Below are 47,729 nucleotides of genomic sequence, written 5' to 3'. Positions count from 1 at the left end.
CGCCGCCGCCCGCCGCTACCCCCGCCCCCCCCACCCCCGCGGGGGCCGCTGTGACCCGCCCGTGTGGTGGGTCCGCCGCGCGCCGGGGCGGCGGGGCGGGGGCCGGCCCGGACGCCCCACCGGAGGTGGGGAGGTCCGCGGGATCGCCGATGAGCAGCTCGTCACCGCGTCTGTCGCCCATCCCGGGACCTTCCGTCCGTCACGGTCGCGTCGCGCCGTGGACCCACTGCCTGGAGGGGCAGCACACTACCCCTCGCCCCTCAGGACGCCGGGATGCCGTCGGCCGGGGCCTCCGGCTGTGCCGTGGTGTACGGCGTGATGGCGCCCTGCTCGTCGTCCGTCACCAGCGGCGTGCCCTGCAGGGCGACCTCGGTGCTGCCCTTCAGGATGCCGATCTGGACCCCGGTGTAGCCGGCGTGCGAGTCCCCGCTGAACCGGAACGGCACCAGCCCGGGCCCGGTGAAGCCGCCCTTCTCCACGGCCTTCACCAGCGACTCCCGCGTCGGGTTCTCCCCGGCGCCCTGCAGCGCCTGGACGAAGGTGTAGGCCATGGACATCCCGAACTCGACGTTGCCGTCGAAGGGCAGCTTGGGGATGTACTTGTCGTGGATCTCGCGGTAGAGCTTGATCCAGCTGTTGGACGTGTCGGTCGTCGGCGGCATGTACGTGTCGGTGATGATGCCGTCCATGAGCGCCGCCGGGTCGGCCGTGCCGCCCGCCTGCTTCGCGAAGGACTGCAGCAGGCCCGCCAGGGTGGTCGGGTCGGAACCGACGTTGGTCACCACCATCTGCGGGTTGTACTGGAGCTTGAGCGAGGTGAGCTTGAACAGCGCGGTGTACGTCGGGATGGTGAACAGCACCACCACGTCCGCCTTGGACTGGGCGATGGCCGTGACCTGCGGGGCGATGTCGGTGCCGCCGGGCTGGTAGCTCTGCCGGCTGACCACCGACTCCTTGGGGATGTACTGGTCCAGGCCCTCGACGCCGTCCTTGCCGAAGTCGTCGCCCTGGTAGAAGTAGGCGACCTTCTTGCCGGCGAAGTTCTCCTTGATGTGCTGGCCGAGGATCTTGCCCTCGACGAGGTAGTCCGGCTGCCAGCCGAAGGTCTGCGGGTGCTTTTCGGGCTCGTCCCAGCAGCGGCAGCCGGAGGAGACGAACAGGTCCGGCACGCGGCGGCTGTTGAGGTAGTCGACCACCTTGGTGTGGGTCGGCGTGCCGAGACCCCCCATCATCGCGAAGATCTTGTCCTCCAGGACGAGTTCCTTGGTGACCTTCACCGTCTGGGTCGGGTTGTACGCGTCGTCCTTGTACTTGAACTCGATCTTCCGGCCGTTGACCCCGCCCTTGGCGTTGACGTGGTCGAAGTACGCCTTCGCGCCCGCCGAGACGTTGCTGTACCCGGGCGCCGCCGGGCCGGTGAGCGGCTGGTGGCTGCCGATGACGATGCTGTCCTTGGTGACGCCCGGCGCGGCGGAACCGCTGCCGGAGCCGTTGGAACAGGCGGTGAGCACCAAGGCGAGCACGGCCAGCGCGGCGCCGCCGCGAAGGCGCAGGCCGTGTCGGTGACTTCTTCTCATGACCCCTCCTGGAACCGAATCGGATTCGGTGGGTGTTGGACGGATTTCAGGTGACGTGCCGGTGGTCGAGGGAACGGGATACCGGCGGTCAGGTACCGGAGCCCCGCGTGCGGAGCCGCCGGACCAGACGGATGAGGGCCCCGTGGATCCCCTGCGGGAACAGGAGCATCGACAGGACGAGGGCGAGGCCGTACAGGGCCAGCGGCAGGTTCGCGTAGAAGCCCCGGGACAGGTGCAGGGCGTCCGCCACGTCGCCCGTCCAGTTGGGCAGCAGGACCAGGAGCACCGAGCCGTACACGGCGCCCGCCAGGCTGCCGAGCCCGCCGAGCACCGCCGCCGTCAGCAGGGACAGGGAGAGCGCCAGCGGGAACGCCCCGGGCGCGGCCAGCGAGCTGACCACCGCGAGGAGCCCGCCGCCCAGCCCCGCGCAGGCCGCGCTGACCACGAAGGCGAGCACCCGCAGGCGCGCCACGTGGATGCCGGCCAGCGCCGCGGAGACCTCGTCGTCCCGGATCGCCCGCCACGACCGGCCGACGCGGCTGCGGCCCAGGTCGGCGAGGAACACCAGCACGACCACCGCGCACAGCACGCAGACCCAGGCCTGCCAGCGCTCCAGCGGGAAGTACGGGCCCAGCGCCTCGGGCGGCGGAGGCGAGGCCACCACGAGCCCGTTCTCGCCGCCGAGCAGATCGGTCAGGTGCCGGTAGTTCGCGAGCGCCGGCAGCCCGACGGCCAGGGTGAGGGTCGCGCCCGCGAGGTACGGGCCCTGCAGCCGCGCCGCCGCGGCGCCCACCAGCGCGCCCAGGGCGGCCGTCACCGCCGTGCCCGCCAGCAGCGAGACGGCCAGCGACCAGCCCGGTTCGGTGAGGAACAGACCGGTCCCGTAGGCACCGACCGCCATCAGCGCGCCGTGGCCCAGCGAGATCTGGCCGTTGGTCCCGGTCAGGACGGTCAGCCCGGCGACCGCGCACACATAGGTGGCGACGCCGGCGACCTCCAGGTTCTGGTACGGCGACAGCAGGGCGCTGACGCCGCAGACCACCAGCAGCCCGAGCAGCGCGGGCACCAGGTGCCGTACCGCGGTGCGGTCCATCGGCCCCCTCAGCCGGGCCGTCAGGCCGGACGCGGCCGGGCCCCCGAGCGGGGAACGCAGGTCCTTCGTGTCGGTCGTCTCGGTCATGAGTCCCTCACACCCGTCGCACGGAGGTCCGCGAGAACAGGCCGTTGGGCCTGATCATCAGCACCGTCATCAACACCGCCAGCGCGCCCAGCAGCGCCACCTCGGACCCCAGGTACCCCGAGACGTAGGAGAGGGTGAGCCCGACCACGAGCCCGCCGACCACCGCACCCGGCGGGCTGTCCAGCCCCCCGACGACGGCGGCGGCGAAGCCGAACACCAGCACCGCGTCGAACTGGTTGGGCCCGACGAAGGTCGCCGGCGCCACGAGGACCCCGGCGAGCGCCCCGACCGCCCCCGCCAGTGCCCAGCCCAGCGTGAGCACCCGGCCGACCCGCACCCCGAACATCCGGGCCACCTCGGGGGAGAACGCCGCCGCCCGCATCCGCAGCCCCACCGGCGTGACCCGGAAGAGCAGCACGAGCAGCGCCATCACCACCAGCACGGCTCCGATGACGAACAGGTCCGAGGGCGACAGCAGCAGCCTCGCGCCGCCCACCGTGAAGCCCTTGATGCCGAGCAGCGGCGGGAAGGAGCGCGGCGAGCCGCCCCACACCATCCCGGCCACCGCCTGCAGGAACAGCAGCAGTCCGAGCGTGACGATGACCGCGTTCATCGGCGGCCCGTTCTCGACCGGCCGGACCAGCACCCGTTCCACGACCGCCCCCAGGACGAACCCCGAGGCGAGGGCGGCCAGCAGCCCGAGCCAGTACGAACCGGTCGAGTGGATCACGCCGAGGGCGACGAAGGTCGTGATCATCAGCATGCCGCCCTGGGCGAAGTTGACGATCCGGGTCGCCCGCCAGATGAGCACCAGGGCCAGCGCGACCGCCGCGTAGACGACGCCGCTGCTCACCCCGCCCAGTGTCAGATTGATGAAGTACATTCAGAACCCCAGGTAGGCGTGGCGGAGGTCGTCCGCGGTGGCGAGGCGCGCGGCCGCGTCGGCCGCGACCACCCGCCCCAGGTTCAGCACGACGCCGTGGTCCGCGACGGACAGGGCGCTGCGCGCGTTCTGCTCCACCAGGAGCACGGTGAGCCCCTGTCGCTCCCGCAGGTCCCGCAGGACGGCCAGGATCTGGGCGGTGACCCGGGGCGCGAGCCCCAGCGACGGTTCGTCGAGCAGCAGCAGCCGCGGCCGGGTCATCAGCGCCCTGCCGATGGCGAGCATCTGCCGCTCGCCGCCGGAGAGGGTCTCCGCGGGCCGCGCGCGCCGCTCGGCCAGGGCGGGGAAGAGGGCGTAGACCTCCTCCAGGCCGGCGGACTGCAGCGCCCTGCGCTCGCGCCGGCCCCGCCACAGCCCGCCCAGCCGGAGGTTGTCGTGGACGGTCAGCTCGGTGATGACCCCGCGGCCCTCCGGCACATGGGCCAGGCCCAGCCGCACGACCTCCTCGACGGGAAGCCTGGAGATGTCGGTGCCGTCGAGCAGGACGCTGCCGGAGCGGGGCCGGACGAGTCCGTTGACGGTGCGCAGCAGCGTGGTCTTGCCGGCGCCGTTGGCCCCGAGCACGGCGGTGATGCTGCCCTGGTCCACGGTGAGGGACACCTCGTCCAGGGCCCGCACCATGCCGTAGGAGACGACGAGTTCGCGGACCTCAAGCACGGGAGGACTCCTCTCGGGACCCGGGCGCCCCCGGCGCCGCGGTGTCGGCCGGCGCCGCGGCCGCTCCCGCCCCCGCTCCCGCGGTGACCTCGTCGCCGAGGTACGCCTCCGTCACCAGCGGGTCGTCGCGCACCTCGTCCGGGGTGCCGTGGGCGATGACCTTGCCGAAGTCCAGGACGAGGACCGGGTCGCAGACCCCCATGACCAGGTCCATGTGGTGCTCGACGAGGATGACCGCCATCCGTTCGCGCAGCCCCGAGATGACCTCGCCCAGGTCGCGCATGCCGTCCTCGGACAGCCCCGAGGCCGGTTCGTCGAGCAGCAGCAGCCGCGGTTCACCGGCGAGCGCCCGGGCGAGCGCCACCTGCTTCTGCACCCCGTAGGGGAGTTCGCCGGGGAGGCGGCCGGCGGCGTCCTCCGCGCCGAGCTCACGCAGGACGGCCAGCGAACGGTGGCGCAGCAGCCGCTCGTCGCGGTCCGAGCGGGGCAGTCCCAGCAGCGCGGAGGTGAAGCCCGCCCTCGCGTGCCGGGTCGCCCCGACCATGACGTTCTCCAGCACGGTCAGCCGGGGGAACAGCCCCAGACCCTGCAGGGTCCTGGCGATGCCGAGCCGGGCCAGCTGGTGCGGCCGGGGCCAGGGCAGTGCCCGGTCCTGCCAGTGCAGCGTCCCGGCGGCCGGGCGTACGAAGCCGCACACCGCGTTGAACAGGGTCGTCTTTCCGGCCCCGTTGGGCCCGATGACGCCGAGCACTTCGCCCGGCCGGACCGACAGGGACACCGCATCGAGCGCGGACAGGCCTCCGAAGGAGACCTCGAGTCCGTCGATGCGCAGGAGGCTTTCCACCAGTCACCCTTCCTTGGGAGTTCGGCGGGGTGGTACGGGACGAGGGGGTCGGGGGTCGGGGGAACGGGGATCGTGGAGCGGATCGCGCGGGCGGCCCGGCGCTCCGGCGGCGGGGCCGGCCTGCCGTCCGGGAGGGCTCCTCCCAGCCCGACCGAATCCGAATCGGATTCGGTTCCGACTGAGGGTGACCCCTGTCCGAAGCGCTGACAAGCCCCCGGTGACGAGGAGTTGGGCTAGCCGGCGCCTGCCAGCAGCCGTGCTTCGCCCGCCTCGTAGAGCCGCCTGCTCTCGGCGGCCGTCCCGTCGCGGCGCCGCCGGTCGTAGCGGCTGCCGAGCCAGCCGACGAGGAAGCCGAAGGGGATGGACACCAACCCGGCGGTCTGCAGCGGGAACCAGTGGAAGTCACGGTCCGGGAAGAGTGCCGTGGGACCGCCGGACACCGCCGTCGAGAACACCGTCAGCAGCAGGACGCACCCCGTGCCGCCGTACAGCGCGGCCAGCAGGCCGGTGCGGCCGAAGCCCCGCCAGAACAAGGAGTACGTGAGGGCCGGAGCCACCGCCGAGGCGCCGATCGCCAGCGCGGTCGTCGTCATGACGGCGACGTTCCAGTCCTGGACCAGCGCGGCCAGGGCCACCGCCGCCGCGCCGACACCCACGGCCGCCCAGCGGGCCACCGCCAGTTCGGTGCGCGGGGCGGCCCGCCCGTCGCGCATCGCGTGCCCGAACAGGTCGTGGGCCAGTGACGAGGCCGCGGCGAGGGTCAGTCCCGACACCGACGACAGCAGCGTCACGAACACCGTCCCGCAGACGGCGGCGTACAGCAGCGTCTCGCCGATCGACGGCGCGGCCTCCCCGAACGCCCGGGCCAGCATCAGCACGGACGTACGGCCCTCGGGGTCGGCCCCCGTGATCAGCCGGGCGCCGACCATGGCGGCCGCGCCCGCCCCCATGACCGTGCCCAGCAGGCAGAACGTGGTGACCGCGCCGACCGCCCAGGACATCGAGCGGCGCACGGCGGGGGCGTCGGGCGCCGAGTACAGACGCATCGTCACGTGCGGCAGGCAGGCCACCCCGAGGACGACCGTGAGCTGCAGCCCGATGAAGTCCAGCTTCCCCTCGGTGGTCCGCCCCAGCTCCAGGCCCTGCCGCAGGTACGCCTCGCCGGCCCCGCTGCCCGCCTGCGCGGCGCGCAGCAGGGCGTCCGCGCTCCAGCCGAAACGGCTCATGACGAGCGCGGCGACCACGGCGCTGCTGCCCAGCAGCATCACGATCTTGATGATCTGGATGAGCGCGGTGCCCCGCATCCCGCCCATCGCCGCGTAGACGACCATCAAGGTGCCGATCATGGCGATGGAGACCGTGCGCGCACCGTCGAGGTGGATGTCCAGGATGGCGGTGAGCAGCGAACCCGCCCCCGACAGCTGCACGATGAGGAACGGCAGGCACGCGGCCAGGGTGACCACGCTGGCGGCGATCCGCACGGACCGGCCGCGCATCGTACGGGCGAGGACGTCGCCCATGGTGAACCGCCCCGCGTTGCGCAGGGGTTCGGCGAGCAGGAACATCAGCACCACCAGCGACATGCCGGTGCTGGTCGCCAGCACGAAGCCGTCGTAGCCGAAGAGCGCGATGATGCCGGTGGTGCTGAGGACGGTCGCGGCGGAGATGTAGTCGCCCGCGATGGCCAGGCCGTTCTTGAACGGGGTGAGGGTGCGGTAGCCCGTGTAGAACTCCGCGAGGTCGTCCCGTTCCGGCCCGGCGAAGACGCTGAGCAGCAGCGTGCAGGTCACCAGGAACGTGAAGAAGAGCAGGACGACTGTCTGCGTCCCCGAGTCGTATGCGGCCGCGAACTGGTTCACCGGGCGGCCCCGTCGGCCGTCTCCCGCTGGCGTACGCGCAGCGCCAGCGGGTCCACCGACCGCCGCGCGCTGCGCTCGTACCAGCGGATCGCCGCGAACGTGACGGCGAGCTGCGACAGCCCCATCAGCGTGCCGAGCGTCAGCTGTCCGGCGACCCTCGTGCCCATCGTGTCCCGCGCGAGCACGGAGAGCAGGAGGAAGGCCAGGAAGTAGCCGAGCGCGGTGAGCGCCGAGACCCGCCGCAGCAGCCGGTAGGCCGAACGCAGCCGTCTGAGCTCGACAGGTCGCGCGGGTGTTCGCGGTGGTGGTGCCGGCGCCGGTGCGGGCGGCGGTGGTTGCCGGTGGTGCCAGGTGTCGCCGTAGTACGTCATCGCGCGGTCTCCAAGCGGCTTGCGTGGCGAGGGTGTGCGGGCGCGGTGGGGGGACGGGCAGGTTCGACCGGTACGCCCCGGGGCGTCGGTGCTCCGGGGTGGCCGCACGATACCGACTGGTCGGCATGTCGGGAAGAGGTGCTGCAGGTCACGGTTGGAGCACCAAGCCGACCGGCCCCTCGCGGACCCGCTGCCGGCGCCCGGCCCGGCCGCAACTCGCCCGCGTGCGGGGCAGGTTCGGAGCGGTGCTGTGGTGCGCGCGTGATGGCGCGGGAGCTTCTCGTGGCGGGGACGCGGGGCCTTGTGCATGGGCTGGCGAAGGCCCGGCATGACGGGGTTGCCGCAGCCGGGCCGCCGGCCGGTGCTGTGTTGCCTGAAGCGACTCCCGCCCGGCAGGGCGCTGCGTCCGCGTGGTGGTCGGAGGGGCCCGCGCAACCGCGACGCCGAGTTCCGGCGTCGCGCTCACGACGCCCGGACCGCCGGAACTATCCGTTGCCCCGGCCGAGTTCAGGGTGCCGGACGGTGCGGGCACTGCCTATCCGTCGGGACCCCCGCCGGGTGCGGGAACACCCCACGGCGGGGACGCGCGCCATCCGGCCAGGGCTGCCGCACATGCTCCCGCCGACGCGACTGCCCCCGGGAGGCCTTCCACGGTCGTGTCGGCGCGCGGGCCCTCGTGGAGGGTCGGAGAGGCCTGGGAAAAAGGGCACACCGGGCGTGGCATCGGGTCCTTGGACCCGCCGCGGCGACTGCGCGTCACCTGTGCCGCAGCCCCGGCCGCGTCATGCGCCGGCGCAACTGCCGCCGGCGCACCGGGTTCCTCGCGCGCCCCCACGGCGGGCCGCGTCAGCTGCCGCTGCCCGGGTCGATGTGCGGGGGGTGGACGGGGATCTCGCACCACACCTGCTTGCCGCCGCTGAGCGGCATCGTGCCCCAGGCCGCCGACATCGCCTCGACGAGGAGGATGCCGCGGCCGCCGGTGTCGTGCCAGTTGATGATCGCCGGCTTGACCGGCGTCCGCGGCGAGCCGTCGCCCACCGCGATCCGCAGCCGGTCGCCGGTGAGCGTGATGTCCAGGCGGACCTGGCCCTCGGTGTGCACCAGGGCGTTGGTGACCAGCTCGGAGACGACCAGCAGCACCGTGTCGGCCGCCTCGCCGAGCCCCCACGCACGCAGGGTGCGGGCGGTGAACCGGCGGGCGTGCGAGGCGGCGTCGGGGAGCCGCCACACCGTCCAGCTCTCGCGCACGGGCTTGACGGCCATGCCGTCGTAACGCATCAGCAGCAGCGCGATGTCGTCGCTGCGGGTGGCGTTGCTCAGCAGGGCGTCGGCCATGCGGCCCAGGTGGGAGGGGTCGGCCTCGGACAGCTCGCGCGACATCCGCGCGACGCCCTCGTCCATCGGGAGCTCGGCGGACTCGACCAGGCCGTCCGTGGTCAGCGCGAGGACGGTGCCGTTCTGCAGCCGCAGCGGGATCAGCGGGAAGTCCGCGTCGTCGACGACGCCCAGCGGGGGCCCGCCGTCGCCCTCCACGGTCAGGGTGGTGCCGTCCGGGAGCCGTAGCACCGGGGGCAGGTGACCGGCGCGCACGCACCAGGCACTGCCCTCCTCCATGTCGATGCTGACGTAGCAGCAGGTCGCGAAGAGGTCGGTCTCCATGCCCATGAGCAGGCGGTTGGCGTGCGACACGACGACGTCGGGGGAGTGGCCCTCCACGGCGTAGGCGCGGATCGCGGTGCGCATCTGGCCCATGAGCGTCGCGGCCCCGGCGTTGTGCCCCTGGACGTCGCCGATGACGAGGGCGACGTGGTGGTCGTGCAGGGGTATGACGTCGTACCAGTCGCCGCCGACCTCCAGCCCGCCGGTCGTCGGCAGGTACCGGGCGACCGCGACCCCGCCCGGCAGCACCGGGAGCCGGCGCGGCAGCAGGGTGCGCTGGAGGGTGCCGACCAGTTCGTGCTCGGCGTCGAAGGCCCGTACGCGGACCAGCGCCTGGCCGACCAGCCCGGCCGCGGCGGTCAGCACGGCGCGTTCGTCCGCGCCGAACTCGTGGGGCTCGTCCCAGCCGATGAGGCAGCAGCCGACGACCCGTCCGGCCGCGGGGAGCGGCAGCACCGCGAGTCCGCCGGGGCCCACCCCGGCCAGCGTGGACTCCAGCGGTGCCCCGGCCGGCCAGAAGGCGACCCGGCCCTCGCGCAGCGCGGTCGCCAGCGTGGGCATGGCCCGGGTCGGCGCGTCCGGCCATTCCGAACGCCATTCGGTGCGCCACACCTCGGGCCACGCGGAGGGGTCCGCAGGGTCGAGGACGGTGACCACCAGCCGGTCGTTCTCCAGTTCGGCGAGCGCGACCCGGTCGGCGTTCAGCGGGCGGCGCAGCGCCGTCACCACCACCGCACTGACGTCCCGTACGGTCGCGGCGACGGCCAGGTCGGCGGCGAGCTGCTGCACCCGGCCCACGTCGTTGACCCCGGCGCGCATCCGCGAGGCGTCCCCGACCGTGCCCAGCAGTCGTACGGGGCGGCCGTCCGGGGCGAACAGCACCCGCCCGCGCAGCCGTAGCCAGCGCAGTTCCCCGGAGGGCCGGCGGATGCGGAACTCCAGCTCGCGGTCGCCGGTGGCCATGTGCCCGGCCTCCACCACCGACATCAGCGCGGGCAGGTCCTCGGGGAGGGTCAGCGCGAGCAGGGTCTCCACCCGGCCGTCGAACCCCGAGGGCTCCAGGCCGAACAGGGCGAGCACGTCGTCGCCCACGTTGATCCAGCCGGTGTCCATGTCGAGGGTGAACCCGGTGCCCCGGGACTCCGCCCCGGCCATCGGGTCGGTGTCGCCGCACGCGTCGCCGGGCGTGGGGCCGGGGTGGCCGATGGCGGTGGCGAACAGTTCGAGGCGCTGCCGGTCCTCCGTGTCGAAGCCCCCGGGCTGGTCCGTGACCGCCACCAGGCAGCCGACGCTCACATGGTCCGCCCGCAGCGGCAGGGCGGTCAGCGAGACCTCCAGCGGCTCCGGCGTCCCGTTCCCCGTCAGCCGGGCGACCTCCGCGGGCCCCGCGGACACCACGCGGTCCTGGCGCACGGAGACGGCCATGGGGGAACCGCCGTCCGTCGCGTAGCTCTGGCGCAGCCCGTGCAGGGTGCGCGGCACCCCGGCCGAGGCGACCAGGCACAACTCCCCGCCGGTCTCCGAGGGTGCGTACACGGCTACGTGGGTCGCACCGGTGAAGACCAGCGCCTGTTCGATGACGGATCGCAGGCGGGCGGACTGGCCAAGGTCGGATCGGAGCGTCTTGAGCGCGAGCTCGGCGGACAGCGCCCGAACTCTGCGTCCTTTCGCGCCGTCGCTGACCACGTGGTCATTACACCGCCTCCGGGGCCCCGGCGCAGCCCGTGTGCAGGGAATCGTCACGGGGTGTGAGAAGAACGCGGGTCGTGTCCTCCGTTTCCCCCATCCTCGACCAGCTCCGCACGCGGGCGCTCCCCGGCGGGCCGGGCCCGGGCCGCGGATCTAGCGCTGGGGGAAGGTGTAGGTGTAGCCGGCCGCGTCGAGCCGGTCGAGCAGGGTCTCCAGTGCCTGCACCGTCTGGCTGCGGTCGCCGCCGCCGTCGTGCATGAGCACGATGGCGCCCGGCTTCAGCTCGGAGTTCACGGTCGCGAGGATGGCGTCCGCGCCGGGGCGGCGCCAGTCGTCGGAGTCGACGGTCCAGCCGAGCGGGCGCAGTCCGTGGTCGGCGGCGATGGCGCGGATCGCGGGGGAGAAGTCGCCGCCGGGGGCCCGGTAGTACCACAGCGCCGTGTCGCCGGAGCCGGCGGCGCGGGATATCTCGCTCTGGGCGTCGAGTATCTCGTGGCGGTTGTACTCCTGCGACTTGCGGCTCTGCGCCTCGTCGTGGTGGACGGAGTGGTCGCACAGCCGATGGCCCGCGGCGGCGATCCGCCGCACCAGGTCGGGGTGGGCCCTGGCGTTGGGGCCGATCTCGCAGAAGGTGGCCTTGGCGTGGTGCCGGGCGAGCACGTCCAGGACCTTGGGGGTCCACACCGGGTCCGGGCCGTCGTCGAAGGTGAGGGCCACCGACCTGCCCGGGACCTCCACACCGTGCTGGATCGAGCGCGCGGTCACGGAGGTCCCGTGGGCGGGGGCCTGGACCGCGGTGCCGTGGGCCCCCGTGCCGCCGCGCCGCGGGTCCGCGCCGAGCGCGGGGGCCTGCGGCCGGGCGGTCCCCGGGGCGGCGGCGCCGCGGTGCGCGGCGTCGTGGTGCGGGTCGTCGTGGTGCGCGGTGCCCGCCGGGGTGCGGGCCGCGCCCGGCGTGCCGGACGGGGCGCCGGGCGCCGTGGACGGCGTCGCGGCGGGGGCCGACGAGGGCGCGGACGACGGCGCGGAGGGCGCGGAGGGCGAGGCGGGCCGCACGGAGGGCGCCGAGGCGGCGCTGCCGGCGCTCTGCATCATGTGCTCCGTGCCGCAGGCGGCGAGCGTGGCTCCGGCGAGCGTCACCGCCGCGACTGCTCCGAGGGCTCGGGTCGCGCGGGTCGTCAGTGCCACGGTGGTACCTCCTGGGGCCGGCTGCGTGCATGCCGGGCACGCGGATCAGCCCCCACCGTAGGGGGCGCGCGGCGGCGCGCCCTCGGTCTTTCGGTCATCTTCGGGTCCTTCACCGGCGGGACCTTCGTCCTCTTGGCATGGCCCGGACAAGATGCCAAGCTGTGGGTTAGGAAAGTTTCCTAACGGAAGGAGTCCCTCGTGCGCAAGCGCCTCGCACTGGCCACCGCCGGGGCCGGAGCCACCCTGCTGGCCGCCCTCCTCACCCCCGCCGCCGGGGCCGCCGGGTCGTCCCCCCGCAGTCCCCAGGAGGGCTCGGTCACGGCCGCCCAGTTACTGGCCGAGGTCAACGGCTGTCCGCAGATCTCCAGCGGCAGGTACCGCACCGACGAGGAGACCTCCGCCACCGTCCCGGTCTGCGGTGCCAACGGCGCCGTGTTCTGGAAGGCCGACATGGACATCGACTGCGACGGCCAGGTCACCGCCCGCTGCAACTGGGACACCGACCCGTGGTTCCAGGACGACACGGCCTTCCACCAGTCGGACGGCCGCCCGCTCAACGCCGAGACGCTCCCCTACGTCGTCGTCCCCAGCCCCAGCGGCACCTGGGACTACCGCGGCGCCGGCATCAAGGGCGGCGGCGTGGTCGCCGTCGTGTACGGCGGCCGGGTCGAGTACGCCGTCGTCGGCGACACCGGCCCCACCGCGATCATCGGCGAGGCCTCCTACGCCACCGCGCAGGCCCTCGGGATCGACCCCGACCCGGAGACCGGCGGGGCGGAGTCCGGCGTGACGTACATCCTCTTCAAGAACTCCTCCGTCGCGCCGATCGAGAGCCACGCCCAGGCGGTCTCCATCGGCGACGCGCTCGCCCGCCAGTTCGTCGCGGACAACTGAGCCGCCCAAGACCCGGACGTACGCCGGGCGGCCGACGTGACGCGGCGGACGCCACCCCCGTGTTGCGCGGCCGCCCCCGGCGCGTGATCGTGGGCGACGGGACCGTCCGGCCCGCTCGAGCTTCCGCACCGTGGTCCACACAGGGGTCGCCGCATGAGCACACACGTTGACGTCGTCGTCCTGGGCGCGGGTCCCGGGGGGTACGTCGCCGCCATCCGGGCCGCCCAGCTGGGCCTGCGCACGGCGATCGTCGAGGAGCGCTACTGGGGCGGGGTGTGCCTCAACGTGGGGTGCATCCCCTCCAAGGCCCTGCTGCGCAACGCCGAACTGGCGCACATCTTCACCAAGGAGGCCAGGACCTTCGGCATCCGGGTGAACGGCGAGGTCAGCTTCGACTACCGCGAGGCCTTCGCGCGCAGCCGCAAGGTCGCGGACGGCCGGGTCAAGGGCGTCCACTTCCTGATGAAGAAGAACGACATCACGAAGTTCGAGGGCCACGGCACCTTCACCGACGACCACACCCTGCACGTCGCGCTGGGTTCCGGCGGCAGCGAGACCGTCACCTTCGACCACTGCATCATCGCCACCGGCGCGACCACCAGACTGCTCCCCGGCACCTCGCTCAGCGAGCGGGTCGTGACGTACGAGGAGCAGATCATGACGGACACGCTCCCGCGGAGCATCCTCATCGCGGGCGCCGGCGCGATCGGCGTGGAGTTCGCGTACGTCCTGCACAACTACGGGGTGAAGGTGACCCTCGTGGAGTTCCTCGACCGGATCGTGCCGCTGGAGGACGAGGAGGTGTCGGCCGAACTCGCCCGCCAGTACCGCAAGCTGGGCATCGACGTGCTCACCTCGACCCGGGTGGAGGCGATCAACGACGCCGGAGACTCGGTCAAGGTCATGGTGACCACCGGCGGCCAGCGGCAGACGCTCGAAGCCGACAAGGTGCTCCAGGCCATCGGCTTCCAGCCGCGGATCTCCGGCTACGGCCTGGAGCAGACCGGGGTCAGGCTCACCGAGCGCGGTGCCATCGACATCGACGAGTTCTGCCGCACCAGCGTCCCGCACATCTACGCCATCGGCGACGTCACGGCGAAGCTGATGCTCGCGCACGCCGCCGAGGCCATGGGCGTCGTCGCCGCCGAGACCATCGCGGAGGCCGAGACCATGTCCCTGGACTACGTGATGATCCCGCGCGTCACCTTCTGCCAGCCGCAGATCGCCAGCTTCGGGTGGACGGAGGCGCAGGTCCGTGAGCGCGGACTCGACGTGCGCGTGGCCAAGTTCCCCTTCACCGCCAACGGCAAGGCGCACGGCCTCGGCGACGCGAGCGGCTTCGTGAAGCTCATCAGCGACGCGAAGTACGGCGAGCTCCTGGGCGGCCACCTGATCGGCCCCGAGGTCACCGAGCTGCTGCCCGAGCTGACGCTCGCCCAGAAGTGGGACCTCACGGCGAACGAACTGGCCCGCAACGTCCACGGCCACCCCACGCTCAGCGAGGCCGTCCAGGAAGCGGTCCACGGCCTCGCCGGCCACATGATCAACTTCTGAGTCCGCCCGCACCACGGCCGACGCCCTGCTGCGCACCGTTCCCAACCAGGTCTACGCCGGCCTCTCGCTGCCCACCGGCACCGGCCAGGCACCGGCCGGGCATCGCCCGCATCCGCGTCAGCGGCGGCGGCGCAGCAGGAAGACGACGAGCGCACCGGCGGCCGCGGCCAGCAGACCGGCGGCCGCGGCGCGTTTGGCGACCGGGGCGCCGGCGATGCGCAGGAGGTCGATGGGTTCGTCCTCGTGGATCGCCGGTGCGGGAGGCGCGTCCTCGGTGGCGTCCTCGCCCCCGGCAGAAGGCTGCGGGGCGGCCAGCCGGCCGGCGAGGCAGTCGGCGAACTGGCCGATGATGCGGTCGCCGACCTCCGCCATCACGCCGCGCCCGAACTGCGCGGGCCGGCCGGTCACGGCGAGGTCGGTCGTCACCGAGACGACCGTCGCGCCGTCCTTCTCCGCCAGGGTGCCGGTCACCGTCGCCCGCGCCGTGCCCTGGCCGCGGACCTCCTTGCCCCGGGCGGCCAGCACGACGCGGTGCGCGGTCCCGTCCCGCTCCTCGAAGACCGCCGTGCCGCGGTAGGTCACCGTCACCGGGCCCACCTTGACCTTCACCGCGCCCCTCACGGTCTCGCCGTCGTACTCCTCCACCGTCGCGCCCGGCATGCACGGCGCGACGCGCTCGATGTCCAGCAGCGCCCGCCAGGCGTCCGCCACCGGGACGGGGACCTCGAACTCGTGGTGCAGTTCCATTGATCTCCTCCTCGTCACACCGGCCTGAGCACCGGAGGGTGGATCGCGCCGGCCGTGCCCGACAGCGGGGTGCCGCTGCCGCCCCAGCGCAATGCGATGATCTCGGCGGCGATCGACACGGCGACCTCCTCGGGGGTGCGCGCGCCCAGGTCCAGCCCGATCGGCGAGCGCAGCCGGGTCAGTTCGGCCGGAGCCAGCGTCGTGTCGCGCAGCCGCTTGAGCCGGTCGTCGTGCGTCCGCCGGCTGCCCATGACGCCGATGTACGCGGCGGGGCGGCGCAGCGCGACCTCCAGCAGCGGCACGTCGAACTTGGGGTCGTGGGTGAGGACGCACACCACCGTGCGGTCGTCGGTCTCCGTGCCGCCCAGGTAGCGGTGCGGCCAGTCCACGACGACCTCCACGCCCTCGGGGAAGCGCTTGGGGGTCGCGAACACCGGACGGGCGTCGCAGACGGTCACCCGGTAGCCCAGGAACAGCCCGATCCGCGCCACCGCCGCCGCGAAGTCGATCGCGCCGAACACCAGCATCCGCGGCGGCGGGGCGAAGGACTGCAGGAACACCGTCACGTCGTCCTCGCGCCGTTCGCCGTGCCGTCCGTAGTGGCGCTGCCCGGTCGCGCCCTGGGCCAGCCCACCGCGGGCGTCGTCGGTGACCGCCGCGTCCAGGCCCTCCGAGCCGAGGGTGCCCGCGACCCGGTCCGGCCACACCGTGAGCGCGGCGCCGCGCGGCGCGGGACCGTCCAGCACCGTCGCGGTGACCACGGGGCGGTGCGCGGCGACGGAGGCCGCCACCTCGCCGAAGCCCGTGTCCGTGGCCGGGGACACCGGACGGACCAGCAGGGTGATCTCACCGCCGCAGGTCAGGCCGACCTCGAAGGCGTCGGCGTCGCTGTAGCCGAAGGTGTGCAGCCGGGCCTCGCCCGACTCGACGACCTCCTTGGCCAGTTCGAAGACCGCGCCCTCCACGCAGCCCCCGGAGACGCTGCCGACGACCTCGTCGTCCGGCCCCACCGCCATGGCCGCGCCCGGTCCGCGCGGCGCGCTGCGGCTCACCGCCACGACCGTGGCCAGCCCGAAGGGGGTTCCCGAGGCGTACCAGTCGTTCAGCGCCGGAAGGATCTCACGCACCGTCGGCTCCTCTCACCACGGCGGCCAGACGTTCCAGCGCGCCCAGGCTGTGCCCCTCCACGAAGGCGTCGACGCTCGGCAGCGCCGCCGCCATCCCCGCCGCCAGCGGTGCGTACCCGGGCCTCGCCTTGCGCGGGTTGGCCCACACCACGCGGTACGCCAGCCGTGCCAGCCGCCGCATCTGCGCGGCCAGCAGGTCGGGGTCACCGCGCTCCCAGCCGTCCGACAGCAGCACGACGACCGCGCCGCGCGCCGTCCCCCGTGCCCCCCAGCGGTCCAGGAACGCCCGCAGCGTCTCCCCGAGCCGGGTCCCGCCGCTCCAGTCGGGCACCGCCGCCCCGACCGCGGCCATCGCGGCGTCCGGGTCCCGGCGCGCCATCTCGCGGGTGACCCGGGTGAGCCGGGTGCCGAGGGTGAAGACCTCGGTGGGCGTGCGGCCGCGCGAACCGTGCGCGGCGGCGTGCGCGAACCGCAGCAGCGCGTCCGCGTACGGGGCCATCGAGCCGCTGACGTCCAGCAGCAGCACCACCCGGCGCGGCTTGCGGGCCGGGGCCCGCCGCGGGAGCGCGGCAGGCTCGCCGCCCCGGCGCAGCAACTCCCGTACGGTACGCCGCGGATCCACGTCCCCCCGACGCGCCGGACGGCGCCGGGGGGTACGGCGCGGCTCGCCGTCCAGGGCGAACACCGCCAGCAGCCGGTGCAGTTGGGCCCGGTCCAGCGCGGTCATGGCGGCGACGTCACGGTGCCGCAGCACCTCCGTCGCGCTGGCGAGCGCGGTCGCGGTGGGCCCGTCACCCGCCTCCTCACCGGTGGTGCGCTCCCCGGTCACGGCACGCGCCACCGCCGGCGGGCGCACCGGGCGGACCGCCGGACGCACCCGGCGGTGCGGCGGCCGCCCGCCGTCGAAGAAGGCAGCGAAGACCCGGTCGTAGCGCTCCAGGTCGTCCGGGCCGCCGCAGAGCGTCAGCCGTCCCGCCCAGTACACGTCGCGGCGCCGCGACGGGTCGAGCCGGCCGAGCGCGGCCAGGAACGCCGCCACCCGGTCCGGGCCGGCCGGCACCCCGGCGGCCCGCAGGGCGCGGGCGAAGCCCACCACCCCCGCCGTGCCGTCCGCCGTGACCGCGCGCATCGTGCTCACCGCGACCCGCCCGCCCGCGCGGCGAGGATCTCCGACAGGTCGAGCGAGCGTGCCCGCTCCGCGTCCTCGCGGTACTTCAGCACCGAGCCGAGGGTGGTCATCGCCAGGTCCGCGTCGAGTTCGGTCGCCCCCAGCGCGGCCAGCGCCTCCGCCCAGTCGATGGTCTCCGCCACCCCGGGCGGCCGCACCAGGTCCTGCTCCCGCAGGCACTGCACCACGGCCGTCACCTGCGCGGCGAGCCGCGCCGCCACGTGCGGCTGCCTGCGCCGTACGATCGCCAGCTCCCGCTCGAAGCCGGGGTGGTCGAACCAGTGGTACAGGCAGCGCCGCTTCAGGGCGTCGTGCACCTCGCGCGTCCGGTTGGACGTGAGCACCACCACGGGCGGCGACTGCGCCCGCAGGGTGCCCAGTTCGGGGACGGTGACGGAGTACTCCGACAGCAGTTCCAGCAGGAAGGCCTCGAACTCGTCGTCCGCGCGGTCGATCTCGTCGACCAGCAGCACCGAGGGGCTGGTCTCCAGGGCCCGCAGCAGCGGCCGCGCCAGCAGGAACCGCCGGCTGTAGAGCTCGCCCTCCAGGGTCTCCGGGTCGCTGACGCCCGCCGCCTCGGCCGCCCGCAGGTGCAGCAACTGACGGGGGAAGTCCCAGTCGTACAGCGCCTGCGACGCGTCGATGCCCTCGTAGCACTGCAGCCGGATCAGCGGCGCGCCGAGCGCCTCGGCGAGCGCGTGCGCCAACGCGGTCTTGCCGACGCCCGCGTCACCCTCGCAGAAGATCGGACGGTGCAGCGTCAGCGCCAGGTAGCAGGCGACGGCCAGGCCGTCGTCGACCAGGTAGCCGGTCTCCTCCAGCCGGGCCCGCATCTGTTCGGGGCCGGCGATCCCCGGAAGCGGGCCGGTCGTGTGCGCCGGGAGCCCGGCGGTGGCGGCGACGGGCGGGGCGGCGTCGCGGGGCGCCGCGGCGGGTGCCGGGGCGCCGGCGCCGTGGGGCCCCACCGCCCCGGCGCGTGACGTCGTCACGGGAAGCGGCCCGCAGGAGGGTCCCGCCGGGGCGGTCCACCCCGGCGGAATCCCGTGCGCCGGCCAGGTCATGCGCTGCGTCCGCTCCTCATGTCAGGTCCGCCGCGGCGAGGACGGCCCTGCGGGTCAGCACCCTCACCAGGTGCTCCCGGTAGTCCGCGGACGCCGACAGGTCCGACGCCGGACGGGTGCCCTCCGCCGCGCTGTCGGCGGCCGAGGCCACCGCCTCCGGTACGGCGTCGGCACCGGCGAGGGCCGTCTCGCAGGCGGTGGCGCGCACCGGGGTGGGCCCCATGTTCGACAGCCCGACCCGGGACTCGACGATGCGGCCGTCGTCCCTCCGCACCAGCGCGGCCACCCCCACCACCGCCCAGGCCTGAGCGCTGAGCTGGAACTTCTCGTAGTGGAAGCCCCAGGCGTCCGTCTTGGGCACCCGTACCTCCACCAGCAGTTCGTCGGGCCGCAGCACCGTCTGCAGGTAGTCGGTGAAGAACTCCCGCGCCGGGACGGTCCGCCGCCCGTCCGGCCCCTGGACGACCAGCTCGGCGTCGAGGGCGAGGACGGCCGCGGGGACGTCCCCCGCGGGGTCGGCATGGGCGAGGGCGCCGCCGATCGTGCCGCGGTGACGCACCGCCGGATCGGCCACCGTGGCCGTGGCGGCGGCCAGCAGCCCGGCGTGCCGCCGCACCAGCGGGTCGTGCACGACGTCGTGGTGCGAGGTCAGGGCGCCGATGACGAGGGTGTCCCCGTCGGCCCGCACCCCGCGCAGGCCGGGGATCCGGCCGACGTCCACGAGGAGTTCGGGGAAGGCGAGCCGCATCCGCAGGATCGGCAGCAGGCTCTGGCCGCCGGCCAGCACCTTCGCGTCCTCCCCGGCGAGCGCGAGCTGCCCCACCGCCTCCTCCACGGAGCGGGGCCTGGCGTAGTCGAACGACGCGGGAATCATGAGCCGTCCTCCTCCGGCCGGGCGGACCGCGCGTCCCGCAGGGCCCGCCAGACCCGTTCGGGCGTGCACGGCATCTTCACGTCCACGACGCCCAGCGGCCGCAGGGCGTCGACCACGGCGTTGACCACCGCGGGGGTCGAGGCGATCGTCCCGGCCTCGCCGACGCCCTTCACGCCCAGCGGGTTGGTGGTCGCCGGCGTCTCGGTGCGGTCGGTGAGGAAGTCGGGCAGGTCGGCGGCGCTGGGCACCAGGTAGTCGGCCATGGTGCCGGACACCAGGTTGCCCTCCGCGTCGTACACGGCCTCCTCGAACAGGGCCTGGGCGATGCCCTGGGCGAGACCGCCGTGCACCTGGCCCTCCACGATCATGGGGTTGACGACCTTTCCGACGTCGTCGACGCACACGTAACTGCGGATCCGGACCCGGCCGGTCTCGGTGTCCACCTCCACCGCGCACAGGTGCGTGCCGTGCGGGTAGGAGAAGGCCTCCGGGTCCTCCACGTGCTCGGCGTTGATCGTCGGTTCCAGCCCGTCGGGCAGGTCGTGCGAGGTGAACGTCGCGAACGCCACCTCCTGGATGGTCTTGCGCGCCTCCGGCGAGCCCTTGACCGAGAAGACTCCGTCGGCGAAGTCCAGGTCGTCCTCGCTCGCCTCCAGCAGGTGCGCGGCGACCTTGCGGGCCTTGTCCACCACCTTCCGCGCGGCGCGGTGCACGGCCACCCCGCCGACGACCAGCGAGCGCGAGCCGTAGGTGTCCATGCCCTGCGGCACCGTGCGCGTGTCGCCGTGCAGCACCTCGACGTCCTCGAAGGGCACGCCCAGCACGTCCGCCGCGATCTGGCTCCAGCTGGTCACATGGCCCTGGCCGTGCGGGCTGGTGCCGGTCAGCACCTCCACCTTGCCGGTGGGCAGCATGCGGATGGACGCCGCCTCCCAGCCGCCCGCGCCGTAGCGCAGGTCGCGCAGGATCCGGCTGGGCGCGAGCCCGCACATCTCCGTGTACGTCGACACCCCGATGCCGAGCCGCACCCGGTCGCCGCGCTCCTCCCGCTTGCGCTGCTCGGAACGCAGGTCGTCGTAGCCGAAGAGGGCGAGCGCCTTGTCCGTCGCCGACTCGTAGTTCCCGCTGTCGTAGGTCAGTCCGCCGATGGTGGTGTACGGGAACTCGTCGTGGCCGATCCAGTTGCGGCGGCGCACCTCCACCGGGTCCATGCCGAGTTCGGCGGCGAGCTCGTCCATCATGCGCTCGATGGCGAAGGTGGCCTCGGGGCGGCCCGCCCCGCGGTACGCGTCGGTGGGGGTCTTGGTGGTGAAGACGCCCGTGCAGGTGAAGTCGTAGGCGTCCATCTTGTAGATGCCGGGGAACATGAACGCCCCGAGCAGCGGGACGCCCGGCGTCACGATCATCAGGTACGCGCCCATGTCCGCGAGCAGGTCGACCTTCAGTCCGAGCAGCCTCCCCTCGCGCGTCGCGGCGAGTTCGAGGTCCTGGATCTGGTCGCGGCCGTGGTGGGTGGCCAGGTAGCCCTCCGAGCGGGACTCCGTCCACTTCACGGGGCGGCCCAGCCTGCGGGCGACGGCCAGGCCGAGCGCCTCCTCGCCGTACACCTGGAGCTTGGAGCCGAAGCCGCCGCCGACGTCCGGCGCGACCACCCGGAGCCGGTGCTCGGGGATGCCGGTGACGACGGCCATCATCACGCGCACGATGTGCGGGATCTGCGTCGCGGAGTACAGGGTGTACTGGTCCGAGGTGTCCGGCGGCACCACCACGACGGCCCGCGGTTCCATGGCGTTGGGGATGAGCCGCTGCTGGACGAAGCGCCGGCGCAGCACGACGTCGGCCCGCTCGCGCACGGTCGCGTAGTCCTCGCCGGTGGCCAGCGGCCAGGTGTAGCAGCGGTTGGTGCCCTTGTCGGCGTGGACCAGCGGGGCGCCCTCGGCGAGCGCCGCCTCCATGTCGAGGACCGGAGGCAGCGGCTCGTAGTCGACGTCGATCGCCTCCAGCGCGTCGGCGGCCGCGTAGCGATCCCGGGCGACGACGACCGCGACCGGGTCGCCGGTGTGGCGGACCTCGTCGACGGCGACGGGCGGGTGCTCGGGCAGCACGATGTCCTCGGTGACGGGCCAGGCGCACGGCAGCGACCCGAGCCCCTCGGCCAGGTCGCGGCCGCTGTAGGCGGCGACGACCCCCGGCCGCTCCAGGGCGGGCGTGACGTCGATCCGCTCGATGCGGGCGTGCGCCATGGGGCTGCGCAGGATCGCCATGTGCAGCAGGCCCGGGACGGTGATGTTGTCGGTCCAGTTGGTCCGGCCGGTCACCAGCCGGGCGTCCTCCTTGCGGACCCGGGCGCGGCCGACCTCGGGCTCGCGTCCGGTGAGCTGGTCGGTCATACCGGCGCCCCGCTTCCCGCCGTGCTGGGCTCGGCGTGCTCGGCCACGGCGCCGGGCTCGGGCGCCTGGTGCCGGCGTTCCTCGGCGGCGGCGGCCAGCACGGCGCGCACGATGTTCATGTAGCCCGTGCACCGGCAGAGGTTGCCCTCCAGGCCCTCGCGGACCTCCTCGGGCGTGGGGTCGGGGTTCTCCCGCAGCAGGTCGCGGGCGGCCATGATCATGCCAGGGGTGCAGAACCCGCACTGCAGGGCGTGCTGCTCGTGGAACGCCCTCTGCAGCGGGTGCCACTCTCCGTCGGCGGAGGCCAGCCCCTGGATCGTCGTCACCTCGCCGCCGTCGGCCTGGACGGCGAGCACCGAGCAGCTCTTCACGCTCTTCCCGTCGAGGTCCACCGTGCAGGCACCGCAGTTCGTGGTGTCGCACCCGACGGGGGTACCGGTCAGACCGAGCCGGTCGCGCAGGTAATGGACGAGCAGGAGGCGGGGCTCCACCTCGTCCTCGTAGGCCGTGCCGTCCACCTTCACCGAGATGCGGGTCATATGCCCTCCCAGAGGCGCCGCGTGGCGAATCCCCCGTTCTGCTCCGATACGCGCAACTGTAAGTCGCGCCCGCGGACAACGCGACGCCTCGGACGCGAGTTTCAGGGGGCCCTTGCGCTCGGAAATCCAAGGCGTAATGTTGATTACATGATTACCAGCGAACAGAAGGAAGCGCTGCGCGGCTGGCTCGCCGGGCGGCTCCCCGACGGACTGTTCGAGGCGCTCGTGGACGTGGCCGTCGACCGCGAGGAGATCACCGTCGTCGGCCGCATCCCCGAACCCGCGGTCGGCGCCGACGCGTCGCAGGTGGAACGCGAGGCCGCGCTCGACGGACGGATCGCCGAGTTCCGGGAGCGCACCCGCGAGGACCGCGTCGCCGTCGCCCGCGAGGCGGAACACCGCTTCGGCCGCAAGGTCTCCTGGGGCGTGGAGTGCGGCGGGCGCCGGGCCATGTACACCACCGTCTCCGTCCCCGTCATGACCCGGCTCCGCCAGCCCGAGCGCCAGGTCCTCGACACCCTCGTCGCGGGCGGCGTCGCCCGCAGCCGCAGCGAGGCCCTCGCCTGGTGCGTCCGCCTCGTCCGCGGCAACACCGACACCTGGCTCGGCGACCTGCGCGAATCCCTGGAACACGTCCAGCGCGTCCGTGCGCAGGGCCCCGACCGCGACACCGCGGCGTCCGCCGAGGACGACTGACCGTCCCCCGGGACTCCGGCGGCGGCCGGGGCACCACGTCCGGCGCCGCTGTGGTTGCGGGCGGCTGCGCCGGGCTGCCCGGTGGTTGTGTGCGGGTGCGTTGCGCCTGCGGCGGGCGGTTTCCCCGCCTCCCGCCCGATTGCCCGGCGCGGTCAGTGACCGCCTCGCTGCGTACGTATGGGGTCGGTGCCGCGCCGGGGTACGCCCCCAGCCTTCGGCCGGGGGGACCCCCACCTCGGCGCTCGCGGCGCTGGTCTACGTCATTGGGTACCGCGTGCTCCGCTCGTCGCCTGTGGGGGCACCCCGCCACACCCCCTCCCGTTGTGTGGGCGCATGACGGCCGGTGGGGGGTGAATGAGGCACTTGGGGCGACCCCGGCCCACCACGAACCGCGCGAAGCCCGCACCAATCGCGCCGGATGGGGGTCCCCCCGGCCGAAGGCTGGGGGAGGGAGGGCGGGCGGGGGACAGCCCGCCGCAGGCGCAAACAACCCGCACAGGCTGGTTCCGGGACGGCACGGCCTTCGTCGACCCAGTCCCTGCGGTACCCGGGACCACCGCGGCGCGGGCGTCGGGCCCTTCGACGCCGTCCGGGCCTGCCCGGCGGCCCATCCTCCGCCGCGACGGAGGTACTTGGGCGCGCGGGGGTGCCTCCCGTCGGCCGGCCGGAAGTCCTGTGGGCCCGCGCGGCACTTGGCGGACGTCCGCGTGCGGCCGGAGCGGCCCCGGTACGGGGCGGCCGGCGGTCCGGCCGGGCCCGCCGGGCGGCGCGTCGTCCCCCCTGCGCCCGAGCGCCGCGCGAGACCCCGTCACCCGGTGAGGGCACCTGCGCCGGTGAGCCGTACGGGTTAGATTCGGAGGCGTGTTGCGCATCGTGGACGGCAGGAGCGGCAAGTCCGTGGAACTGGACCCGGGGCGGCGCGTTCCGCTGCGGGTGCTGGCCCACACCGGTGCCGTGGGCGGGACGACCGCGCTGAGGGTGCTGCTGCTGGCGGACGTCCTGGCGCGTACGGTGGAGACCCACGGCGGGCAGGTGCTGGTGGCCTCGGTGGGCCCGCCCGACCCCGCCCTGGACGCGGCCGCGGCGGCACTGGGCATCAAGCCCGGCGCGGCACGCGGCGACGACGTGACCGAGGCCGAGGAGGCGCTCGCCGGACCTGCCCGGGTGCACGTCGCACCCGCGGGCACCGAGACCGGCGACCCCCGCCTGGACGTGGGACCGGTTCACCCGGACGAGGTAACCGCGGGGCCCGGCGTACGGCTGGCGCTGCTCCGTCTGGACCGCCGGGCCCCGGCGGAGCTGACCCCGGGGACCCTTGAGGCGGCGGACGCGGCGCTCCGGCACTGGCGCGGCGCCGTGGCCCGCTGGGCCGAATCGCCGTCCAGACCGATGTGCGCCGAGTACGTGGAGCGTCTCCAGGAGGCCCTGAGCGCGGACCTCGACACCGCCGCCTACCTGGCCGCCCTCGACCGGCTGGAGACGGAGACCGCCCTGCCGGACGGCTCCCGCTTCGAGACCTTCGCCCAGGCGGACCGGGTGCTCGCCCTGGAGCTGACCGGCGAGGTCGGCGGGGTGAGGTCGTGAGGCGCCGCACGGAGGGACCGCGACGGCTCGTCGTGCTGCGGCACGCCAAGTCCGCCTGGCCGCCGGACGTCCCCGACCACGACCGCCCGCTCGGCCCCCGCGGCCGACGTGACGCCCCGGCCGTCGGCCGCTGGCTGCGCGAGGGCAAGCACACCCCCGACCTGGTGATCTGCTCGACCTCCCGGCGCACCCAGGAGACCTGGGAACTCGCCGCCGAGGCCCTGGGCGCCACGCCGCCCCCGCCGGTGCGCCTCGACGAGCGGGTCTACGCGGCCACCGCCCGCGCCCTCCTCGACGTCCTGCGCGAGGCCCCCGACGACGCCGCGTCACTCCTGCTGGTCGGCCACAACCCGGGGGTCCAGGACCTCGTCCTGCGCCTGACCGGCGAGGCCCGTGCCGACGCCCTGCTCCGCGCCGCCGACAAGTTCCCGACCTCCGCCCTCGCCGTCCTCACCTGGCCCGGTCCCTGGTCCGCCCTGACCCCGGAACGCGCCCGCCTCGACGACTTCGCCGTCCCCCGCGGCTGAAGCGCGGCACCGGTACCGGCACCAGCGCCGCCCGCGTCAGGCGGAACGCCGGTCGAAGCCCCGGGTGTTGTCGGCGCGCGCGGGAGCGCCGCTGCGGCCGCCGGCGTCCCGTCGTGCCGCCGGTTCCCGGGCGCTCCAGCTGGCGAGCAGCTTCCAGGCGTCCTGCGAGGCCTGTTCCTGCGCCGGCAGGTACATGAACAGGGTCTGGTCGGGCTCACCCGGCATCGTGAACGCCTGGTAGTCGACGGTCAGGTCGCCGATGACGGGGTGGTGGTGACGCTTGGTCCCGTGGGTGCGGTCGAAGACCTTGTGGTCGGCCCACCAGCGGCGGAAGTGCTCGCTCTTCATGGCCAGTTCGCCCACCAGCTCGGCGGTGCGGGTGTCCTCGGGGTGACGGCCGGCGTCGAGACGCAAGGTGGCGGTCATCTCGGCGGCGACCTGCTCCCAGTCCGGGTACAGGGCGTGGGCGGCCTCGTCCAGCAGGATCCAGCGGGTGAGGTTGCGCTCGCGTACCGGCATGGCGTCGAAATCGGCCATCAGCGCGCGGGCCAGGTGGTTGGTGGCCAGCACGTCGGTGCGGCGCCCGAGGACGAAGGCGGCCTGGTCGACGAAGGAGTCCATGAACCGCCGCATCCCGGGCCTGACGCGCTGGACGGTCGGCGCCGAGCGGCGGCGGGCGGTGCCGGGCCTCGGCCCGGCGAGGTCGAACAGGTGGGCCCGTTCCGCGTCGTCGAGCCGCAGCGCGGCGGCCACCGCCTCCAGCACACCGGCCGAGGGGCTGATCTGCCGCCCCTGCTCCAGCCGCGTGTAGTAGTCGGTGCTCACTCCGGCCAGTTGGGCGACCTCCTCCCGGCGCAGCCCCGGCACCCGCCGGTAGGCGCCCCGTTCGGGCAGCCCGGCCGATTCGGGGCAGATGCGGGCGCGTGATCGACGCAGGAACTCGCTGAGCTCGACGTTGCGGGCCATGCGTCCATTCTCGCTCGCCAGGTGGCGCGGGCGACCCGGGAAAGGGGGTCGCCGAGTCCTACGCAGCCGATTCCCCGGCAGGTCAGGGCCGGAAAGCGGCCCCTGCGGCCCGGTTCCCGCGTGGTGTCCTGGATTGCGGAGGCCCACCGGGCAGGCACGGATCCAGCCGAGCCCCCGTCACCGGTCCCCCTCCCCTCCCGCAGACGGCGTCCCCGAGCGCATCGAGGCTGCCGCCGCCTGCCGCGATCACCGAACGTGATGGCATCAATCCTTGAGGAGACCACGGACATGACCAGCACCACCCACGCGTACGCCGCTCACGCTCCCAAGTCCCCGCTGGAGCGCACCACCATCGAGCGTCGCGAGGTCGGCGAGTTCGACGTCCTGATCGACGTCAAATACGCCGGCATCTGTCACTCCGACATCCACCAGGTCGACGAGGGCTGGGGTGAGGCGATCTTCCCGATGGTCCCCGGCCACGAGATCGCCGGCGTCGTCTCCGAAGTCGGCCCCGGCGTCACGAAGTTCCAGGCCGGTGACCGGGTGGGCGTCGGCTGCATGGTCGACTCGTGCCGCACCTGCGACAACTGCAAGGCGGGCCTGGAGCAGTACTGCACGGGCGGCGGCATGACCTTCACGTACAACGCGGTCGGCAAGGACGGCGAGCCCACTTACGGCGGCTACTCCCGGGCCATCGTCGTCGACGAGAACTACGTCCTGCGCATCCCCGACGGCCTCTCCCTGGACGTGGCCGCGCCCCTGCTCTGCGCCGGCATCACCACCTACTCACCGCTCCGGCACTTCGGCGCCGGACCGGGCAGGAAGGTGGCGGTCCTGGGCATGGGCGGCCTCGGTCACCTGGCCGTCAAGATCGCCCATGCGCTCGGCGCCGAGGTGACGGTGCTCTCGCAGTCCCTGCGCAAGAAGGAGGACGGACTGCGGCTGGGCGCCGACCACTACCGCGCCACCAGCGATCCGAGGACGTTCGAGGAGCTCGAGGGCACCTTCGACATCATCCTGTCCACCGTCTCGGCCCCGCTCGACTTCGGCGCCTACCTCAAGCTGCTGAAGACCGACGGCGCCCTGGTGAACGTCGGCCTGCCCGAGGAGCCGATCTCCCTGGACCTCTTCTCCGTGATCACCGGCCGCAGGATCATCGCCGGTTCCCTGATCGGCGGCATCGCGGAGACGCAGGAAATGCTGGACTTCTGCGCGGCGCACGGCTTCGGCGCGGAGATCGAGCTGATCCCCGCCGACCGGATCAACGAGGCCTTCCGGCGCATCCTCGCCAGCGACGTGCGCTACCGCTTCGTGATCGACGCGTCCACGATCTGACTGGGCCGCGGCCCGCACGGGACGCGACCGCCACGAGGCCGCCCGCCGACCGCACCGAGCCGGCGGGCGGCCCCGGCCGCCCACCACCCCCGGGTGGCCGACTGATCCAGGGGAGCAGAAGGCATGCACACCACCATCGACCGGCAGCACCCGGCCGGCCCCGCGACCTGCGCGGACCAGTGGCTCGTGGGCCTGCGCCGCAGCGCGGCCCGCAGCGGCGAGACCTGGCACTACTACGTCGTCGACGACACCAAGGAGGGAGCCGGCGCCGCCGTGGCCGCCGCGATGGGGCGAGCCGCGGCCCGTGACCAGGCCGACCAGGACGCAGCCGCGTCGATCACGGACCTCGAGGTCCGGCGACTGCGCCACAGTCCCCTGGGCCAGGTCTACCTGGAGCCCGGCACGCGCGGGCGTCAGGCCGACGCCGCCAGGGCCGCGGCCGTGGCGGCGGCGAGACGGTCGAGGTAGCGGGGGGTGAGGGGGGAGCGGAGGACCGCGAGGCGCCAGTAGAGGGGGCCGGCCATGAGGTCGAGCGCGAGGTCGCAGTCCGTGCCGGCGGGGAGCTCGCCGCGTTCGACCGCGGCCTCGACGATGGCGGTGGCGATGCCGCGCTGGGTGTTGCGCAGCGCCGACTGCAGGGTCTCGGCGATCTCCGGGTTGCGCGAGGCCTCCGCCAGCAGGTCGGGGATGATCTGCGAGGCGACGGGGTGCCGCAGCGCCCGCGCCGTCACCTCCAGCAGCATCCGGATGTCGCCCGGCAGGCTGCCCGTGGCGGGCGCCGGCACGCCGAGCGCCGCGACGGCGGAGACCACGTCGAGGACGAGCGGCAGCTTGGAACGCCAGCGCCGGTAGACCGCGGCCTTGCCCACGCCCGCGCGCCGTGCGATGCCCTCGATGGACATCCGGCCGTACCCGACCGCGGCGAGCTCCTCGAAGACGGCCGCCCGGATCGCCTCCGTGACATCGTCTCGGAGCACAGCCGCCCCGGCGGGGGCGCGTCGTGGGGGTGCGGTGTCCGGTGCCATGTCCGGCAGCCTACGCGACGACGGGACGGAACGGTTGCGTTCCAACGCTCGTGTGGTCTAACGTCCTGGTAACGACGATACGGTCTCGTTCCGTCGGCGCACAACCACCCCCCCTTGCGCCTCACCCCCCGAACGGAAGCGCCCCCCTCGTGAGCCTTGACATCGAGTCCTCCTCAGCGGCGCCCGCGCCGCCCGGCGCTCCGGCGCCGTCCCCCGCAGAGCTGGCGGCCAAGTACGGCCTCACGGTGAGCGGGGCCCGTCCCGGTCTGGGCGCCTACGTGCGGCAGCTGTGGGGACGCCGGCACTTCATCACCTCGTACGCCACGGCCCGTGTGTCGGCGCAGTACACGCGGGCGCGCCTGGGCCAACTGTGGCAGGTGCTGACCCCGCTGCTCAACGCGGCGGTGTACTACCTGATCTTCGGCCTGCTGCTGGGCACCGACCGCGGCGTGGACAACTACATCGCGTTCCTGGTCACCGGCATCTTCGTCTACACCTTCACCCAGTCCTCGGTGATGGCGGGCGTGCGTGCGATCTCGGGCAACCTCGGCCTGGTGCGGGCCCTGCACTTCCCCCGCGCCAGCCTGCCGATCGCGCAGACGATCATGCAGCTGCAGCAGTTGCTGATGTCGATGCTCGTGCTCTTCGCCATCGTGCTGATGACCGGCGAGGTGCCGAGGCCGTCCTGGCTGCTCGCGATCCCGGCGCTGATCCTGCAGTCGGTGTTCAACGCGGGCCTGGCGCTGGTGATGGCGCGGCTCGGCAGCAAGATGACCGACCTCGCGCAGTTGATGCCGTTCATCCTGCGGACCTGGATGTACACCTCCGGTGTCATGTACAGCATCAGCCACGTGGCGGCGCACGCGCCGCAGGCCGTGAAGATCCTGCTCGGTCTGAACCCGGCGGCGGTCTACATCGACCTGATGCGCTTCGCGCTGATCGACAGTTTCACCTCCGAGCAGCTGCCGCCCCACGTGTGGGCGGTCGCCCTGGGCTGGGCCCTGGTCATGGGTGTCGGGGGCTTCGTGTGGTTCTGGAAGGCTGAGGAGAGGTACGGCCGTGGCTGAGCGCATCCCCACCGTGATCGTGGACGACCTGCACATCGTGTACCGGGTGCACGGCGCCGGGGCCGGCCGCGGCACCGCGGTCAACGCCCTGTCGCGGCTGGTCCGCCGCAAGGGAGGCAACCCGAACGTCCGCAAGGTGCACGCCGTGCGCGGCGTGAGCTTCACCGCCTACCGGGGCGAGTCGATCGGGCTGATCGGCTCCAACGGCTCGGGCAAGTCGACCCTCCTCAAGGCGGTCGCGGGGCTGCTGCCCGCGGAGAGCGGCAAGGTCTACACCCAGGGGCAGCCCTCGCTGCTCGGCGTGAACGCCGCCCTGATGAACGACCTGACCGGCGAGCGCAACATCATGCTCGGCGGCCTCGCGATGGGGATGTCGCAGGACGAGGTGCGGCAGCGCTACGACTCGATCGTCGAGTTCTCCGGCATCAACGAGAAGGGCGACTTCATCTCCCTCCCGATGCGGACCTACTCCTCCGGCATGGCGGCCCGGCTGCGCTTCTCGATCGCCGCGGCCAGGAGCCACGACGTCCTGATGATCGACGAGGCGCTCGCCACCGGCGACAACCGGTTCCGCAAGCGCTCCGAGGCGCGGATCCGCGAGCTGCGCAAGGAGGCCGGCACCGTCTTCCTGGTCAGCCACAACAACAAGTCGATCCGCGACACCTGCGACCGCGCCATCTGGCTGGAGCACGGCACGCTGCGGATGGACGGCCCCACGGACGACGTGCTCAAGGCCTACGACGCGTTCACCCAGGGGAAGTGACGCCGCCCGGCGCGAGCCGGGCACCGGTGCCAGACTGAGGACGGACACCGGGACCACGGCAGCACCGGGCACGCACGCAGGCCAAGGAGACCGCCATGCTCACCACCCAGTACGTCAACGGCGCCCCGAACTGGATCGACCTGGGCAGCCCGGACCTCGGGGCGGCGGTCTCCTTCTACACCGGGCTCTTCGCCTGGGACGCACAGTCGCTCGGGCCCGAGGCCGGCGGCTACGGCTTCTTCCGTCTCGGCGGGAAGACCGTGGCCGCGTTCGGGCCGCTCAGCGAGGAGGGCATGCGGTCCTCCTGGACGCTGTACTTCCAGACGGCCGACGCCGACGCCACCGCCAAGGCGGTCGAGCAGGCCGGCGGCACGGTCCGCTTCGCGCCCTTCGACGTCTTCAGCAACGGCCGGATGGCCGGTTTCACCGACCCCGGGGGAGCGGAGTTCGCCGTGTGGCAGCCCCGCGACACCAAGGGCCTCGACGTGGTCACCGAGCCGGGCAGCCTCGGGTGGGCGGAGCTGTACGCGCCGGACGCCGCCGCGGCCGGCGCCTTCTACGGCGTGGTCTTCGAGTGGCAGGCGCAGGACGTGCCGCTGGGCACCACCCGCTACGCCGTGCTGTCGACCTCGGGCGGCGGCCGGGAGGCGTCCCTGGGCGGCATCGTGGAGATCACCGAGGAGATGAGGGCCGCCGGCGTCACCCCGCGGTGGCTGCCCTACTTCGAGGTCGAGGACGCCGACGAGGTCGTCGCCAAGGCCGGGCAGCTCGGCGGGACGGTGGTCATGGCGCCGCAGCACGCCGAGGGCGTCGGGCGCTTCGCGCACCTCGCGGACCCCTTCGGCGCGCTGTTCGCGGTCATCACCAGCCAGCCACGGCAGAGCTGACGGAGCGGTACGGGGCCACTGTCAGTGCCCGCTGCAAGACTGGGAGCGACCAGGGCACAACACCCCCGTCGAAGGAGCACACCATGCTCAGCACCAACTACGTTCCCGGCGCCCCCAACTGGCTCGACCTGGGCACTCCCGACGTCGAGGCCTCGGTGGCCTACTACCGAGAGGTCTTCGGCTGGGACTTCCTCTCGGCCGGACCGGAGGCCGGCGGCTACGGCATGTTCCGTACCGGCGACCGGACCGTCGCGGGCATCGGCCCGAACAACGAACCCGGCGTCACCGCCGCCGCTTGGGAGCCGTTCTTCCAGACGGCCGACGCCGACGCCACCACCAAGTCCGTCGAACAGGCGGGGGGCGGCGTGCGGTTCTCCCCCATGGACGTCTTCGACCTCGGGCGGATGGCGGCGTACGCCGATCCGACCGGGGCCCGGTTCTGCGTGTGGCAGCCGGGCGCCAACAAGGGCCTGGACGTCGTCAACGAGCCCGGCTCCCTGTACTGGACCGAGCTCTACACCACCGACGCGCCCGCGGCGCTGGCCTTCTACCGCTCGGTCTTCGAGTGGAAGACCGAGGACTCCCAGATGCCCGGCAACGTCTACACCATGGTCTCCCCTGCGGGCGGCGGCGAGAGCGACGCCCACGGCGGCGTCATGCAGCTCGACGAGGAGATGCTGGCCGCGGGCGCCGGCGGGCACTGGCTGCCGTACTTCGCGGTGGCCGACTGCGACGCCACGCTCGCCAAGGCCGTCGAGGCCGGCGGCACGATCCGCGTCCCCGCGATGGACATGCCGGAGGTCGGGCGCTTCGGCCAGGTCGTCGACCCGCAGGGCGCGGCCTTCGCCGTCATCACACCGGTGCCCTCCGCGGGCTGAGGGCGCGCGCGGCGCTACTCCGGTGGTGTCGGGGTGTCGTGGCTGGAGAACATGGCCTGGACGTCGAGTTCCAGCTTGATGGTCGGGCCCACCACCGCGATGCCCCGCGCCAGCATGCTCTGCCAGTTGAGGGTGTAGTCGTCGCGGTGCAGTTCGGCGGTGGCGAGGGCGGCGCAGCGCAGCTCCTCGCCGTAGCCGCCGGTCGCCATGCCCAGGTAGTCGGTGTCCAGGGTGACCGAGCGGCTGGTGCCGTGCATGCTGAGGTGGCCGTGCACGGCCCACCGCGAACCGCCCTGGTGCACGAAGCGGTCGCTCGCGAAGCGGATCCAGGGATGGGCGGCCACGTCCAGGAAGTCGCCGGAGCGCAGGTGGTCGTCCCGGGTCCGGTTGCCGGTGTTGATGCTCGCGGCGTCGATGGTGATCTCGACGTGGGAGTCCTCCATGCGTTCCGCGACGCGTATGCCGCCCTCGAAGCGGTCGAAACGGCCGTGCACATGGGCCATGCCGACGTGCTTGGCGATGAACCGGACGGCCGTGTGCGGCGGGTCGAAGAACCAGGTGCCCGGCGGCGGCAGTTCGAGTCCCGGTGCGGGCGCCAACCGCACCGTGCCGATGGGGGACTGGAGTCCCTCCGCGATCTCCACCGTGCCCCGGTAGGGCCGCATGCCGTCCGCGCTGATCATCACGGAGTGGTGCCCGGGCGGCAGGGTGGCGAGGAACGTCCCGTACGGGTCGCTGATCGCCCGCACCTGCGTGCGGTGGGTGCGGGCGTCGGACACGGTGACCTCGGCTCCGCCCATCGGCCGGCCCGCGGGGTCGAGCACCTGACAGCTGATCAGTCCCGCGCCCCTGGCGATCGGTGGCAACAGAGCGGGATTCGTGGTGCCGTTGGCCGTCCGATTGCGCCTAAAGAGTGCGAAAGCCATGCGGCCACCCTAGATGGTGGGTCCACGCAAGTGTCAATTCGCCCTCAGGCGTCCAGCCAGTGCCGACGTCCCAGGTGGATCAGGTAGAGCTCCTTGCGGGCCCGCTCCGCGATGTTCCCCTCGGCCGCGGCGTCGTCGGCCGGCGCCTCCATGAAGGCGATCGCCGTCATCAGCATGCGGTCCACGTACAGCTCGGCGAGCATGCGTACGTCCTCGGCCGTCCAGCCGTGCGAGACGGGCTGCGCGCCGAGCGCCTCGGCCACTTCGTCGGCGAAGAGCGAGAGTTCGGCGGCGATGGCCTCGCGGACGGCCTGCACCCCGCCGTGCCGCTCGCGGGCGATGAAGCGGATGTGCGAGCGGTGGCCGCGCACGTGCAGGGTGATGACGCGGACGGAGCGGGCGATGACCTCCTCGGCGTCGTCCTGCTCGGCCAGGATCGCCCGGATCATCGCGTGCAGACTGCCCAGCGACTCGGCGACCAGGGCCACTCCGAGATCGCCCATGTCGCGGAAGTGCCGGTAGAACCCGGCGGGCGCGACCCCCACTTCGCGGGTGACCTCGCGCAGCCCCAGGCTGCTCAGGCTCTGGTTCTCCAACAGGCGCAGGCCCGCGTCGAGGAGGGCCCGCCGGGTCTGCTGCTTCTGGGCCTCACGGACCCCGAGGGTGTGACTCATGTCATCCAGTAAACAGCCGTTCGCCGAGTTGCGCGAGAGTAGAGTACCGACTCAGTGAACAACTGTTATTCCAGTTGTTCACTGAGCTGTGACGTCGTCCGCAGCCCGCAGTGCCATCCGGCAACCGAGAAAGGCACACGTCCGTGACCCTCCTCGTCGTCCTGGTCGCCATGGGGATCCTCCTGGGCACCGTCTCGTACACCTCGTTCCCCGTATTCCTTGTCGCCGCGGGCGTGGTCGGTGTCTGGCTGCTCACGTTCTACGTCCGCGAGCGCGTCGGGCACCACCGCCACCGCTGACCCCACGTCTCCCAGGGGGGAACCCATCCATGGACTCCTACGTACCCGCCCGTGAGCGCGAACTGCGCGCCAAGGAAGCCTGGTCGGGCTCGGACGGCTCCGACGGCATGGCCGTCGCCTCGTTCGTGCTGGGCCTGGTCGGCCTGCTGGCCTTCAACATCGTGCTCGGCCCCTTCGCCCTGATCCTCGGTGGCGTCGCGCTCGTCCGGGGCACCCGGCGTCCCGTCCGGGCGATCCTCGGCCTGGTGCTCGGCGCGGCCGACCTGATGGTGCTGGTCGTGCTCATCACCATGAACAAGGGCCTCATCTGGCCGTTCGGCCTCTGACCGCGAGGGATGCGGCCGACGGGAAACGGGGGAGAGGGTCCCCACCCTGCACGGGGAGGGTGGGGCCCTTCGCCACGTCCCGGAGCGGGGGACGCGGGACGGGCACGGGGGCCGGGCGTCGGGACCGGGCGCGGAGCCTAGTTGCGGGTCCAGCCTCCGGAGGACCAGTAACCGTACTCGGGGCGGCCCTTGACGCCGCTGGTGCGGAAGGGGCGCCCGCCGTCGTCGATGCGGACCGTGTCCGTCAGGCCGCCGGCGCTCCACTCCAGCTCGAGGAACCAGTCGCAGTCGCAGCGCACCGTGCGGGCGTGCACCCTGAGCACCAGCGGATCCTGTGCGGAGACCTGGTAGGGGAGGCGGACCGCGGGAAGGACGTGCTCGCTGTCGGAGCCGTCCCGCGGCCGCGGCTGCGGACGCGCGGCGTCGAGGTCCACCGCGTACTCCGCGGGGGTCAGCGCTCCACCGCAGCCGTTGTCCATCGAGTACGACGACCAGCGCAGCGGGTCGCGGCGTTCGACGACGCGGATGTGCAGGGCCTGCACCACCACGGGCGTCGACCCGCGCCCCCGGATCGTGGCCTCGACGATGGTCGTACCGCCGTGCACGGCGCCGAGGGCGGTGGCCCAGGCGCGCGCGTCCTGGGAGACCGGCGGGGGAGGGACGTCCGCGGGGGGCCGGTCGATGAGGTAGTCGTGACCGCAGCCGTTCTCCCAGACGTGCGAGCGCACGCTCCAGACCAGAGGCCGCGCGGGCACCGGGGCGTGGGAAGCCGTGCCGCCGCCGGGGGAGCGCGGAGCGGTGTCGGTGGCCTTCGCCGACGGCTTCGTGGACGAGGCCTGCCCGGAGGGGGACGCGCCGGGCGAGGCCGGGACCGTGCCCGTCCCACCCGGCGAGGGCGGTGTGCCTCCCGCTCCGCCGGGGCGCGCGGAGGGCGAGGACGCGGCGTGGGCCGGCGGACCCTCGCCGCCCGTGCCGTCGGTCATCGCCAGCGCGGCGCCGGTGAGCACGAGCGCCGCCACCGATCCGGCGACGGCGGGCCGGGACAGACGGCGGCGCCAGGAGCGCCGCGGGCGCGGCGCCGGGACGGTGCCGATGGGGTCGAGTTCGGCGGGCGCCTGCGGGGCCGCCTCGGGGCCGGGCGCAGACGCGTTTCCGACGGGGGCGTCACCGGTGGCGTCGTCGTCGCTGCCGTCCGGCGGGTCGGCTGCCCCGTCTCCGCTCCCGTTGCCGCTCTCGTCGCGCTCGGCCACCGCCCCGCCGCCGCCGCGGTTGCCGACCCGCCGGACGGCGTCCGCGAGCACCCACCGGCGGTGCAGCTCGACCAGTTCCTCCGGACCCGCGCCGCACAACCGCGCCAGGCGTTCCACGACCGCGTAGTCGGCCGGTACGGCGTCGCCGTTGCAATAGCGGTGCAGGGTCGACGTGCTGACGTGGAGCCGGGTCGCCAGCTGCCCGTAGCTCAGCCCCGAACGGTCCTTCAGGTCACGTAAATACCGGGCGAAGTGCTCGCTGCCCGCCGCCGTACCACCCATGTCCCGCGCCCCCGACGTCTTCCCGTGTCCCGGCCGCCCGTTCCAGGGCGCTCACGTCTCCCCAGGCCAGGGTACGCGCAACCGTTCCGGCGTCCCGGAACCCGCCGCTGCTGTTGCCGGGTCGTGACGGCGCCGCGCAGGCTGAGGTGCAGTACCGCCGCCGCTCGGCGACGGTCCTCGTCCACGACCTGACCACGGGGGAAGCACCTTGAACCGCACACCCACCCGCCGCGCCGCCGTGACCGCGCTGGCCGCGGTCGCCGCCACCTCGCTCCTCGCCGCCGGCTCCGCCGAGGCCGGGGCCGCCGCGCCCACCGCGGCGCCGAGGTTCCTCGCACCGAAGGAACTGCCGCCGTACCCCCTCTCGCCCTGGTACGCCGACCGGGTCACCGGCGGGCTGCCCGAGGGCGGCACCGCCTGCGCCCTGCGCGGCCTGTCCCGCAAGGGCGTCTCGCACCGCTCGTTCTGGACCGAACTGGACACCAACGCCCAGCAGGTCACCTTCACGGCCAAGAACACCAAGGCGGCGCGTGACCTGGCCGCCAAGCTCCGCGCGTCCGTGCGGGGGTGCGTCGGCCGCTTCCTGGAGCAGAACCCGGGCTCGGAGGCCGACTGGAAGGACTTCGGCGCCCTCGACGTGGAGGAGGGCGCGCACGTCTACGGCGTGCACGTCGCGCCCCCCGAGTCCGAGCACAACGTCCGGCTCTACGGGATCGGCCGCGACGGCCGCACCGTCACCGTCGTCGAGTGGGGCCAGATGGGAACCCTCGACCGGATCCCGCTGAAGGCCTTCAAGAAGACCACCCGGACCGCCGTGAACAAGCTGTACCGCTGACGCCGCCACGCGGCCCACGGACACCGGCGGCGGGGCCCCGGGGGGAGCCCCGCCGCCGGAGCGGCGCCACATCCGTCACAGCGGCTCGACGCGGGTGAGCCCGTCGGCATCGAGCCGCAGCCAGCCCGTGATGCCGATGCCCCGCAGGAACGGCAGGTCGTGGCTCGCCACGACCAGTGCCCCCTCGTAGGAGGCCAGCGCCGTCGTCAGCTGCCGCACGCTCGCCATGTCCAGGCTGTTCGTCGGCTCGTCGAGCAGCAGCAGCTGCGGCGAGGGCTGGGCGAGCATCAGCGCCGCGAGCGAGGCCCGGAACCGCTCCCCGCCCGACAGCGAACCGGCCGCCTGGTCGGCCCGTCCCCCACGGAACAGGAAGCGGGCCAGCGACGCGCGGATGCGGTTGCCCGAGGCCTCCGGGGCGAACCGCGCCACGTTGCCCACGACCGACAGCTCGTCGTCCAGGACGTCCAGCCGCTGCGGCAGGAAGCGCAGCGGCACGTGCGCCTGCGCCTCGCCCGCCGCCGGGGGCAGTTCGCCGGTGATCGTCCGCAGCAGCGTCGTCTTCCCTGCGCCGTTCCGGCCGACCAGCGCGATCCGTTCCGGGCCGCGCAGCTCCAGGTCACCGGCCGGTGCCCCGTACGCCGTCCGCAGGGAACGCAGCGTCAGCACGGTCCGGCCGGCGGGGACCGCGGTGTGCGGCAGGTCGACGCGGATCTCGTCGTCGTCCCGCACCGCCTCCACGGCCTCGTCCATCCGCTCCTTCGCCTCCGCCAGCCGCTCGGTGTGCAGCACGCGGTGCTTGCCCGCCGACACCTGGGCGCTGCGCTTGCGCAGTTTCATCACGGCACGCGGCTCCCGCTTGGCGTCGTACATCTTCTGCCCGTAGCGCACCCGGCGGGCCAGTTTGACGTTGGCCTCGGCCAACTCCCGCTTCTGCCGCCGCACATCGGACTCCGCGACGCGCAGCATGCGCTCGGCGGCCTCCTGCTCGACGGCCAGGGCCTCCTCGTAGACGGCGATGTCGCCCCCGTACCAGCGGACCCCGCCGTCGCGCAGCTCGGCGATCCGGTCCACGTGCCGGAGCAGTTCGCGGTCGTGCGAGACGACCACCAGCACGCCGTTCCAGGCCGCGACCGCCTCGTGGAGCCGCTGCCTGGCCGCCAGGTCCAGGTTGTTGGTCGGCTCGTCGAGCAGCAGCACGTCCGGACGGCGCAGCAGCAGGGCCGCCAGCCGCAGCAGGACGCACTCGCCGCCCGACAGTTCGCCGACGACCCGGTCGAGGCCGACGTGACCCAGCCCGAGGCCGTCCAGTCCGGCGCGGGCCCGCTCCTCCACGTCCCAGTCGTCGCCGACCGCCGCGAAGTTCTCCTCGCGTACGTCTCCGGCCTCGACGGCGTGCAGCGCGGCCCGCGCGTCCGCGATGCCCAGGGCCTCGTCCACCCGCAGCGCGGTGTCCAGGACGACGTCCTGCGGCAGGTAGCCGACCTCGCCGGCGACGCGAACCGTCCCTTCGACGGGCGTCAGTTCGCCCGCGAAGAGCCGCAACAGGGTGGACTTCCCCGAGCCGTTGAGCCCGATGAGGCCGGTGCGGCCGGGGCCGACCGCGAGCTGGAAGCCGTCCAGGACGGGAGTGCCGTCCGGCCAGGCGAAGGAGAGGTCGGTGCAGGTGATGGAGATCGTGGGATGTCCCATGTGGTCCTCCGGGGTGCTCGTGAATGACGACGGGTCGGCACACGGGGACACCGGAAGGCGGGCGCTGCACGCAGGCGGCTGCTCACGGCCGAGGTCGCACACGGGCCCGCGCGGACGCCGGTTCGGCGAGCCGCGGACACGGTGTCCCTGACCTCAGAAGAGCAACGGCCTTCTCCAATCGGACGGTGGCAGGCCGGAGCAGAAGCTACGCCGGTGCCGGGGCCCCGGCAACGCATTTACCGGGCGCCCGGTCCATGGGAGTGTGACGCCGTGACCTCCCGGACCACCGCGCCCGACGGCCGCGTCGCCTCCGTCCTCCGCTTCACCACCGAACTCGTGGCCTGGGTGGCGACCCCGTGGGCCCTGGCCGGGCACTCCTGGCCGCTCGCCGCGCTCTCGGTGGTCGTGCTCGTCGGCCTGCCGACGGTGTTCGCCACCCCCGGCGACAAGGCGCAGGTGATCGTCCCCGTCCCGGGCGCGGTGACCGTCGCGCTGGTGCTGCTGCAGCTCGGAGCGGCCGTCGTCTCCTCCTGGGCGGCCTGGCCCGCCCCGGTCGCGGTGCTGGTCGGGGTCCTCGCGGCCGCCACCGTCGTGGCCGAGATCCCCCGCTGGCGGTGGCTGACCGGGAATGGATTTGGTCCTGGCGCCGACACCCCGTAAGGTTGCGTTCAACGACGCGGGGTGGAGCAGCTCGGTAGCTCGCTGGGCTCATAACCCAGAGGTCGCAGGTTCAAATCCTGTCCCCGCTACTGAAACCGAGGGCCCGGTGCATCAGCACCGGGCCCTCGGTCTTTGCCTGCCCGTGCGTGTCCGGCCGTGCGCTCAGCGTTTGCGGAGCGGTTCGTAGGGCGGGACATCGCGACCCGGCTGCCAGTGCGCGCCCTGGCGGATGTGCCGGACGACCACCACCAGGTCGGTGCCCGCGGCGAGCGCCAGCACCCCGAAGAAGACGGCCCACCCGGTACGCCCCAGGTCGGCGAAGAGCACCGTTCCCGCGATCGCCCAGACCAGCCCGAAGGCCGCGAGTGCGAGCCGCATCCGCAGTGCGCTGCGAGCCCGCAGGGGCTCGTTCCCGCTCCGTCCCATGCGCATGGAAAACGCCTCCTCATCCGGTTCGTACCCGGCTACGCTCGTCCCATGACATGGCGACATTGATCCTCACCCGAGTCCCCACTGGCGCGCAGGCTCTACGCCTACGCCTTCCTCGAGGACCTGATCCCGCTCTACCCGGTGTACGCGGTGCTCTTCGCGGGCGCCGGGCTGTCCGAGGCGGGGATCTCCTCGCTCTTCGCCGTGTGGTCCCTCACGGCGTTCCTGCTCGAGGTGCCCTCGGGCGTGTGGGCCGACCGCTTCTCCCGGCGTGCCCTGCTCACCGTCGCGCCGCTGCTGACCGGGGCGGGCTTCACGCTGTGGACCCTGTGGCCGTGCTACGCGTCCTTCGCCGCCGGGTTCGTCCTGTGGGGCGCCGGGTCCGCGCTGCGGTCCGGGGCGCTGCAGGCCCTGGTGCACGAGGAGCTGACCCGCGTCGGCGCGGCCCACGCGTACGCCCGCCTCACCGGCCGGGCGCAGGCCCTGGGCACCACGGCGGCGCTGGCCGCGACCGCGCTGGCGGGGCCGCTCCTCGCGGCCGGCGGCGACCGAGCGGTCGGGCTGGTCAGCGTCGCGGTGACCGTGCTGACCGCGCTGGCAGCCCTCGCGCTGCCGGAGCCCCGCGCACGCGGTGCCGGTGCGGACGAGGACGGCGGCGCGGCCTCGTACGCCGGGCTGCTGCGCGAGGCCCTCGCCCAGGCCCGGCACACTCCCGGCGCCGGGCGCATGGTGGCCGTCGTCTCCCTGGTGGCCGGCGCGACCGCGCTGGACGAGTACGTCCCGCTGCTCGCGCAGGCGACGGGCGTGCGGCCGTCCTTCGTCCCGCTGCTCGTGCTCCTGGTGACCGCGGGGGCCACGGCCGGCGGCTGGCTCGCCGGCCGCGGCACCCGCTGGGCCCCGCTCGCACCGGCCGTCGCCGTGGTGTGCCTGACCGCGGGCGCGGCGGGCACGCATCCGGCCGGCCTGGCACTGGTGGCCGCGGCCTTCGGCCTCCTGGACTGGGCGACGACGGCCGCCGACGCCCGCCTCCAGGACCGCATCACCGACCGCACCCGTGCGACGGTCACCTCCCTGGCGGGCCTGGGATCCGAGGCCGGATCGCTCCTGCTCTTCGGCTGCTGGGCCCTGGGCTCCCACTGGTCCGGGCCGGGGCCGCTGTTCGCCCTGGCGGCGCTGCCGCTCCTGCTTCCCGTGCTCTTGCTGTGGCGGTGCAACATTTCCCCACCCTCACGACGTCAGTGAGGTGAAGGCGACGCCGAAAGACGACGGGGTGGGACATGCACGAGGACCGTACGAAGGACTTCCTGGACTTCGCGAGGACCCGCGCTGCCCATCTCTTCCGGTCGGCCTGCCTGCTCACCGGCGGTGACACCCATCTCGCCGAGGACCTCGTGCAGGAGACCCTCGGCAAGCTGTACGTCACCTGGTGGCGGGTGTCCCGGGTGGGCAACCCCGCCGGGTACGCCCAGACCGTGCTCGTCCGCAGCTTCCTCAGCCACAGGCGGCGGCGCAGCAGCGACGAGTCCCCCACGGGCGAGCTCCCCGACGTGCCCGCGGGCGCCGGCGGCTCCGACAGCGACACGGCCCTGCTGCGACTGACCCTCCTGGACGCGCTCGCCCGGCTGGCGCCGAAGGACCGCGCGGTCGTGGTCCTGCGCTACTGGGAGGACCGGAGCATCGAGGAGACCGCCGACGCGATGCGGGTCAGCTCGAGCGCCGTGCGCACCCGGTCGGTCCGCGCCCTCGCCAGGCTCCGCGAACTGCTCGGCGACAGCCTGGCCGAACTCGTCTCCACGCACTGACGCAGCACCCCTCCACTGACTTCGCCTCCCTTTCCCTTCACCTCGGACGGTGGTTCACCATGCCCTTCGAAGACGACCTCGGCGCCGCGCTGCGCCGCACCGGCGACACCTTCAGCACCGACAGCCGCACCCTCGTCGCGGCCGGCCTCACCCGGGGCCGCCGCATCCGCGGCCGTCGCACAGCCGCCGTCGCCGGCACCGTCGCGGCCGTGGCCGCGGTGGGTGTGACGGCGGCGCTGGTCGTGCCGGGCGGCACGGCGGGGGATACGGGCCCCTCGGCGCCGAGCGGCCTCCAGGCGACGCGTGGGAGCGCCGAGGACTTCGGCAGGACGGCCGAGCAGAAGAAGCTGCTCCGGCTCTTGGGAGGCCTGCTGCCCAAGGGTGGGTTTCTCAGCGGCCGGGCTGCGGGGCCGCGGGACGATCCGCGCGCCCGGCCCTCCTCGTTCGCCGAGGTCGTGTGGGACGACGGTCACGGCGCTTCGACGATCTCCGTCGGCCTCGACCTTGCCGACCAGTCGGGACAGGACCTGACCGAGTGCCCCGACCTGGCGCTCATGAAGCAGGGTACGACGTGCCGGCGCACCGAACTGCCCGATCACTCGGTGCTGGTGGTCATCAAGACCTGGGAGTACCAGGACGAGCGCGAGGGCCCCAAGAACTGGCAGGCCATCCTGACCACTGCCGAGGGACGTCGCATCTGGGCCAATGAGTGGAACGCCCCGGAGGAGAAGGCGAAGCAGACCAGCAGGGACAACCCGCCGCTGGACGCCGCGCAGCTCGGCGCACTCGTGCGGGCACCGGTGTGGAACGGCGTCTTCGACGCATTCCACGCGCCGCCGAGGGTGCCCTCGAACACGACCGTTTCCGCCGAGCCGAGCGGCACGAAGATCCTCAAGCGCCTCAAGGCCGTCATGCCGGCGGGCCTGAAGATCACCGCGCCGGTGGGGGAGGACGGCTACGCCCACATCACCGTGGACGACGGCCACGGGCCGACGCTCGTCGAGGTCAACGTCCAGCACTGGGCCGAGAAGGACTTCGGGGACCTGCAGTTCTCCGACCCCGAGACCCTGCCCGACGGCACCAAGGTGCAGACCACTCAAGGGGCGGGGGACAAGGGCGGGGCCGGAATCCAGCAGTGGACGGCCGACACCCTGCGGCCCGACGGGCTGCGGGTCGTCATCTCGGAACTCAACTCCGGTGGCTACCACCGGCCCCCCACGCGCACCACGCCCGCCCTCGCCATGGACGCCCTCGTGAAGGCGGCGACCGACCCCCGGTGGAAGTCGCTCGGATGATCACCCGGGCGGCCCGCCCGGCGGGCCGCCCGCCATGGGGTCGGTTAGCGTCGCCGGTGGCCCCACGGGATTCCACGAGTCGCGGTTGACGAGGGGGCAGCAGGCCTAGAATCCGGGACTGTTGCAGTGTCCACCGACCCGTTCAGGGGGAGCGCGCATGTCCCACCTCCCGTCCAGACGCGCGATGTTGCGGACGGCGGCGACGGCCGCGGGCGCCGTGGTCGTCGGATTCGACCCCGTGGGCCGCAGTTGGGCCGTGGCCGCGACGGCCGCGGACCGGGCGGACGGCACGCCGGTGGGGCTGCCCCACCTGGACGGGGCCCTGTTCACCGACGACGCCTCGCTCGGCGCCGCCGCGGACGACTTCGGGCACATCGTGCACCGCAGGCCGGTCGCGGTGCTGCGTCCGGGGTCGGTCGACGACGTCGTCGCCATGGTGCGCTTCTGCAACCGGCACGGGCTGAAGGTGGCGCCGCGCGGCCAGGGCCACGGCACCTTCGGTCAGGCCCAGGTCGACGGCGGGCTGGTCGTCGAGACCACGCCCCTGGCACGGATCGGCCCGGTCGGACCGCACAGCCGTACCGTCACGGTCGGCGCCGGGGCCACGTGGAGCGAGGTCACCAGGGCCACCCTGGCGCACGGGCTCACGCCGCCCGTCTTCACCGACTACCTCGAACTCTCCGTCGGCGGCACGCTGTCCGTGGGCGGACTCGGCGGGCAGAGCCACCACCACGGCGCCCAGGTCGACAACGTCACCGAGCTGCACGTCGTCACCGGGGCGGGCGAGTCGCTGCGCTGCTCCCCGTCGCGGCACCGGGACCTGTTCGAGGCGGTGCTGGCGGGCCTGGGGCAGTGCGCCGTCATCGTGTCGGCCACGCTGCGCCTGGTGAAGGCCCCCACGACGGTCCGGCACTACCTGCTGCCGTACCACGACCTCGGCACCTTCCTCGCCGACCAGCGACTGCTGGTCACCGACGGCCGGTTCGGTTACGTCGAGGGCCAGGTCGTCCCGGACGCGAACGGCGCGTTCCGCGGCTACGTCCTGGAGGCGGTCTCGTACGACGCCGCGCCCGACGACGCAGCGCTGCTGGCGGGGCTGCACCACGACACCGCGGGCGTGCAGACCGAGGACCTCGGCTACTTCGCCTTCCTCGACCGGCTCGCGGCCTCGGTGGCGGCGCTCAAGGCCGCCGGCCTGTGGGACTTCGCCCACCCCTGGCTCAACCTGCTCATCCCCGGGGACAAGGCCGCCGCCGTGGCCGGGGGCATCCTCGACGCGCTCACGCCCGCCGACCTGGGCCCCGGCGTCGTGCTGCTCTACCCGCTGCTGCGCGAGCGCCTGCACCGCCCCCTGCTGCGGGCCGGCCAGGACCCGGTCCCGTACCTGCTCGCCGTGCTGCGCACCACCCCGCCGCAGGACACCGCGACGGTCGACCGCCTCCTGGCCGCCAACCGGGCTGCGTTCGAGGCCACCCGGGCGGCCGGCGGCACCCAGTACCCGGTCGGCTCCATCCCCTTCGGCCGCGCCGACTGGCGCGCCCACTTCGGCTCCGCGTGGCCCGCCCTGGCGGCGGCCAGGCGCCGGTACGACCCCCGGGGGATCCTCGTCCCCGGCCAGGGGATCTTCTGAGCGGGCGGCCCGCCCCGTAGGGTCCCCCCATGGGGAGACACATCGCGTTCGAGCGACTGCACAACTTCCGCGACCTGGGCGGCTACCGCACGGCCGGGGGCCGCGCGGTCCGCTGGGGGCGGCTCTACCGTTCCGACGCGCTCTCGAAGCTCGGGGGCACGGACCTGGAGCGTTTCGCCGCCCTCGGGGTGCGCACGGTCATCGACCTGCGCTACCCGTTCGAGATCGAGGCCAAGGGGCGCGTCCCGGAGGCCACCGGGGTCGCGTACCACAACCTCAGCATCGAGCACCGGCCCGTCGACCAGACCGCGTTCGGGCCGGAGGTCGAGACGACCGCCTTCTACGCCCGGCTGCACGCGGAGGTCGCGGCCGACGGCGTCAAGGAGCTGGCGCGGGCGCTGGAGGTGATCGCCGCCGGCACCAGCGGGCCGCTGGTGTTCCACTGCGCGGCGGGCAAGGACCGCACGGGGCTGCTCGCGGCGCTGGTGCTCGGGCTGCTGGGGGTGCCCGAGGAGGACATCGTCGCCGACTACGCGCTGAGCGAGCTGGCCACCGCCCGCCTTCTCGCGGACTGGACCGCGGCCAACCCGGAGCGGAGCCTGCGCTGGCCCGGCTGGGGGAGGGCGCCCGCCGACGCGATGCGGATCTTCCTCGCCGGGCTGGCCGCCGAGCACGGTTCCGTCGAGGGGTACGCCCGCGCACGGCTCGGCACGGACGACGCCCTGCTCACCGCCCTGCGGGAGGTGCTGCTCACCGACTGATCCCCAACGCGCAACTCGTCGGTTGCGCGATACGGCCTTACGTGCAACCCTGGAGTTGCACGTAAGGCTGTCCAGCGACGGAGGAACCATCATGAGCACCCAGACCCAGGACCGGATCGAGCGGGAGATCAGCATCGCGGCGCCGGTCGAGCGCGTGTGGGACGTCCTGACCAGGCCCGAGCACATCGGCCGCTGGTTCGGCGAGGACCTGGGCGGTGGCGGCGCGCCCGCCGACGTGGACCTGCGGCCGGGCGGCGCCTTCGAGATCGACCACGGCTTCGGCGTCTACCCCAGCCGCATCGTGAGCGTGGAACCGCCGCGCTACTTCTCCTACCGCTGGGCCACCGCCTTCCCGGGCACGGAGGCCACGGAGGACAACTCCACCCTCGTAGAGTTCACCCTCACCGCCGACGGGGACGGCACCCGTCTGCGGGTCGTCGAGAGCGGCTTCGCGGCCCTCGACATCCCCGAGGACCGCATCCCGTACGCGGGGTACGAGAGCCATGCGCAGGGCTGGGCGGACGTCACGGCCGGACTCGCCACGTACGTGGAGAAGCTGCCCGCATGACGCAGACCCGTACCGAGGGCGAGGAGGACGTCTTCGCCGCGCTGGCCGACCCGATGCGGCGTCGCATCCTGGACGCCATCGCCGAGCACGGTGACACCACCGCCACCGTGCTCGCGGCCGAACTCCCCGTGTCCCGCCAGGCGATCGTCAAGCACCTCACGGTGCTGGACCACGCGGGACTGGTCGCCGGGCGGCGCGCGGGCCGTGAGATGCGGTACGCCGTACGGCCCGAGCGGCTGGTGGCGGCGGCGCGGTGGATGGACCGCGTCGCCGCCCGCTGGGACGCCCGGCTGTCGGCCATCAAACGCCTTGCGGAGGAACCCACTTCGCGGGACCCCGGTGTAACCTGAGCGCCGTGAACGGGGAGAGGCCGCCGGACAAGTTCTCCGGCCGCATAGGCGACGGTCAGATCAACTGGCAAGTGGGCTTGCTGCTCGTCGTCGTGAACGTGGTGCTGCTCGCGCTGGGCGTGGGCTCCACCTTCTGGTTCTTCGGGCAGGACATCGGCATCGCGGGTCTGTCCGTGGCACTGCCCGCCATGAGCCTGTGCACCTTCCTGGTGCTCTTCACCGACTCCCGCGACGTGCGCACCGCCGTGATGTCGGCCTTCACGGTCCTCTACTTCGGTTTCGTCGCGGCCTCGTTCAACAACGAGGTCGCACGGGCGATGGCCGACACCTCGGGCTTCCTCGACGACGTCTACGGCAGCTTCAACACCTTCATGATCGTGATGGTGGGCTTCTACTTCGGCGGCAAGACCGCGGAGAAGGTCGTCGAGAAGAAGCACGCCGGCGGGCAGGCCCCCGCCGCCGCCCCGCCTCCGGAGCCCGTCGGGGACGAGCGCGGCACCGTCACGCCGCTGCCCGCGCCCGCCGCGGCCGTGGACGCCAACCCGGCCTGACCGGCCCGGACGCCACAGCCGGCCCTGCCGCACCTCGGCGCGGGCGCATCAGCCGGGGACGATCAGGTCGATGCCGTAGGCCGCCACCGCCAGGCACGCCGCGAAGCACAGGGCCGCCACGGCCAGGGCCGTCTTCTCCTGGGCGTCGCGCGGCTGCCCGTCGCGCGGGCCTCCGCCGCCGGCCCGGCCCCACGCGGCGACGCCCAGCGAGAACATCACCACGAGGGCGATCGTGATGCCGAGGCTGGCCCCGAACACGCTGCCGAGGTTGCCCCACTGGATGTCCATGCGGATCCGCTCCTCACCGCTACCCGGCCGAGTGGCCGGCGGGGCTGGGCGCCGGCGCACCGGGCCGCGTGTCGTTGACGTTCTCCGCGTTCACCGGGCGACGGCGCGACAGGAGGTAGAAGCCCGCGGCGGCGGCGACGGCCACACCCGCCACGAGCGCCACGCCCAGGTTGCCGTGGTCCGCGACCCAGGCCGCGACCCCGCCCACGGCAGCCGCCGCGGGGAGCGTCAGCACCCAGGACACGGCGATCCGCCCGGCGACCCCCCAGCGCACCTGGGCCAGTTTGCGGCCCAGCCCGGCGCCCAGGATGCTGCCGGTGCAGACCTGGGTGGTGGACAGCGCGAAGCCCAGGTGCGAGGACGCGAGGATCACGGAGGTCGCGCTCGTCTCGGCGGCGAAGCCCTGCGGGGACTCGATGTCGGTCAGTCCCTTGCCCATGGTGCGGATGATCCGCCAGCCCCCCATGTACGTGCCGAGCGCGATCGCCAGCCCGGCGCTCAGCACCACCCACCACGGCGGACCGGAACCGGGCGTGAGCAGTCCCCCCGAGATGAGCGTCAGCGTGATGACCCCCATCGTCTTCTGCGCGTCGTTGGTGCCGTGGGCGAGCGCCACGAGCGAGGCGGAGCCGATCTGGCCGGCCCGGAAGCCGCGCTTCACCTCGTTGCCCCGGGTCCGTCTGGTGATCACGTACGCCAGGTACGTCGCCAGCATCGCCACCACGCAGGCCACGACGGGTGAGGCGACAGCGGGGATCACGATCTTCTCCAGGACCTCGCCGGCGTTGACCGCGGACGCGCCCGCGCCCACCCAGACCGCGCCGATCAGCCCGCCGAACAGCGCGTGCGAGGAACTGGAGGGCAGGCCGAGCAGCCAGGTGACGAGGTTCCACAGGATGGCGCCCACCAGCCCGGCGAAGATCATCACGGCGGACACCTTGGCGTCGTCGACGATGCCGTTGGAGATGGTCTTGGCGACCTCCGTGGACAAGAACGCGCCCAGCAGGTTCAGCACACCGGCCACCGCCACCGCCACCCGGGGCGTGAGCGCGCCCGTGGCGATCGACG

The 47,729-nt window shown here is 73.6% G+C and carries 48 protein-coding genes and 1 tRNA gene (1 of these 49 running past the window's edge); 24 read left to right on the top strand and 25 right to left on the bottom strand.

Annotated features, from left to right (window positions below; genetic code table 11):
* Positions 1-260: 260 nt before the first annotated feature.
* The 9 genes from ACFV3E_RS14640 to ACFV3E_RS14600 form a co-directional block, all read right to left on the bottom strand.
* Positions 261-1,577, bottom strand: a complete 1,317-nt coding sequence (locus ACFV3E_RS14640) for an ABC transporter substrate-binding protein (RefSeq protein WP_500535020.1) — start codon at positions 1,575-1,577, stop codon at positions 261-263.
* An 88-nt stretch (positions 1,578-1,665) separates the two neighbouring features.
* A complete protein-coding gene (locus ACFV3E_RS14635; protein ID WP_500535019.1) occupies positions 1,666-2,757 on the bottom strand; it encodes a branched-chain amino acid ABC transporter permease in 1,092 nt (363 codons plus the stop codon).
* A gap of 7 nt (positions 2,758-2,764) precedes the next feature.
* A complete protein-coding gene (locus ACFV3E_RS14630; protein ID WP_500535017.1) occupies positions 2,765-3,640 on the bottom strand; it encodes a branched-chain amino acid ABC transporter permease in 876 nt (291 codons plus the stop codon).
* Complete coding sequence (locus tag ACFV3E_RS14625) at positions 3,641-4,357, bottom strand: ABC transporter ATP-binding protein (RefSeq protein ID WP_500535015.1); 717 nt, start codon at positions 4,355-4,357, stop codon at positions 3,641-3,643.
* Positions 4,350-5,201 carry an ABC transporter ATP-binding protein gene (locus ACFV3E_RS14620; RefSeq protein ID WP_500535014.1) on the bottom strand — a complete coding sequence of 284 codons (852 nt, stop codon included), beginning with the start codon at positions 5,199-5,201 and terminating at the stop codon, positions 4,350-4,352. Before ACFV3E_RS14620 ends, ACFV3E_RS14625 begins: the two co-directional genes overlap by 8 nt.
* Before the next feature lie 233 nt (positions 5,202-5,434).
* Positions 5,435-7,060, bottom strand: coding sequence for a sodium/solute symporter (locus ACFV3E_RS14615; protein WP_500535013.1), 1,626 nt, complete (start codon positions 7,058-7,060; stop codon positions 5,435-5,437).
* Complete coding sequence (locus ACFV3E_RS14610; protein ID WP_500535012.1) at positions 7,057-7,431, bottom strand: DUF485 domain-containing protein; 375 nt, start codon at positions 7,429-7,431, stop codon at positions 7,057-7,059. Before ACFV3E_RS14610 ends, ACFV3E_RS14615 begins: the two co-directional genes overlap by 4 nt.
* Positions 7,432-8,277: 846 nt before the next feature.
* Entirely contained in the window at positions 8,278-10,776 is a 2,499-nt protein-coding gene (locus ACFV3E_RS14605) for a SpoIIE family protein phosphatase (RefSeq protein WP_500535011.1), read from the bottom strand.
* Positions 10,777-10,932: 156 nt separating this feature from the next.
* The gene (locus tag ACFV3E_RS14600; protein WP_500535010.1) at positions 10,933-11,964 is read right to left on the bottom strand and encodes a polysaccharide deacetylase family protein; all 1,032 of its coding nucleotides are present in this window, start codon (positions 11,962-11,964) and stop codon (positions 10,933-10,935) included.
* A gap of 198 nt (positions 11,965-12,162) precedes the next feature.
* On the opposite strand from ACFV3E_RS14600, the gene ACFV3E_RS14595 reads away from it, so the two are divergent.
* Positions 12,163-12,858: a glycoside hydrolase family 75 protein gene (locus ACFV3E_RS14595; RefSeq protein WP_500535009.1), complete on the top strand. Its 696-nt coding sequence runs from the start codon at positions 12,163-12,165 to the stop codon at positions 12,856-12,858.
* Positions 12,859-13,011: 153 nt separating this feature from the next.
* The gene (lpdA, locus tag ACFV3E_RS14590; protein WP_500535008.1) at positions 13,012-14,412 is read left to right on the top strand and encodes a dihydrolipoyl dehydrogenase; all 1,401 of its coding nucleotides are present in this window, start codon (positions 13,012-13,014) and stop codon (positions 14,410-14,412) included.
* Between the two features lie 117 nt (positions 14,413-14,529).
* Here the strand turns inward: lpdA and ACFV3E_RS14585 are convergent, their stop codons facing one another.
* From ACFV3E_RS14585 to ACFV3E_RS14555, 7 genes are read right to left on the bottom strand one after another with little or no spacing between them, the layout of a single operon-like run.
* Entirely contained in the window at positions 14,530-15,159 is a 630-nt protein-coding gene (locus ACFV3E_RS14585; RefSeq protein WP_500535007.1) for an SRPBCC family protein, read from the bottom strand.
* 14 nt (positions 15,160-15,173) lie between these two features.
* The gene (locus tag ACFV3E_RS14580; RefSeq protein ID WP_500535006.1) at positions 15,174-16,286 is read right to left on the bottom strand and encodes an XdhC family protein; all 1,113 of its coding nucleotides are present in this window, start codon (positions 16,284-16,286) and stop codon (positions 15,174-15,176) included.
* A complete protein-coding gene (locus ACFV3E_RS14575) occupies positions 16,279-17,415 on the bottom strand; it encodes a vWA domain-containing protein (protein ID WP_500535005.1) in 1,137 nt (378 codons plus the stop codon). The genes ACFV3E_RS14580 and ACFV3E_RS14575 overlap by 8 nt, the downstream gene beginning before the upstream one ends.
* A gap of 5 nt (positions 17,416-17,420) precedes the next feature.
* The gene (locus ACFV3E_RS14570) at positions 17,421-18,515 is read right to left on the bottom strand and encodes an AAA family ATPase (RefSeq protein ID WP_500535004.1); all 1,095 of its coding nucleotides are present in this window, start codon (positions 18,513-18,515) and stop codon (positions 17,421-17,423) included.
* A 16-nt stretch (positions 18,516-18,531) separates the two neighbouring features.
* Positions 18,532-19,389 (bottom strand): FAD binding domain-containing protein, encoded by an 858-nt coding sequence (locus ACFV3E_RS14565; RefSeq protein WP_500535003.1) that lies wholly within the window; start codon positions 19,387-19,389, stop codon positions 18,532-18,534.
* Complete coding sequence (locus tag ACFV3E_RS14560) at positions 19,386-21,779, bottom strand: xanthine dehydrogenase family protein molybdopterin-binding subunit (protein WP_500535002.1); 2,394 nt, start codon at positions 21,777-21,779, stop codon at positions 19,386-19,388. Before ACFV3E_RS14560 ends, ACFV3E_RS14565 begins: the two co-directional genes overlap by 4 nt.
* A complete protein-coding gene (locus ACFV3E_RS14555) occupies positions 21,776-22,318 on the bottom strand; it encodes a (2Fe-2S)-binding protein (protein WP_326571469.1) in 543 nt (180 codons plus the stop codon). The genes ACFV3E_RS14560 and ACFV3E_RS14555 overlap by 4 nt, the downstream gene beginning before the upstream one ends.
* Positions 22,319-22,465: 147 nt before the next feature.
* On the opposite strand from ACFV3E_RS14555, the gene abmR reads away from it, so the two are divergent.
* From abmR to ACFV3E_RS14540, 3 genes are all read left to right on the top strand, one after another.
* Positions 22,466-23,014, top strand: a complete 549-nt coding sequence (abmR, locus tag ACFV3E_RS14550; RefSeq protein ID WP_500364304.1) for an ATP-binding transcription factor AbmR — start codon at positions 22,466-22,468, stop codon at positions 23,012-23,014.
* Between the two features lie 861 nt (positions 23,015-23,875).
* Complete coding sequence (locus tag ACFV3E_RS14545; protein WP_500535001.1) at positions 23,876-24,598, top strand: hypothetical protein; 723 nt, start codon at positions 23,876-23,878, stop codon at positions 24,596-24,598.
* Positions 24,595-25,125 (top strand): SixA phosphatase family protein, encoded by a 531-nt coding sequence (locus ACFV3E_RS14540; protein WP_499515137.1) that lies wholly within the window; start codon positions 24,595-24,597, stop codon positions 25,123-25,125. The genes ACFV3E_RS14545 and ACFV3E_RS14540 overlap by 4 nt, the downstream gene beginning before the upstream one ends.
* Positions 25,126-25,161: 36 nt before the next feature.
* On the opposite strand, the gene ACFV3E_RS14535 is transcribed toward ACFV3E_RS14540, so the two are convergent.
* Entirely contained in the window at positions 25,162-26,091 is a 930-nt protein-coding gene (locus tag ACFV3E_RS14535; RefSeq protein WP_500535000.1) for a helix-turn-helix transcriptional regulator, read from the bottom strand.
* A gap of 288 nt (positions 26,092-26,379) precedes the next feature.
* On the opposite strand from ACFV3E_RS14535, the gene ACFV3E_RS14530 reads away from it, so the two are divergent.
* On the top strand, positions 26,380-27,426 hold the full coding sequence (locus ACFV3E_RS14530; RefSeq protein WP_500534999.1) for an NAD(P)-dependent alcohol dehydrogenase: 1,047 nt from the start codon (positions 26,380-26,382) through the stop codon (positions 27,424-27,426).
* A gap of 123 nt (positions 27,427-27,549) precedes the next feature.
* Positions 27,550-27,894 (top strand): hypothetical protein, encoded by a 345-nt coding sequence (locus ACFV3E_RS14525; RefSeq protein ID WP_500534998.1) that lies wholly within the window; start codon positions 27,550-27,552, stop codon positions 27,892-27,894.
* On the opposite strand, the gene ACFV3E_RS14520 is transcribed toward ACFV3E_RS14525, so the two are convergent.
* Positions 27,840-28,451: a TetR/AcrR family transcriptional regulator gene (locus ACFV3E_RS14520; RefSeq protein ID WP_500534997.1), complete on the bottom strand. Its 612-nt coding sequence runs from the start codon at positions 28,449-28,451 to the stop codon at positions 27,840-27,842. The genes ACFV3E_RS14525 and ACFV3E_RS14520 overlap by 55 nt on opposite strands.
* A gap of 149 nt (positions 28,452-28,600) precedes the next feature.
* Between ACFV3E_RS14520 and ACFV3E_RS14515 the strand changes: the two genes are divergently transcribed.
* From ACFV3E_RS14515 to ACFV3E_RS14500, 4 genes are all read left to right on the top strand, one after another.
* A complete protein-coding gene (locus ACFV3E_RS14515) occupies positions 28,601-29,518 on the top strand; it encodes an ABC transporter permease (protein WP_500364286.1) in 918 nt (305 codons plus the stop codon).
* Positions 29,511-30,281, top strand: a complete 771-nt coding sequence (locus ACFV3E_RS14510; RefSeq protein WP_500364284.1) for an ABC transporter ATP-binding protein — start codon at positions 29,511-29,513, stop codon at positions 30,279-30,281. Before ACFV3E_RS14515 ends, ACFV3E_RS14510 begins: the two co-directional genes overlap by 8 nt.
* A gap of 95 nt (positions 30,282-30,376) precedes the next feature.
* A complete protein-coding gene (locus ACFV3E_RS14505; RefSeq protein ID WP_500534996.1) occupies positions 30,377-31,168 on the top strand; it encodes a VOC family protein in 792 nt (263 codons plus the stop codon).
* 83 nt (positions 31,169-31,251) lie between these two features.
* Complete coding sequence (locus ACFV3E_RS14500) at positions 31,252-32,046, top strand: VOC family protein (protein ID WP_500534995.1); 795 nt, start codon at positions 31,252-31,254, stop codon at positions 32,044-32,046.
* Positions 32,047-32,060: 14 nt separating this feature from the next.
* Here ACFV3E_RS14500 and ACFV3E_RS14495 read toward each other — a convergent pair whose 3' ends face one another.
* Entirely contained in the window at positions 32,061-32,972 is a 912-nt protein-coding gene (locus tag ACFV3E_RS14495; protein ID WP_500534994.1) for a YceI family protein, read from the bottom strand.
* A 44-nt stretch (positions 32,973-33,016) separates the two neighbouring features.
* On the bottom strand, positions 33,017-33,646 hold the full coding sequence (locus tag ACFV3E_RS14490) for a TetR family transcriptional regulator (RefSeq protein WP_500534993.1): 630 nt from the start codon (positions 33,644-33,646) through the stop codon (positions 33,017-33,019).
* Positions 33,647-33,789: 143 nt separating this feature from the next.
* On the opposite strand from ACFV3E_RS14490, the gene ACFV3E_RS14485 reads away from it, so the two are divergent.
* Together ACFV3E_RS14485 and ACFV3E_RS14480 are read left to right on the top strand one after the other, a co-directional pair.
* Positions 33,790-33,945 carry a hypothetical protein gene (locus tag ACFV3E_RS14485; protein ID WP_500534992.1) on the top strand — a complete coding sequence of 52 codons (156 nt, stop codon included), beginning with the start codon at positions 33,790-33,792 and terminating at the stop codon, positions 33,943-33,945.
* A 29-nt stretch (positions 33,946-33,974) separates the two neighbouring features.
* Positions 33,975-34,271 (top strand): DUF4190 domain-containing protein, encoded by a 297-nt coding sequence (locus ACFV3E_RS14480; RefSeq protein WP_500534991.1) that lies wholly within the window; start codon positions 33,975-33,977, stop codon positions 34,269-34,271.
* 137 nt (positions 34,272-34,408) lie between these two features.
* Here ACFV3E_RS14480 and ACFV3E_RS14475 read toward each other — a convergent pair whose 3' ends face one another.
* Positions 34,409-35,803 (bottom strand): helix-turn-helix domain-containing protein, encoded by a 1,395-nt coding sequence (locus tag ACFV3E_RS14475; protein ID WP_500534990.1) that lies wholly within the window; start codon positions 35,801-35,803, stop codon positions 34,409-34,411.
* Between the two features lie 208 nt (positions 35,804-36,011).
* Here ACFV3E_RS14475 and ACFV3E_RS14470 point away from each other — a divergent pair, with 208 nt between their 5' ends.
* Positions 36,012-36,638, top strand: coding sequence for a hypothetical protein (locus ACFV3E_RS14470; protein ID WP_500534989.1), 627 nt, complete (start codon positions 36,012-36,014; stop codon positions 36,636-36,638).
* A gap of 75 nt (positions 36,639-36,713) precedes the next feature.
* Here the strand turns inward: ACFV3E_RS14470 and ACFV3E_RS14465 are convergent, their stop codons facing one another.
* Positions 36,714-38,327, bottom strand: a complete 1,614-nt coding sequence (locus tag ACFV3E_RS14465) for an ABC-F family ATP-binding cassette domain-containing protein (RefSeq protein WP_500534988.1) — start codon at positions 38,325-38,327, stop codon at positions 36,714-36,716.
* A gap of 270 nt (positions 38,328-38,597) precedes the next feature.
* On the opposite strand from ACFV3E_RS14465, the gene ACFV3E_RS14460 reads away from it, so the two are divergent.
* Both ACFV3E_RS14460 and ACFV3E_RS14455 read left to right on the top strand, forming a co-directional pair.
* Positions 38,598-38,987 (top strand): hypothetical protein, encoded by a 390-nt coding sequence (locus tag ACFV3E_RS14460; RefSeq protein ID WP_499515153.1) that lies wholly within the window; start codon positions 38,598-38,600, stop codon positions 38,985-38,987.
* A gap of 15 nt (positions 38,988-39,002) precedes the next feature.
* Positions 39,003-39,076 (top strand) — tRNA-Met (locus ACFV3E_RS14455).
* Positions 39,077-39,149: 73 nt separating this feature from the next.
* Here ACFV3E_RS14455 and ACFV3E_RS14450 read toward each other — a convergent pair.
* Positions 39,150-39,419: a DUF6343 family protein gene (locus tag ACFV3E_RS14450; protein WP_500534987.1), complete on the bottom strand. Its 270-nt coding sequence runs from the start codon at positions 39,417-39,419 to the stop codon at positions 39,150-39,152.
* Between the two features lie 138 nt (positions 39,420-39,557).
* On the opposite strand from ACFV3E_RS14450, the gene ACFV3E_RS14445 reads away from it, so the two are divergent.
* From ACFV3E_RS14445 to ACFV3E_RS14410, 8 genes are all read left to right on the top strand, one after another.
* Positions 39,558-40,658, top strand: coding sequence for an MFS transporter (locus ACFV3E_RS14445; RefSeq protein ID WP_500534986.1), 1,101 nt, complete (start codon positions 39,558-39,560; stop codon positions 40,656-40,658).
* Between the two features lie 35 nt (positions 40,659-40,693).
* On the top strand, positions 40,694-41,218 hold the full coding sequence (locus ACFV3E_RS14440) for a SigE family RNA polymerase sigma factor (protein ID WP_500534985.1): 525 nt from the start codon (positions 40,694-40,696) through the stop codon (positions 41,216-41,218).
* Between the two features lie 59 nt (positions 41,219-41,277).
* The gene (locus ACFV3E_RS14435; protein ID WP_500534984.1) at positions 41,278-42,513 is read left to right on the top strand and encodes a hypothetical protein; all 1,236 of its coding nucleotides are present in this window, start codon (positions 41,278-41,280) and stop codon (positions 42,511-42,513) included.
* Between the two features lie 157 nt (positions 42,514-42,670).
* Positions 42,671-44,143 (top strand): FAD-binding protein, encoded by a 1,473-nt coding sequence (locus ACFV3E_RS14430; protein WP_500534983.1) that lies wholly within the window; start codon positions 42,671-42,673, stop codon positions 44,141-44,143.
* Positions 44,144-44,172: 29 nt separating this feature from the next.
* Positions 44,173-44,904: a tyrosine-protein phosphatase gene (locus tag ACFV3E_RS14425; protein ID WP_500534982.1), complete on the top strand. Its 732-nt coding sequence runs from the start codon at positions 44,173-44,175 to the stop codon at positions 44,902-44,904.
* 91 nt (positions 44,905-44,995) lie between these two features.
* A complete protein-coding gene (locus ACFV3E_RS14420) occupies positions 44,996-45,472 on the top strand; it encodes an SRPBCC family protein (protein ID WP_500534981.1) in 477 nt (158 codons plus the stop codon).
* Complete coding sequence (locus ACFV3E_RS14415) at positions 45,469-45,822, top strand: ArsR/SmtB family transcription factor (protein WP_500534980.1); 354 nt, start codon at positions 45,469-45,471, stop codon at positions 45,820-45,822. Before ACFV3E_RS14420 ends, ACFV3E_RS14415 begins: the two co-directional genes overlap by 4 nt.
* A 5-nt stretch (positions 45,823-45,827) precedes the next feature.
* The gene (locus tag ACFV3E_RS14410) at positions 45,828-46,373 is read left to right on the top strand and encodes a hypothetical protein (protein WP_500534979.1); all 546 of its coding nucleotides are present in this window, start codon (positions 45,828-45,830) and stop codon (positions 46,371-46,373) included.
* A 48-nt stretch (positions 46,374-46,421) separates the two neighbouring features.
* Here ACFV3E_RS14410 and ACFV3E_RS14405 read toward each other — a convergent pair whose 3' ends face one another.
* Entirely contained in the window at positions 46,422-46,661 is a 240-nt protein-coding gene (locus tag ACFV3E_RS14405; protein ID WP_500534978.1) for a hypothetical protein, read from the bottom strand.
* Positions 46,662-46,680: 19 nt separating this feature from the next.
* Positions 46,681-47,729 carry the 3' portion of an inorganic phosphate transporter gene (locus ACFV3E_RS14400; protein ID WP_500534977.1) on the bottom strand. Its footprint extends 97 nt past the window's final position, so the window shows 1,049 of its 1,146 coding nt (coding positions 98-1,146); its start codon lies off the right edge, out of view; its stop codon occupies positions 46,681-46,683.

Source organism: Streptomyces sp. NPDC059718 (assembly GCF_042733315.1).
GTDB lineage: Bacteria > Actinomycetota > Actinomycetes > Streptomycetales > Streptomycetaceae > Actinacidiphila.
Note: the sequence above shows the minus strand (reverse complement) of the source record. Positions and strands in the feature narration are given on the sequence as shown.

What these genes read in the sequence shown, in the direction of transcription:
- ACFV3E_RS14640 (WP_500535020.1), bottom strand. Translation starts at nt 1,577, where the DNA reads ATGAGAAGAAGTCACCGACACGGCCTGCGCCTTCGCGGCGGCGCCGCG.
- ACFV3E_RS14635 (WP_500535019.1), bottom strand. Translation starts at nt 2,757, where the DNA reads ATGACCGAGACGACCGACACGAAGGACCTGCGTTCCCCGCTCGGGGGC.
- ACFV3E_RS14630 (WP_500535017.1), bottom strand. Translation starts at nt 3,640, where the DNA reads ATGTACTTCATCAATCTGACACTGGGCGGGGTGAGCAGCGGCGTCGTC.
- ACFV3E_RS14610 (WP_500535012.1), bottom strand. Translation starts at nt 7,431, where the DNA reads ATGACGTACTACGGCGACACCTGGCACCACCGGCAACCACCGCCGCCC.
- lpdA (WP_500535008.1), top strand. Translation starts at nt 13,012, where the DNA reads ATGAGCACACACGTTGACGTCGTCGTCCTGGGCGCGGGTCCCGGGGGG.
- ACFV3E_RS14585 (WP_500535007.1), bottom strand. Translation starts at nt 15,159, where the DNA reads ATGGAACTGCACCACGAGTTCGAGGTCCCCGTCCCGGTGGCGGACGCC.
- ACFV3E_RS14575 (WP_500535005.1), bottom strand. Translation starts at nt 17,415, where the DNA reads ATGCGCGCGGTCACGGCGGACGGCACGGCGGGGGTGGTGGGCTTCGCC.
- ACFV3E_RS14570 (WP_500535004.1), bottom strand. Translation starts at nt 18,515, where the DNA reads ATGACCTGGCCGGCGCACGGGATTCCGCCGGGGTGGACCGCCCCGGCG.
- ACFV3E_RS14565 (WP_500535003.1), bottom strand. Translation starts at nt 19,389, where the DNA reads ATGATTCCCGCGTCGTTCGACTACGCCAGGCCCCGCTCCGTGGAGGAG.
- ACFV3E_RS14560 (WP_500535002.1), bottom strand. Translation starts at nt 21,779, where the DNA reads ATGACCGACCAGCTCACCGGACGCGAGCCCGAGGTCGGCCGCGCCCGG.
- ACFV3E_RS14555 (WP_326571469.1), bottom strand. Translation starts at nt 22,318, where the DNA reads ATGACCCGCATCTCGGTGAAGGTGGACGGCACGGCCTACGAGGACGAG.
- abmR (WP_500364304.1), top strand. Translation starts at nt 22,466, where the DNA reads ATGATTACCAGCGAACAGAAGGAAGCGCTGCGCGGCTGGCTCGCCGGG.
- ACFV3E_RS14535 (WP_500535000.1), bottom strand. Translation starts at nt 26,091, where the DNA reads ATGGCCCGCAACGTCGAGCTCAGCGAGTTCCTGCGTCGATCACGCGCC.
- ACFV3E_RS14530 (WP_500534999.1), top strand. Translation starts at nt 26,380, where the DNA reads ATGACCAGCACCACCCACGCGTACGCCGCTCACGCTCCCAAGTCCCCG.
- ACFV3E_RS14525 (WP_500534998.1), top strand. Translation starts at nt 27,550, where the DNA reads ATGCACACCACCATCGACCGGCAGCACCCGGCCGGCCCCGCGACCTGC.
- ACFV3E_RS14520 (WP_500534997.1), bottom strand. Translation starts at nt 28,451, where the DNA reads ATGGCACCGGACACCGCACCCCCACGACGCGCCCCCGCCGGGGCGGCT.
- ACFV3E_RS14505 (WP_500534996.1), top strand. Translation starts at nt 30,377, where the DNA reads ATGCTCACCACCCAGTACGTCAACGGCGCCCCGAACTGGATCGACCTG.
- ACFV3E_RS14500 (WP_500534995.1), top strand. Translation starts at nt 31,252, where the DNA reads ATGCTCAGCACCAACTACGTTCCCGGCGCCCCCAACTGGCTCGACCTG.
- ACFV3E_RS14495 (WP_500534994.1), bottom strand. Translation starts at nt 32,972, where the DNA reads ATGGCTTTCGCACTCTTTAGGCGCAATCGGACGGCCAACGGCACCACG.
- ACFV3E_RS14490 (WP_500534993.1), bottom strand. Translation starts at nt 33,646, where the DNA reads ATGAGTCACACCCTCGGGGTCCGTGAGGCCCAGAAGCAGCAGACCCGG.
- ACFV3E_RS14480 (WP_500534991.1), top strand. Translation starts at nt 33,975, where the DNA reads ATGGACTCCTACGTACCCGCCCGTGAGCGCGAACTGCGCGCCAAGGAA.
- ACFV3E_RS14475 (WP_500534990.1), bottom strand. Translation starts at nt 35,803, where the DNA reads ATGGGTGGTACGGCGGCGGGCAGCGAGCACTTCGCCCGGTATTTACGT.
- ACFV3E_RS14465 (WP_500534988.1), bottom strand. Translation starts at nt 38,327, where the DNA reads ATGGGACATCCCACGATCTCCATCACCTGCACCGACCTCTCCTTCGCC.
- ACFV3E_RS14450 (WP_500534987.1), bottom strand. Translation starts at nt 39,419, where the DNA reads ATGCGCATGGGACGGAGCGGGAACGAGCCCCTGCGGGCTCGCAGCGCA.
- ACFV3E_RS14440 (WP_500534985.1), top strand. Translation starts at nt 40,694, where the DNA reads ATGCACGAGGACCGTACGAAGGACTTCCTGGACTTCGCGAGGACCCGC.
- ACFV3E_RS14435 (WP_500534984.1), top strand. Translation starts at nt 41,278, where the DNA reads ATGCCCTTCGAAGACGACCTCGGCGCCGCGCTGCGCCGCACCGGCGAC.
- ACFV3E_RS14430 (WP_500534983.1), top strand. Translation starts at nt 42,671, where the DNA reads ATGTCCCACCTCCCGTCCAGACGCGCGATGTTGCGGACGGCGGCGACG.
- ACFV3E_RS14425 (WP_500534982.1), top strand. Translation starts at nt 44,173, where the DNA reads ATGGGGAGACACATCGCGTTCGAGCGACTGCACAACTTCCGCGACCTG.
- ACFV3E_RS14420 (WP_500534981.1), top strand. Translation starts at nt 44,996, where the DNA reads ATGAGCACCCAGACCCAGGACCGGATCGAGCGGGAGATCAGCATCGCG.
- ACFV3E_RS14415 (WP_500534980.1), top strand. Translation starts at nt 45,469, where the DNA reads ATGACGCAGACCCGTACCGAGGGCGAGGAGGACGTCTTCGCCGCGCTG.
- ACFV3E_RS14405 (WP_500534978.1), bottom strand. Translation starts at nt 46,661, where the DNA reads ATGGACATCCAGTGGGGCAACCTCGGCAGCGTGTTCGGGGCCAGCCTC.